General features: G+C 36.5%; 59 protein-coding genes, 1 pseudogene and 2 other annotated features (2 of these 62 cut by a window edge). Of the genes and pseudogenes, 48 read left to right on the top strand and 12 right to left on the bottom strand.

What is annotated here, in order from left to right; translation table 11 throughout:
• The 9 genes and pseudogenes from JFU23_RS11035 to JFU23_RS10995 form a co-directional block, all read left to right on the top strand.
• Window positions 1-430, top strand: partial view of an SDR family oxidoreductase gene (locus JFU23_RS11035; protein WP_002034312.1) — the 3' portion only. It extends 362 nt beyond the left edge of the window; only the last 430 of its 792 coding nucleotides appear in the window; its start codon lies beyond the left edge, outside the window; it ends in the stop codon at window positions 428-430.
• Between the two features lie 214 nt (window positions 431-644).
• The gene (gene ald, locus JFU23_RS11030; RefSeq protein WP_085312499.1) at window positions 645-1,778 is read left to right on the top strand and encodes an alanine dehydrogenase; all 1,134 of its coding nucleotides are present in this window, start codon (window positions 645-647) and stop codon (window positions 1,776-1,778) included.
• 137 nt (window positions 1,779-1,915) lie between these two features.
• Window positions 1,916-2,325: pseudogene (locus JFU23_RS11025) on the top strand (hypothetical protein).
• Window positions 2,326-2,370: 45 nt separating this feature from the next.
• Window positions 2,371-2,703, top strand: a complete 333-nt coding sequence (locus JFU23_RS11020; RefSeq protein WP_201031894.1) for a cupin domain-containing protein — start codon at window positions 2,371-2,373, stop codon at window positions 2,701-2,703.
• Window positions 2,700-3,488: a GNAT family N-acetyltransferase gene (locus JFU23_RS11015; protein ID WP_201031893.1), complete on the top strand. Its 789-nt coding sequence runs from the start codon at window positions 2,700-2,702 to the stop codon at window positions 3,486-3,488. Before JFU23_RS11020 ends, JFU23_RS11015 begins: the two co-directional genes overlap by 4 nt.
• Before the next feature lie 2 nt (window positions 3,489-3,490).
• A complete protein-coding gene (locus tag JFU23_RS11010) occupies window positions 3,491-3,835 on the top strand; it encodes a DUF6176 family protein (protein ID WP_201031892.1) in 345 nt (114 codons plus the stop codon).
• A gap of 124 nt (window positions 3,836-3,959) precedes the next feature.
• Entirely contained in the window at window positions 3,960-4,469 is a 510-nt protein-coding gene (locus JFU23_RS11005; protein ID WP_201031891.1) for an RNA polymerase sigma factor, read from the top strand.
• On the top strand, window positions 4,450-5,463 hold the full coding sequence (locus JFU23_RS11000; protein ID WP_201031890.1) for an anti sigma factor C-terminal domain-containing protein: 1,014 nt from the start codon (window positions 4,450-4,452) through the stop codon (window positions 5,461-5,463). The genes JFU23_RS11005 and JFU23_RS11000 overlap by 20 nt, the downstream gene beginning before the upstream one ends.
• A 63-nt stretch (window positions 5,464-5,526) precedes the next feature.
• Window positions 5,527-5,733: a hypothetical protein gene (locus tag JFU23_RS10995; RefSeq protein WP_002088956.1), complete on the top strand. Its 207-nt coding sequence runs from the start codon at window positions 5,527-5,529 to the stop codon at window positions 5,731-5,733.
• A 45-nt stretch (window positions 5,734-5,778) separates the two neighbouring features.
• On the opposite strand, the gene pepQ is transcribed toward JFU23_RS10995, so the two are convergent.
• Window positions 5,779-6,876 carry a Xaa-Pro dipeptidase gene (gene pepQ / locus JFU23_RS10990; RefSeq protein WP_201031889.1) on the bottom strand — a complete coding sequence of 366 codons (1,098 nt, stop codon included), beginning with the start codon at window positions 6,874-6,876 and terminating at the stop codon, window positions 5,779-5,781.
• A 149-nt stretch (window positions 6,877-7,025) separates the two neighbouring features.
• Between pepQ and JFU23_RS10985 the strand changes: the two genes are divergently transcribed.
• The gene (locus JFU23_RS10985; protein WP_002088954.1) at window positions 7,026-7,709 is read left to right on the top strand and encodes a metal-dependent hydrolase; all 684 of its coding nucleotides are present in this window, start codon (window positions 7,026-7,028) and stop codon (window positions 7,707-7,709) included.
• Window positions 7,710-7,749: 40 nt separating this feature from the next.
• On the opposite strand, the gene JFU23_RS10980 is transcribed toward JFU23_RS10985, so the two are convergent.
• Window positions 7,750-7,908 (bottom strand): hypothetical protein, encoded by a 159-nt coding sequence (locus JFU23_RS10980; protein WP_002088953.1) that lies wholly within the window; start codon window positions 7,906-7,908, stop codon window positions 7,750-7,752.
• Between the two features lie 247 nt (window positions 7,909-8,155).
• On the opposite strand from JFU23_RS10980, the gene JFU23_RS10975 reads away from it, so the two are divergent.
• Both JFU23_RS10975 and JFU23_RS10970 read left to right on the top strand, forming a co-directional pair.
• A complete protein-coding gene (locus JFU23_RS10975; protein ID WP_002034295.1) occupies window positions 8,156-9,469 on the top strand; it encodes a DRTGG domain-containing protein in 1,314 nt (437 codons plus the stop codon).
• A gap of 211 nt (window positions 9,470-9,680) precedes the next feature.
• Window positions 9,681-9,944, top strand: a complete 264-nt coding sequence (locus JFU23_RS10970) for a DUF3949 domain-containing protein (protein ID WP_002034294.1) — start codon at window positions 9,681-9,683, stop codon at window positions 9,942-9,944.
• An 8-nt stretch (window positions 9,945-9,952) separates the two neighbouring features.
• On the opposite strand, the gene JFU23_RS10965 is transcribed toward JFU23_RS10970, so the two are convergent.
• Window positions 9,953-10,258 carry a YtpI family protein gene (locus JFU23_RS10965; protein ID WP_061673945.1) on the bottom strand — a complete coding sequence of 102 codons (306 nt, stop codon included), beginning with the start codon at window positions 10,256-10,258 and terminating at the stop codon, window positions 9,953-9,955.
• A gap of 315 nt (window positions 10,259-10,573) precedes the next feature.
• On the opposite strand from JFU23_RS10965, the gene JFU23_RS10960 reads away from it, so the two are divergent.
• Window positions 10,574-11,506, top strand: a complete 933-nt coding sequence (locus tag JFU23_RS10960) for a DHH family phosphoesterase (protein WP_002167586.1) — start codon at window positions 10,574-10,576, stop codon at window positions 11,504-11,506.
• Window positions 11,507-11,558: 52 nt separating this feature from the next.
• On the opposite strand, the gene ytrI is transcribed toward JFU23_RS10960, so the two are convergent.
• Both ytrI and JFU23_RS10950 read right to left on the bottom strand, forming a co-directional pair.
• Window positions 11,559-12,062 (bottom strand): sporulation membrane protein YtrI, encoded by a 504-nt coding sequence (ytrI, locus tag JFU23_RS10955; protein WP_002190855.1) that lies wholly within the window; start codon window positions 12,060-12,062, stop codon window positions 11,559-11,561.
• A complete protein-coding gene (locus tag JFU23_RS10950) occupies window positions 12,059-12,472 on the bottom strand; it encodes a YtrH family sporulation protein (protein ID WP_002015507.1) in 414 nt (137 codons plus the stop codon). The genes ytrI and JFU23_RS10950 overlap by 4 nt, the downstream gene beginning before the upstream one ends.
• 42 nt (window positions 12,473-12,514) lie before the next feature.
• Here JFU23_RS10950 and dnaE point away from each other — a divergent pair, with 42 nt between their 5' ends.
• The 8 genes from dnaE (at window position 12,515) to JFU23_RS10910 (ending at window position 23,385) form a co-directional block, all read left to right on the top strand.
• Complete coding sequence (gene dnaE, locus JFU23_RS10945; RefSeq protein ID WP_201031888.1) at window positions 12,515-15,847, top strand: DNA polymerase III subunit alpha; 3,333 nt, start codon at window positions 12,515-12,517, stop codon at window positions 15,845-15,847.
• Between the two features lie 133 nt (window positions 15,848-15,980).
• On the top strand, window positions 15,981-17,189 hold the full coding sequence (gene ystJ / locus JFU23_RS10940; protein WP_161793975.1) for an NADP-dependent malic enzyme: 1,209 nt from the start codon (window positions 15,981-15,983) through the stop codon (window positions 17,187-17,189).
• A gap of 14 nt (window positions 17,190-17,203) precedes the next feature.
• Window positions 17,204-17,848: a FadR/GntR family transcriptional regulator gene (locus tag JFU23_RS10935; protein WP_002015502.1), complete on the top strand. Its 645-nt coding sequence runs from the start codon at window positions 17,204-17,206 to the stop codon at window positions 17,846-17,848.
• Between the two features lie 185 nt (window positions 17,849-18,033).
• The gene (gene accD / locus JFU23_RS10930; protein ID WP_002015500.1) at window positions 18,034-18,903 is read left to right on the top strand and encodes an acetyl-CoA carboxylase, carboxyltransferase subunit beta; all 870 of its coding nucleotides are present in this window, start codon (window positions 18,034-18,036) and stop codon (window positions 18,901-18,903) included.
• Window positions 18,891-19,865, top strand: a complete 975-nt coding sequence (accA, locus tag JFU23_RS10925; RefSeq protein ID WP_000818787.1) for an acetyl-CoA carboxylase carboxyl transferase subunit alpha — start codon at window positions 18,891-18,893, stop codon at window positions 19,863-19,865. Before accD ends, accA begins: the two co-directional genes overlap by 13 nt.
• Before the next feature lie 128 nt (window positions 19,866-19,993).
• Complete coding sequence (gene pfkA, locus JFU23_RS10920; RefSeq protein WP_002034288.1) at window positions 19,994-20,953, top strand: 6-phosphofructokinase; 960 nt, start codon at window positions 19,994-19,996, stop codon at window positions 20,951-20,953.
• A 53-nt stretch (window positions 20,954-21,006) separates the two neighbouring features.
• Window positions 21,007-22,764 carry a pyruvate kinase gene (gene pyk / locus JFU23_RS10915; protein ID WP_002015497.1) on the top strand — a complete coding sequence of 586 codons (1,758 nt, stop codon included), beginning with the start codon at window positions 21,007-21,009 and terminating at the stop codon, window positions 22,762-22,764.
• A gap of 231 nt (window positions 22,765-22,995) precedes the next feature.
• Window positions 22,996-23,385 carry an FxsA family protein gene (locus JFU23_RS10910; RefSeq protein WP_201031887.1) on the top strand — a complete coding sequence of 130 codons (390 nt, stop codon included), beginning with the start codon at window positions 22,996-22,998 and terminating at the stop codon, window positions 23,383-23,385.
• A 474-nt stretch (window positions 23,386-23,859) separates the two neighbouring features.
• Here JFU23_RS10910 and ytvI read toward each other — a convergent pair whose 3' ends face one another.
• The gene (gene ytvI, locus JFU23_RS10905) at window positions 23,860-24,978 is read right to left on the bottom strand and encodes a sporulation integral membrane protein YtvI (RefSeq protein WP_002143350.1); all 1,119 of its coding nucleotides are present in this window, start codon (window positions 24,976-24,978) and stop codon (window positions 23,860-23,862) included.
• Window positions 24,979-25,398: 420 nt separating this feature from the next.
• Here ytvI and JFU23_RS10900 point away from each other — a divergent pair, with 420 nt between their 5' ends.
• From JFU23_RS10900 to JFU23_RS10785, 24 genes are all read left to right on the top strand, one after another.
• Complete coding sequence (locus tag JFU23_RS10900; protein WP_000625507.1) at window positions 25,399-25,860, top strand: DUF441 domain-containing protein; 462 nt, start codon at window positions 25,399-25,401, stop codon at window positions 25,858-25,860.
• Window positions 25,861-26,279: 419 nt separating this feature from the next.
• Entirely contained in the window at window positions 26,280-27,395 is a 1,116-nt protein-coding gene (gene citZ / locus JFU23_RS10895; RefSeq protein ID WP_012261808.1) for a citrate synthase, read from the top strand.
• Window positions 27,396-27,555: 160 nt separating this feature from the next.
• Window positions 27,556-28,848, top strand: coding sequence for an NADP-dependent isocitrate dehydrogenase (gene icd / locus JFU23_RS10890; RefSeq protein ID WP_002088934.1), 1,293 nt, complete (start codon window positions 27,556-27,558; stop codon window positions 28,846-28,848).
• Window positions 28,849-28,867: 19 nt separating this feature from the next.
• Complete coding sequence (mdh, locus tag JFU23_RS10885) at window positions 28,868-29,806, top strand: malate dehydrogenase (protein ID WP_002034284.1); 939 nt, start codon at window positions 28,868-28,870, stop codon at window positions 29,804-29,806.
• 216 nt (window positions 29,807-30,022) lie between these two features.
• A complete protein-coding gene (locus tag JFU23_RS10880; RefSeq protein ID WP_002015489.1) occupies window positions 30,023-30,496 on the top strand; it encodes a MaoC/PaaZ C-terminal domain-containing protein in 474 nt (157 codons plus the stop codon).
• A gap of 95 nt (window positions 30,497-30,591) precedes the next feature.
• Window positions 30,592-30,828: a hypothetical protein gene (locus JFU23_RS10875; RefSeq protein WP_012261807.1), complete on the top strand. Its 237-nt coding sequence runs from the start codon at window positions 30,592-30,594 to the stop codon at window positions 30,826-30,828.
• Window positions 30,829-30,992: 164 nt separating this feature from the next.
• The gene (gene phoP / locus JFU23_RS10870; RefSeq protein ID WP_002015484.1) at window positions 30,993-31,712 is read left to right on the top strand and encodes a two-component system response regulator PhoP; all 720 of its coding nucleotides are present in this window, start codon (window positions 30,993-30,995) and stop codon (window positions 31,710-31,712) included.
• Complete coding sequence (phoR, locus tag JFU23_RS10865; RefSeq protein ID WP_002167588.1) at window positions 31,705-33,468, top strand: sensory box histidine kinase PhoR; 1,764 nt, start codon at window positions 31,705-31,707, stop codon at window positions 33,466-33,468. Before phoP ends, phoR begins: the two co-directional genes overlap by 8 nt.
• A gap of 285 nt (window positions 33,469-33,753) precedes the next feature.
• Entirely contained in the window at window positions 33,754-36,387 is a 2,634-nt protein-coding gene (gene polA / locus JFU23_RS10860; RefSeq protein ID WP_201031886.1) for a DNA polymerase I, read from the top strand.
• A 12-nt stretch (window positions 36,388-36,399) separates the two neighbouring features.
• The gene (mutM, locus tag JFU23_RS10855) at window positions 36,400-37,230 is read left to right on the top strand and encodes a DNA-formamidopyrimidine glycosylase (protein ID WP_201031885.1); all 831 of its coding nucleotides are present in this window, start codon (window positions 36,400-36,402) and stop codon (window positions 37,228-37,230) included.
• Window positions 37,231-37,302: 72 nt separating this feature from the next.
• Window positions 37,303-37,935, top strand: a complete 633-nt coding sequence (ytaF, locus tag JFU23_RS10850) for a sporulation membrane protein YtaF (protein WP_002129352.1) — start codon at window positions 37,303-37,305, stop codon at window positions 37,933-37,935.
• A 53-nt stretch (window positions 37,936-37,988) separates the two neighbouring features.
• Window positions 37,989-38,591, top strand: coding sequence for a dephospho-CoA kinase (coaE, locus tag JFU23_RS10845; protein WP_002129351.1), 603 nt, complete (start codon window positions 37,989-37,991; stop codon window positions 38,589-38,591).
• Between the two features lie 109 nt (window positions 38,592-38,700).
• Window positions 38,701-39,729: a glyceraldehyde-3-phosphate dehydrogenase gene (locus JFU23_RS10840; protein ID WP_201031884.1), complete on the top strand. Its 1,029-nt coding sequence runs from the start codon at window positions 38,701-38,703 to the stop codon at window positions 39,727-39,729.
• Window positions 39,730-40,114: 385 nt separating this feature from the next.
• Window positions 40,115-40,498 carry an adenosylmethionine decarboxylase gene (speD, locus tag JFU23_RS10835; RefSeq protein WP_002003660.1) on the top strand — a complete coding sequence of 128 codons (384 nt, stop codon included), beginning with the start codon at window positions 40,115-40,117 and terminating at the stop codon, window positions 40,496-40,498.
• Between the two features lie 196 nt (window positions 40,499-40,694).
• Window positions 40,695-41,183: a transcriptional regulator NrdR gene (gene nrdR / locus JFU23_RS10830; protein ID WP_201031883.1), complete on the top strand. Its 489-nt coding sequence runs from the start codon at window positions 40,695-40,697 to the stop codon at window positions 41,181-41,183.
• A gap of 117 nt (window positions 41,184-41,300) precedes the next feature.
• Window positions 41,301-42,707, top strand: a complete 1,407-nt coding sequence (locus tag JFU23_RS10825) for a replication initiation and membrane attachment family protein (RefSeq protein ID WP_002015474.1) — start codon at window positions 41,301-41,303, stop codon at window positions 42,705-42,707.
• A 33-nt stretch (window positions 42,708-42,740) separates the two neighbouring features.
• Window positions 42,741-43,679 carry a primosomal protein DnaI gene (dnaI, locus tag JFU23_RS10820; RefSeq protein ID WP_002015473.1) on the top strand — a complete coding sequence of 313 codons (939 nt, stop codon included), beginning with the start codon at window positions 42,741-42,743 and terminating at the stop codon, window positions 43,677-43,679.
• Between the two features lie 233 nt (window positions 43,680-43,912).
• Entirely contained in the window at window positions 43,913-44,794 is an 882-nt protein-coding gene (ytxC, locus tag JFU23_RS10815) for a putative sporulation protein YtxC (RefSeq protein ID WP_201031882.1), read from the top strand.
• A gap of 31 nt (window positions 44,795-44,825) precedes the next feature.
• Window positions 44,826-45,053: a binding site (T-box leader), on the top strand.
• Between the two features lie 48 nt (window positions 45,054-45,101).
• Complete coding sequence (gene thrS / locus JFU23_RS10810; protein ID WP_002034275.1) at window positions 45,102-47,039, top strand: threonine--tRNA ligase; 1,938 nt, start codon at window positions 45,102-45,104, stop codon at window positions 47,037-47,039.
• A gap of 206 nt (window positions 47,040-47,245) precedes the next feature.
• Window positions 47,246-47,366, top strand: a sequence feature (ribosomal protein L20 leader region).
• Window positions 47,367-47,429: 63 nt separating this feature from the next.
• Entirely contained in the window at window positions 47,430-47,933 is a 504-nt protein-coding gene (infC, locus tag JFU23_RS10805) for a translation initiation factor IF-3 (protein ID WP_002015470.1), read from the top strand.
• A 21-nt stretch (window positions 47,934-47,954) separates the two neighbouring features.
• Window positions 47,955-48,155 carry a 50S ribosomal protein L35 gene (gene rpmI / locus JFU23_RS10800; RefSeq protein WP_001125945.1) on the top strand — a complete coding sequence of 67 codons (201 nt, stop codon included), beginning with the start codon at window positions 47,955-47,957 and terminating at the stop codon, window positions 48,153-48,155.
• Window positions 48,156-48,193: 38 nt separating this feature from the next.
• Window positions 48,194-48,550, top strand: a complete 357-nt coding sequence (gene rplT, locus JFU23_RS10795) for a 50S ribosomal protein L20 (protein WP_001138364.1) — start codon at window positions 48,194-48,196, stop codon at window positions 48,548-48,550.
• A gap of 517 nt (window positions 48,551-49,067) precedes the next feature.
• Window positions 49,068-49,559 (top strand): dUTP diphosphatase, encoded by a 492-nt coding sequence (locus tag JFU23_RS10790; RefSeq protein WP_085312485.1) that lies wholly within the window; start codon window positions 49,068-49,070, stop codon window positions 49,557-49,559.
• Window positions 49,560-49,628: 69 nt separating this feature from the next.
• Window positions 49,629-50,714, top strand: a complete 1,086-nt coding sequence (locus JFU23_RS10785; RefSeq protein ID WP_002088917.1) for a M42 family metallopeptidase — start codon at window positions 49,629-49,631, stop codon at window positions 50,712-50,714.
• Window positions 50,715-50,755: 41 nt separating this feature from the next.
• Here JFU23_RS10785 and JFU23_RS10780 read toward each other — a convergent pair whose 3' ends face one another.
• Window positions 50,756-51,373 carry a TetR/AcrR family transcriptional regulator gene (locus JFU23_RS10780; RefSeq protein WP_002015467.1) on the bottom strand — a complete coding sequence of 206 codons (618 nt, stop codon included), beginning with the start codon at window positions 51,371-51,373 and terminating at the stop codon, window positions 50,756-50,758.
• A 296-nt stretch (window positions 51,374-51,669) separates the two neighbouring features.
• On the opposite strand from JFU23_RS10780, the gene JFU23_RS10775 reads away from it, so the two are divergent.
• On the top strand, window positions 51,670-52,323 hold the full coding sequence (locus tag JFU23_RS10775) for an HlyD family secretion protein (RefSeq protein ID WP_002190842.1): 654 nt from the start codon (window positions 51,670-51,672) through the stop codon (window positions 52,321-52,323).
• 12 nt (window positions 52,324-52,335) lie between these two features.
• The gene (locus JFU23_RS10770; RefSeq protein WP_085312483.1) at window positions 52,336-54,129 is read left to right on the top strand and encodes a DHA2 family efflux MFS transporter permease subunit; all 1,794 of its coding nucleotides are present in this window, start codon (window positions 52,336-52,338) and stop codon (window positions 54,127-54,129) included.
• A gap of 21 nt (window positions 54,130-54,150) precedes the next feature.
• On the opposite strand, the gene JFU23_RS10765 is transcribed toward JFU23_RS10770, so the two are convergent.
• The 5 genes from JFU23_RS10765 to sspI form a co-directional block, all read right to left on the bottom strand.
• Entirely contained in the window at window positions 54,151-54,507 is a 357-nt protein-coding gene (locus tag JFU23_RS10765; protein ID WP_201031878.1) for an ammonia permease, read from the bottom strand.
• 24 nt (window positions 54,508-54,531) lie between these two features.
• Window positions 54,532-54,903, bottom strand: coding sequence for a DNA-binding protein (locus JFU23_RS10760; protein WP_201031876.1), 372 nt, complete (start codon window positions 54,901-54,903; stop codon window positions 54,532-54,534).
• Window positions 54,904-55,015: 112 nt separating this feature from the next.
• Window positions 55,016-55,729, bottom strand: a complete 714-nt coding sequence (locus JFU23_RS10755) for a CPBP family intramembrane glutamic endopeptidase (protein WP_002167594.1) — start codon at window positions 55,727-55,729, stop codon at window positions 55,016-55,018.
• Window positions 55,730-55,868: 139 nt separating this feature from the next.
• Window positions 55,869-56,426, bottom strand: coding sequence for an HD domain-containing protein (locus JFU23_RS10750; protein WP_201031875.1), 558 nt, complete (start codon window positions 56,424-56,426; stop codon window positions 55,869-55,871).
• Window positions 56,427-56,751: 325 nt separating this feature from the next.
• Window positions 56,752-56,961, bottom strand: a complete 210-nt coding sequence (gene sspI, locus JFU23_RS10745; protein WP_000009511.1) for a small acid-soluble spore protein SspI — start codon at window positions 56,959-56,961, stop codon at window positions 56,752-56,754.
• A gap of 82 nt (window positions 56,962-57,043) precedes the next feature.
• Here sspI and JFU23_RS10740 point away from each other — a divergent pair, with 82 nt between their 5' ends.
• Window positions 57,044-57,671: the 5' portion of a TrmH family RNA methyltransferase gene (locus tag JFU23_RS10740; protein WP_201031873.1), read on the top strand. 170 nt of this gene lie beyond the right edge of the window; 628 of the gene's 798 nt are visible here — the first part of the coding sequence; it begins with the start codon at window positions 57,044-57,046; its stop codon lies beyond the right edge, outside the window.

Here is a 57,671-nt window from a genome sequence, read left to right as displayed (position 1 = left end):
GGGTAATTTAACAGCGGTGTTTCATTTATTAAAACTTGTCGTACCGATTATGAGAAACCAGCAATTTGGCCGTATTATTAACTATGGATTTCAAGGGGCAGATAGCGCGCCTGGATGGATTTATCGTTCAGCCTTTGCAGCTGCGAAAGTCGGACTTGTTTCTTTAACGAAAACAGTCGCATACGAAGAAGCTGAATACGGTATTACTGCGAATATGGTATGTCCTGGTGATATAATTGGTGAAATGAAAGAGGCAACGATTGAAGAAGCACGAAATCTGAAAGGTAGTAACACACCCATTGGTAGATCTGGAACAGGGGAAGATATCGCAAGAACCATTTCGTTTTTATGTGAGGACGATTCTGATATGATTACTGGCACGATTATTGAAGTAACAGGCGCTGTTGATGTTATTCATAGACATCGATAGAATTAAATAAAGTGAAGTTTTGAATAATTGGACAGTTTATCCTTTATACTGAGAGGTACGGATAATACTGTCCTTTCATGTAAGATTAAACCTATCGGAAAACTTGTATTATTTTTTTGTCAAATATTGAGATATTATGTTAGAATATAAGAGTATAGAAAGCGCTTTAAAAAATGATTCAGGGGTCATTTCATAACTCAAGGGGGAACTAATAATGCGTATCGGTATTCCAACAGAAATTAAAAACAATGAAAACCGCGTGGCAATGACGCCAGCGGGAGCTGTACATTTAGTACAAAATGGTCATGAAGTTTTTGTTCAAAAAGGATCAGGTGTAGGATCAGGCTTTACAGATGAAGAATACGTACAAGCTGGTGCGAAACTTGTTGAAACTGCTGAAGAAGCATGGAATCAAGATATGGTTATGAAGGTAAAAGAGCCAGTTGAAAGTGAATACGGTTATTTCCGCGAAGGTTTAATTTTATTCACATACTTACACTTAGCTCCAGAGCCAGAATTAACGAAAGCATTAATTGATAACAAAGTGGTATCAATTGCATACGAAACAGTACAATTAGACAATCGTTCTTTACCATTACTTGCACCTATGAGTGAAGTAGCTGGTCGTATGTCTGCGCAAATCGGTGCACAGTTCCTTGAGAAAAACAAAGGTGGTAAAGGTATTTTACTTGCAGGTGTTCCAGGGGTGAAACGCGGTAAAGTAACAATTATCGGCGGTGGTCAAGCTGGTACAAACGCAGCGAAAATTGCAGTAGGTTTAGGTGCAGATGTAACAATCATCGACTTAAGTGCAGAACGTCTTCGTCAATTAGATGACATTTTCGGAAACCAAGTAAAAACGTTAATGTCTAACCCGTATAACATTGCAGAAGCTGTAAGAGAATCTGATCTTGTAATCGGTGCAGTATTAATCCCAGGTGCAAAAGCGCCAAAACTTGTAACAGAAGAAATGATTCAATCAATGGAACCAGGTTCTGTCGTTGTAGATATCGCGATTGACCAAGGTGGTATTTTCGAAACAACTGACCGTATTACAACTCACGACAACCCAACTTATGAGAAACATGGTGTTGTTCATTATGCAGTTGCAAATATGCCAGGTGCGGTTCCACGTACATCAACTCTTGCATTAACAAACGTAACAGTACCATATGCAGTACAAATTGCTAACAAAGGCTATAAAGATGCTTGCTTAGGCAACACTGCATTATTAAAAGGTATTAACACATTAGATGGCTATGTAACATTCGAAGCAGTTGCAGAAGCTCACGGCTTACAATATGCAGATGCAAAAGAGCTTCTTGAAAAAGCTCCTGCTTTATCATAATAGAGATACATTTGAGACCTTCCTTTATGAGGAGGGTCTTTTTTCAGGGAATAATATGTAAAAAATTGTTACTTGTTGATGTTAATGGGTATTTATTGTGATAATTTAGAATTATACAATAAAAAAGAGGGGATTCAATGGGGAGCAAAAATAAGAAGAAAAAGCAAGCTAAAAGACAAAAATATATAAAGAAAAAACAGGAACAGAACATTCCAACTTCAAAAAAATAGTCATTATGATAGAAAAAACGTTTCGGTATGTTTGTATGGTTCTGTATGTGATTTTGTGTATGGGTTCATTTGGGGTGCTTTACAGTTTTGGAATAACCCCGAATATTATTGAGAGTATTTTAGAGTTTATACTTGCCGTAATAGAATTAGTTTTATTCGTTATATTCTTTGATACAGTATGGCCTAGTCATGAAAGTAAGAGAGATAGGAAAAGAAAAAAGAGAAAAAAATCTTCATACGCTTCAAGTTCGTCAAGTGGATTAGGTGACTACAGTAGCAACGATTGTAGTAGCTCAAGTGATGGTGGAGGAGATTAAATTGGTTATTTCAAAAAAACGAATAGTGAAAGGATGGGACGAAATATGGAAACTGTGAACTTAATAGAACTAACAAAAGATATTCAAAATCAACATAAAAACTTCGTCGTTTCAAATATAAATAGTCATTGCTTACGAATTGCTGTATTTACGGGTGAATATGATTGGCACTATCATTCTAATTCGGATGAATTATTTATTGTGCTAGAGGGAGAACTACTTATCGATTTTGAAGATGGAGAGACGGCGGTTTTAAAGCCAAATGATTCTATCTTAATTCCAGCATGCACGATCCATAGAACGAGAGCATTCAAGAGAACGGTAAATCTTTGTTTTGAAAATATAGAGGCTGATACGATTAAAGTGGAGCAATTATGAAAAAATTATCTGTAGCCCAGTATAGAAAAATCCTTCCGATTTTAGAAGGTCATACAAGGACAACAACATTTGCTCATGCGGTATGTGATCAAATGATAGATGGTGAAGTTTTTGCAAACGAGAAGTTAACAGCAGGACTAATTCGTACAGCTAATGGTATCTATTATTTATTTGGTGATACGGATGATCAAAATTATAACGAAGATTTATTTTCGTATTTAAAAACGGCTATTGGAAAAACAAAGAAGAGATTTACATTCTGCACTTCTAGTGAAGAATGGGAAATGATGATTGAAGAGCGTTTTAGTAATGTGCTTCGGAAAATCCCACGAATGAAATTTCAAAGAGTAACCTTTGAAGAGAGAAAGCGAGATTGTAACAAAAATACATATGAAGTGAAGCATATTGATAGAAGAGATATAGAAAGAAGCAGTGAATTTACAGAGGAGTACTACAAAGAATATTGGGGATCAAAAGAAACGTTTTTGAACGGTGGTTTTGGATTTTGTATAGAACAAGATGGGATAATTGTAGCTGAATGTGTTTCGATATTTAGCGGGAATGGATTTGCTGAAATTGATATTGTAACGCATGAAGCGTATCAAGGGAAAGGGTTAGCTCACGCTGTCGCAACACGTTTCATTGAGCATTGCATGCAAAATGATATTATACCGTGCTGGGATTGTTATGTAGACAATATTCCTTCGCAAAAATTAGCTAGTAAATTAAGTTTTCATAATCCAATAGAATATAGTTTGTTTGTACGTAAGAGAACGGGGGAATAAAAATGAATGTGGAGTTAACGAGATTTAAAGTGAAACAAGGTAAAAGTCATCGGGTAGATGAATGGATGCAGCTTCTTAATGGCAATATGAAAGAAGTGCTTTTGACATTAAACGACGAGAAAATGTATGTAGAGACAATTTTCCGGGAAATAAGAGATGGAGAAGAGTACTTATATTGGTATTCTGTGCAAGGAGAAGGCGGTACTCTTGTCGAAAATTCTCATCATGAAATTGATAAAAAGCATGTAGCGTTTTGGTATGAGTGTATTGATGAAGAAGCACCGTCTGTTGATATGAAAAAAGAAGTTGTTATGATTCAAGATGTTGTGAAGGAAGCGATGAAATAATAGAATAGTATTTTGGGGAGAAGCACATCAAAATAGATGTGCTTTTTATTGTGGAAAATTTTTTTAAGAAAAGCTGTATACATTTTGTGCTCTCAAACGTTGAGTATATAGAAAGGAGAGCAGAATGAGCCATGATACGTTTGAAACATTATTAATAGAGAAATCAAAAGCTGTGTTTGGATACTTAGTTAAGATTGGAGCAGATAGAAAAGAAGCGGAAGATATTGTGCAAGATACGTTGTATAAGGCTTTATTGCTTATGGAGGAAATACCGTTAGAGCATTTAACACCGTGGCTATTTAGAGTTGCGATCAATCAGCACCGAGATTTACACCGAAAAGAAAAAAGACTAAATCCAATTGCGATTGAATCGGTCGTTCTTATTGGTCAAAAGTCATTAGATGAAGTGCTTTTAACAAGTGAACTGCAAGGAGAAGTACAAGAAATACTGGAGACGATGACGGAGGATTATCGTCATATTTTACTGTTGAAATATGAATATGAACTATCTTATAAGGAAATTGCCATTTTATTAAGTATGAAAGAAGAAACAGTGAAAACAAGTTTGTACCGTGCAAGAAATCAATTTAAAAAATTGTATAGGAGGAGAAATGATGAGTCGGAAGGACTTTGATTTGAATATGGATGATAAGCAGATGAAGACTTTGATGAAGAGAGCGAAGAGGAAGCAGCTTTGGCGAAACTGGCTTATTTCTATTTGTGCGTCCATTATTGTTATAGTAAGTTTGTTTTTGGGAGCAGCGTATTTTTCTCAGCAAACGTTTAGAAAAATGGAAAGAGAAATGAATGCACTACATAAGGTTCAAGGCCCTAATATTCGTTTTAGCGGAAGCATGTATTTAAGTCTCGGTATGACAGGAAGTACAGTAATATACAACTCTTATAAAAATATAGTCGGTCAACCAGTAAAATGGATAAATGATATATATGAATCAGGTATCTGGGGTTATAGTATGAAGCACTATAATGGTGAACTTGTTAGTTTAGATGAAGAGAAAAGGGGGGGAGGGGCTGTTACCATACCAGATTATAATGTACAAACAATGCAAAGAGAAATGAGGTTTTATTTACCTTTCGTTACTTATAAAAATTATGTGGATGATCTGAAAAATATTGGGGATTTGCAAAATAAAGTTGCAGAAGTAGCCTTATCTTTTGATAAATCTTATACAGCTGAACAAATTACTGAGATGCTTCCCAAAAGTGTACAGCCAGTTTGGTTTTGGGTAGATACATATAATGAAAAGAAAAGCGATTTTTATGTAGGGTTAAAAGATCCTAAAGATGGTGCGATATTAAATGCGGAAATGGCAAAAAATGTTTTTGGATTTGAAGGAAGTTATTCAAAAGTGAAAGAAGATATGAAAAACGATATAACAATAAACTCAAAAGAATTTCTATACCAAATGAAGTATTTAGCAAAAAATAGTGAAGGTATACCAAGTGATTATTTTGAACAATATTATAAAGAAATAAAAAATACGAAACCAAAAGACATACCAATATACGGTGTAGTCGTAACAGGGAAAACAGAGGATTTACAAGGTTTACAAGGAGTACCATATATTAAAGCGGCTGTTAGAGGTGTAACAGTGGAGAAATATTAATTACGGTTAATTAATGTGAATAATCAGAAAATTTATGTTATAATATGGGAAAAGGAGGTTTATATGAGGCAAATACATGGAGCAATTTATATTTACATAACAATGTTTTTCGTGGCGATATCCTATGGATTAGGGCACGTGTATTCGCATCCTATACTAACTTTTTTAAGCGGAGCATGTATGGCGTTTGCGCTTCTTGTCCATCTTTTCTCAGTTTGGATCGTGAAATTTCAAATAAATATTAGTGAGATAGAAGAAGGCACTTTTTAAAGGGCCTTTTTTAATAAAAAGGTAGCGATCACGCTACCTTTTTTATTATTTCACAAATTGTAATTCTTTCGGGAATTTCGTTAAGATTTCTGATCCGTCTTTTGTGATGTAAATATCATCTTCAATACGAACGCCGCCTACGTTTGGTACGTAAATACCTGGCTCGATTGTGAAGACCATACCTTCTTTTAATAGAGACTCATTGCCTTCTTTTACATCTGGATATTCGTGTACGCTAATTCCAAGTCCGTGACCAAGTCGGTGTGGGAAGAAGTCTCCATAACCTGCATCTGCGATAACAGAGCGAGCGGCGTTGTCAATTGCACCAAATGTAACGCCTGGTTTACATGCTTCAACTGCTTGTAGTTGTCCAGCAAGTACAGTGTTGTAAATGCGAGTTTGTTCTTCAGAAATATCACCAAATGCTACTGTACGCGTAATATCAGAGCAATAACCTTCAATGATTACACCTAAATCAAATAGTACGAAATCGCCGCGTTTCATTTTGTTTGCACCTGGAATACCGTGTGGAAGAGCAGAGTTTGCGCCTGCTAATACCATCGTATCGAATGACATTTTATGGATGCCTTTTGTTTTTAATTCATGCTCAATAATTGCTAATACTTCTAGCTCACTACGATTTTCTTTAATTGCATTTACACCAATTTCAACAGCATAATCTGCCATTTTAGCCGCTTCACGCAAAATAGAAAGTTCTTTTTCGTCTTTAATTAAGCGAAGTTCGCGAACTTTCTCTTCAGCTGATTTGAAAGCTGCATTTGGGAATAACTTCGTTAATTCTTCGTAACGTTCTACGTTTAAATGTTCTTTTTCAATTGCAACTGCATTTGCATCAATACCACGATCTTTAATTGCTTTTGCAATCATATCCCATGGTCTGTCCGTATCAGTAAATCCAATAATCTCATGTGCCCAGCCAGCGTTACGTGCTTGGCCTTCTTCCATTTTAGGACAAATTAAAATAGGCTCTTTTTCTTGGAATACAAACATACCAAGTAGTCTTTCATGTGGTTCACAGTGGAAGTTTGTCATGTAGAAGACGTTCGGTGTAGAAGTTAAGAACGCAGCTTCTACGTTTTTTTCTTTTAGCCATTGCATTAAATTTTCTAATCTAGCATTCATCGATTGGCACCCCCGAGATATTTAATTACAAATATAACTTTACATCGGAGGAAAGCGTTATGACAAGTAAATCGATGTTAGAAAAGACAGGGAATTGAGAAATCATGTAGAATAAAAAGTGAGAATGTGAATAGGGGAGGAATGTAATGATGAAAGTATCGTATCACGGGCATTCAGTTGTAAAGATTGAAACGAATGGAAAAGTTATTTTAATTGACCCATTTTTAACGGGAAATCCGAAAACAGATTTAAAGGCTGAAGATGTAAAAGTTGATGCGATTATTTTATCGCACGGACACGGTGATCATGTTGGGGATACAGTAGCGTTAGCAAAGAACAATAATGCGGTCGTTGTGGCACCGTTTGAATTAGCGACATTTTTAGGATGGCAAGGTGTAAATACACATCCAATGCATATTGGTGGTTCACATGAATTTGACTTTGGAAAGGTGAAATTTACTCAAGCATTCCACGGCTCTAGTTATATTGATGAAGAAAATAAGACGATTACATATACAGGTATGCCAGCTGGTATTTTGTTTACAGCAGAGGAGAAAACGGTATATCATGCAGGGGATACTGCTTTATTCTCTGATATGAAGTTAATTGGAGAACTGAATAATATTGATTTAGCATTTTTACCAATTGGCGATAATTTCACAATGGGGCCAGAAGATGCTGTGTTAGCAGCAAAATGGATAGAGGCGAAAACAGTTGTACCGATGCATTACAATACGTTCCCAGTTATTGAACAAGATCCATATCAATTTGTAGGAAAGCTACAAAATTGTACAGGGAAAGTATTAGAAGCTGGAGAAAGTATTACACTATAAAAAAGAAACCCTTCATTTGAAATGACAAGTGAAGGGTTTTTTATGTGTGTAGTACAGTTTTTAAAGTCTGTATTTGTTTAGCTGATTCTTCTCGTTTTGTACGTGGCTGTTCGGGTGTTTCATTCAACTCCATTGCAACTTTTTTTCCATCTACGAAAGCTAAAAATACAGCACCTACAACCTCTAAAAATTTTTTCATAGTGTATTCGCTCCTTTGTTTCATTTCTTGTCTTAATTGTATATTGAAGCGTCTGGACAAACTATCGAACGAGATGACAATACCATTACATTGTTGTAATAGAATGACTGGTGGAATGTAAGGGGTATTTTGTTATAAAAAAAATGGTACAGGCATATAAAGAGAGAGTGTAACAGTTTTGAAAATATAGTATACTGAAAATACAACACATGAAGAATTTAGGGAAAAGAAAGTATGGTGAAACCATTTGGCTACCAAACATAATCAAATTTTAGAACATATTAATAGCCTGCCGGTAGGGCATAAAATTTCTGTGAGGCAAATTGCGAAAGATTTGAGTGTAAGTGAAGGGACAGCTTACCGTGCAATTAAAGACGCAGAAAATAAAGGATATGTTAGTACAATTGAGCGTGTCGGAACAATTCGAATTGAACAAAAGAAGAAAGAGAATATCGAAAAACTGACATATGCAGAAGTCGTTAACATTGTCGATGGCCAAGTACTTGGGGGCAGAGAAGGACTACATAAAACGTTAAATAAATTCGTTATTGGGGCTATGAAATTAGAAGCGATGATGCGCTATACAGAAGCGGGGAACTTACTTATTATCGGTAACCGTACGAACGCACATCAATTAGCATTAGAGACAGGGGCTGCTGTATTAATTACAGGTGGATTTGATACAGAAGAGCATGTGAAAAAGTTAGCAGATGAATTGAAATTGCCAATTATTTCGAGTAGTTATGATACATTTACGGTCGCAACGTTAATTAACCGTGCAATTTATGATCAACTTATTAAGAAAGAAATTGTACTAGTTGAAGATATTTTAACACCAATTGAAGAAACACTATATTTAAAGCCTAGTGACATAGTGCAGAAATGGCATGAGTACAATGAAGAGACGATGCATGGACGTTATCCAATTGTGGATGAAAATAAAAAGGTGTTAGGTATCGTAACTTCGAAAGATATGATTGGTGTTGCGAAAGAAACACCGATTGATAAAGTTATGACGAAACACCCTATTACGGTAAATGGAAAAATGTCTGTCGCAGCTGCAGCACGTATGATGGTGTGGGAAGGTATTGAATTACTTCCTGTTGTGGAGGATGGAAATAAATTGCAAGGTATCATTAGTCGTCAAGATGTACTTCAGGCGCTGCAAATGATTCAGCGTCAACCACAAGTTGGTGAAACGATTGATGATATTGTAACGAACCAATTTATGACGCCGAAAGAAGCAAAAAATGAGCATTTATATCAATTTTCAGTGACACCACAAATGACGAATTCAATCGGGACGTTATCTTACGGTGTATTCACAACAATTGTGACAGAAGCAACAAACCGCGTCATTCGTGCGCAGAAGAAGAGCGATTCAATTGTTGAGAACTTAACAATTTATTTCGTAAAACCGGTTCAAATTGATAATGTTGTATCGGTTCATCCGAAAGTATTAGAAATTGGGCGTAAATTTGGTAAGGTTGATGTAGAAGTACATCATGAAGGTAATGTTGTCGGGAAAGCATTACTTATGGTGCAGTTAATCGATAAATAAAAAGGTGGAACAAATCGCTTTGGTTTGTTCCATCTTTTTTGTTTTATTGGGTTTGGAAGCTATTGTTAAAGATGTGGAAGAGTTTTAGCGGGAAATATATATAAGGAGAGATGAATGTATAATTAGAAAAAACAGAATATTAATTCACTTAGATTGTATACTATGATATAATTAGATTGTAAGATAATGGATGTCGGAAGGGGGATGCAATATGTCATCAGAATTACTCTTTTTTGGTGGTATCGCACTCTTTTATTTCCTTGTGATGATACCAATTCAATACTTATACTTACAAGGATTAAATGAAAAAAAGAAACGAACAGGATTATCTCAGCAAGAACTATACAAACAGATGTCTTTTGGAGAAGAACAATTACATTTTCACGTGCAAGGTAATCCCTTTAATATACCATCTGCGTTTGTTGCATATATGATTTTGAAAGTGAAGGGACGTAAAAAAGCATCACAATGTTGATGCTTTTTTTACGTTGTTTTATAAGATTCGGCTTCTTTGACTGCTAATGGTAGAAAGTGTTTATATTGGCGGAATCCATTAAATGTACTCGCGCTGCCAAGTAAAATAAACAAAACACCAACGATAATGCGTGCAGTTGAAAGTTCTAAAAAGAATTGGTTTATCCCAAAGAATAGGACGAATAAGCCGAGTGACATTGCGGATTTTCCTGAGAGCCAACCTTTCTCCATTGGACGGTTTGTACGAAAGAATTTTGTTTTATAGAAGAGGTACAACACAAATGAGATGATAATACAAAAGACGAATACTGGCATAATACACGCTCCCATCGATTGGTATAAAAATAACAATTTAGAAAAAAGAAAAATCTAAACTTTCTAACTTTTATTATAAAGCAATTGTTCGCATGTATGAAATGTTTTCCGTTATAATGGGGGATAAAGTGAAACTTTAATTAGTGTGGGGAGATCCCACGTACTAATTAAAAGCCCTCACCAATCGGGCTTTTACGTGCATCCAGGCTCCAAATTAATTTTGCCCCATTGGTTTTAATACTTTTGAGGTGGGAGTCTTACTACACGTTAATGCGGGATAAAATGAAGAAGTTGAATAAAAAGGAGATTATACATATGCATGAGCAAATTTTAGGAGCAATTAAAGAGTTTGATACAATTATTATTCATCGTCATGTACGTCCGGATCCAGATGCGTTAGGTTCTCAGTGCGGACTTGGTACAATTCTGCAAGAATCGTTTCCAGAGAAAAATATTTATATGGTTGGGTATAACGAGCCTTCTTTATCATTTTTACGAGTAATGGATGATATTGAAGATAGTGTATATGAAGATGCACTTGTTATCGTTTGTGATACAGCGAACCAAGAGCGTGTTTGTGATCAGCGTTATGCAAAAGGAAAGATGTTAATTAAAATTGATCATCATCCGAATGAAGACCCGTACGGAGATATTACATGGGTGGATACGACAGCAAGTTCTACAAGTGAAATGATTTATGAATTTTACAGTTATGGAAAAGATAAAGGATTAACGATTTCAAAGGAAGCAGCTCGCCTTATTTTAGCGGGTATTGTTGGAGATACAGGTCGTTTCTTATTCCCAAATACAACAGCGAAAACACTTCGTTACGTAAGTGAGCTCGTTGACATGGATGTGAAATTCACAGATTTATACAATGAAATGTATAAGACAAAAGAAAAAATCGCTCGTTTAAATGGTTATATTTTACAAAACTTCACAATGGTAGAAGAAGGCGCAGCGTACATTAAATTAACGAAAGAGGTACTAGAAGAGTTTGATGTACTTTCTACTGAAGCATCTGGTGTTGTCGGAGCACTTGGTAATATTGATGGATTAAAGGCATGGGTTCTATTTTTAGAGGAAGATGATGTTATTCGTGTTCGTCTTCGTTCAAAAGGACCAGTTATTAATAAGTTAGCAATGCAATATAATGGCGGAGGACATCCGATGGCTTCTGGTGCAAAAGCATCTTCTTGGGAAGAAGCAGATCGCCTGTTTGCTGATTTACGTGAGCTGTGTAGATAAAAATTGTATGTTGAACGAAAGAGAAGGAGGGGCACTGAAGCCCTCCTTTTTTTTATTTTTCTTTCTCTATATCAATACTAATTTCAAGTACGGTATCAAAAGAGACTGTGTCTACTTTAAAGCGGTATATACGATCGTAATGTTTGTACGTTTTATTTTCGATGACTTTTTTGAGCAGGTCTTTATTTTTTGCGATGCTTTGAATGTTTTTCGTTAAAAGATGCTGGAGATCATTATGGATAGAAGTGGTCATGTTTTCAAGTGTAAGATTGTCTAAATTATATTTTTTTCGATTTATAATTTTTATTTTGATTTCTTGAATTGTTAAGAGCCGTTTATTTTCTGTGTTCAATTTCTCTTGGTCTTCGAGAAGGACGTGGAGTTTTGCTTCTTGTTTTTCGATAATTTCTTTTTGTTCTGCTATTTTACTAGTTTGTTCTTCTTGAAAAACACCGTATATGTACAAAAAAACAAACCAGCTCAACACTCCTCCAACAGCAGCGCCAGCTAAAACTAAATACCACCTTTTGGCTGTATTGGCGCTGGGTACTCTCATACATGTTCCTGTGTAAGCCATTTAATAATAATAAGACCAGTTTGCATACCGCCAGTTGCAAAAAAAATAAGGAGAATTTGTTTTACGATATCTTTCATATCTCCGCCAAAGAAGCTTCTTTCAAAGCTATAAAAGGTATCGAACGTTCCGCCAATTGCTGCAACGAGTGCCCAAATTCTTAAATTTTGGGCGAATTGATTAATATAAGTTAGAGTTGGTTTTCCGATGAGAAATGCACCAAATCCGCCAATTAATGAACCACCAAGTATAACTCCAAAGGCAATAAAATAACTAATAATAAGCAGAGAGAAAAAAGTATGTTCTCTTACATCCATCGTCATTCCCCTTTCTTCTTCATATATATGGACAAAGTATGAGAAGTATGTTTTGATTTCCGCTTTCCTCATCACCTATAATAAAAGTAGTCACATAGGTAAAGAGAGGGTACAACAGTGAAGTTTGTGCATTTACAATGTCAAACCGTTTTTAGTTTATTAAAAAGTGCTTGTAAAATTGATGAGCTTGTCATTCGGGCGAAAGAGCTTGGATTTTCATCGCTGGCCATTACAGATGAAAATGTTATGTATGGAGTTATTCCGTTTTATAAAGCATGCAAGAAAAATGGTATACAGCCTATTATCGGCTTAACAGCTTCTATTTTTAGTGAAGAAGAAGAAAGGTCTTATCCACTCGTCTTACTTGCTGAGAATGAAATAGGCTATCAAAATTTATTAAAGATCTCTAGCAGCATTATGACGAAGTCAAAAGAAGGTATCCCGAAGAAGTGGCTTGCTCATTATGCGAAAGGGTTAATTGCAATTTCACCAGGGAAAGACGGAGAGATTGAACAGCTATTATTAGAAGACAAAGAGAGTCAGGCTGAAGAAGTAGCTCATACGTATCAAAATATGTTCAGCAATTTTTATATAAGTTTGCAGCATCATGCAATTCAAGATGAACTGCTTTTACAAGAAAAACTGCCTGAATTTATTAATAAGGTAAACGTTCCAGTCGTTGCAACAAATGATGTTCGCTATATTAATCAAAGTGACGCACTTGTTCATGAATGTTTATTATCTGTTGAAGGCGGAACGAAAATGACTGATCCAGATAGACCGAGAATGAAAACGGATCAGTATTATTTAAAGTCATCGGATGAAATGGGAGCATTATTTTCTCATGCTGAGGAAGCGGTTCAAAATACAATAACAATCGCGGAACGTTGCCAAGTAGAAATTCCTTTCCATGTAAATCAATTACCGAAATTTCCTGTTCCATCTAACGAGACGAATGATACGTATTTGCGCCGTGTTTGTGAAGAAGGCTTGCAGAAACGCTATGGTACGCCGAAAGAAGCGCATATAGGACGTTTGGATCATGAATTAAATGTTATTTCTCGTATGGGATTTAGCGATTATTTCCTCATCGTATGGGACTTTATGAAATATGCACATGAAAATCATATTTTAACTGGGCCAGGCCGTGGATCGGCAGCTGGTTCACTCGTTTCTTACGTATTGGAAATTACAGATATTGATCCGATTGAATATGAATTATTATTTGAAAGGTTTTTAAACCCTGAACGTGTGACACTTCCAGATATTGATATTGATTTTCCAGATATAAGACGTGATGAGATGATTCGATATGTGAAAGATAAATATGGTCAGCTTCGTGTTGCTCAAATTGTAACGTTCGGAACTCTTGCAGCGAAAGCCGCAATTAGAGACATTGCTCGTGTAATGGGGCTCCTGCCAAGAGATATTGACATATTTTCAAAACTTATCCCATCAAAGCTTGGTATAACGTTAAGAGATGCATATGAGGAATCGCAATCGCTCCGTGAGTTTATACAAGGGAATCTGTTACATGAGCGTGTGTTTGAAATTGCAAAACGTGTAGAGGGATTACCGCGTCATACGTCTATTCATGCAGCTGGCGTTATTATGAGCCAAGAACCGTTAACGGGAAGTGTAGCGATTCAAGAAGGGCATAACGATGTTTATGTTACGCAATATCCAGCTGATGCATTAGAAGAACTTGGATTGCTCAAGATGGACTTTTTAGGCTTACGTAATTTAACGTTACTTGAAAATATTATAAAATTTATTGTTGAAAAAACTGGGAAACAAATTGATATAAGAAATTTACCTCTGCAAGATGAAAAGACGTTTCAATTGTTAGGAAGAGGGGATACAACAGGTGTATTCCAGCTTGAATCAGGTGGTATGCGAAATGTACTTCGTGGGTTAAAACCGAATGGATTTGAAGACATAGTCGCTGTTAACTCGTTATACAGACCAGGGCCGATGGAACAAATTCCAACCTTTATTGAATCGAAGCATGGGAAAAGACAAATTGAATATTTACATCCGGATTTAAAGCCGATTTTAGAAAGAACATACGGCGTAATTGTATACCAAGAACAAATTATGCAAATCGCATCGAAGTTAGCTGGATTTTCGCTTGGAGAAGCGGATTTGCTGCGCCGTGCAGTGAGTAAAAAGAATCGTGATATTTTAGATCAAGAACGTAAGCATTTTGTTCAAGGTTGTTTGGAAAACGGATACGATGAGACATCTTCAGAACGAATTTATGATTTAATTGTAAGATTTGCGAATTACGGTTTTAACCGAAGTCACGCTGTAGCTTACAGTATGATCGGATATCAGCTTGCATATTTAAAAGCAAATTATACGCTGGAATTTATGACTGCGTTATTATCAAGTGCAATTGGAAATGAAGATAAGATTGTGCAGTATGTACGAGAAACGAAGCGGAAAGGTTTTCACGTTTTACCGCCGTCTCTTCAGAGAAGTGGTTACAATTTCCAAATAGAAGGGAATGCGATTCGATATAGTTTACTTTCGATTCGGAATATCGGAATGGCTACCGTGACGGCATTACTCGAAGAACGAGAGGAAAAAATGTTCGAAGATTTATTTGAGTTTTGTCTTCGTATGCCATCAAAATTTGTAACAGAGCGAAATTTAGAAGCGTTTGTCTGGTCTGGTTGTTTTGACGGTTTTGGTGTTTCGAGGACGACGTTATGGAGAAGTCTTAAAGGAGCGTTGGAGTATGCAAATCTTGCACGTGATTTTGATTTAGGGGATGCTGTTCCGAAATCAAAATACGTACAAGGAGAAGAGCTATCCTTTATTGAACAGTTAAATAAAGAGAAGGAAGCACTCGGTTTTTATTTATCTAGCTATCCGACAGCGCAGTATGCGGAGCTAGGAAAAGAATTAGAAATTCCATCTCTTGCTCAGGCGATGCGACATAAGAAAAAAGTACAAAGAGCGATCGTATATATAACAAGTGTGAAAGTCATTCGTACGAAAAAGTTGCAAAAGATGGCGTTTATTACATTCTGTGATCAAAATGATGAAATGGAAGCCGTTATTTTTCCAGAAACGTATATACATTTTTCAGACAGGTTACAAGAAGGTGCAATCGTTTTAGTTGATGGTACGATCGAGCAAAGAAATCATAAGTTGCAATGGATCGTGAATGGACTATATCCGCTAGAAGAAATGGATGTTTATGAAGGGATGAAAGAAGCGTCTGTTTACGTGAAATTGCCGTCTCAATATGAAAAAAAGCTTGTAAATCAAGTTACGAAAATATTGTTTGATTATTCAGGTTTTACGAAAGTACTAATTTATTATGAAAAGGAACATAAAATGGTACAATTATCTCGAAGTTTATCGATTCATCCAAGTGAAGAATGTCTAGGAGCACTTCGTGAAATTGTCGGTGACGAAAATGTCGTTGTGAAAATATAATGGACAATCTCCCTACACTTCGATTATTATAGTAGTAGTGTTCGTGGTCAGACCACTTGGAGAAATTGATATCAGCAAGCATAATTTGAGGAGAGTGGATAGTTTGTCAACACTTCGTGAAGAAGCACTTCACATGCATAAAGTGCATCAAGGAAAATTAGAAACTGTATCAAAAGTAAAAGTAGAAAATGCAAAAGATTTAAGTCTTGCATATTCTCCAGGGGTTGCAGAGCCTTGTAAAGAAATTTATGACGATAAAAGTAAGGTATATGAATATACAATGAAGGGAAATATGGTAGCAGTTGTGACAGATGGAACGGCTGTACTTGGTCTTGGTAACATTGGACCTGAAGCATCTCTTCCAGTAATGGAAGGTAAAGCTGTATTATTCAAGAGCTTTGCTGGTGTAGATGCATTCCCGATTGCCTTAAATACAAACGATGTAGATAAAATTGTTGAAACTGTAAAATTAATGGAGCCAACTTTTGGCGGTGTAAACTTAGAAGATATCGCAGCGCCAAACTGCTTCGTTATTGAAGAACGTTTGAAAAAAGAGACAAACATTCCAATATTCCATGATGATCAACACGGAACAGCTATCGTAACAGTAGCAGGCCTTGTGAACGCGCTGAAGTTAGTTGGAAAGAAAATGTCTGACATTAAAGTTGTCGCAAATGGTGCAGGTGCAGCAGGTATTGCAATCATTAAACTTTTATACCGCTATGGTGTACGTGACGTTATTATGTGTGACCGTAAAGGTGCAATCTATGAAGGTCGTCCTGTCGGTATGAATCCGGTGAAAGATGAAGTTGCAAAATATACAAATAAGAGTCGTATAGAAGGTTCTTTAGCTGACGTTTTACAAGGTGCGGACGTATTCATTGGTGTATCTGCAGCAGGTGCATTAACTGAAGAGATGGTTCGTACAATGAATGACGATGCAATTATTTTTGCAATGGCGAATCCGGTTCCAGAAATTATGCCAGAATTGGCAAAAGCAGCGGGCGCAGCTGTTGTTGGAACAGGTCGTTCTGACTTCCCGAACCAAGTAAATAATGTACTAGCGTTCCCAGGGATTTTCCGCGGTGCACTTGATGTACATGCGACACAAATTAATGAGGAAATGAAGATGGCAGCTGTACAGGCCATTGCAGAGCTTGTATCAGAGGATGAGTTGAATGCAGATCATATCATTCCAGCACCATTTGACGCGCGTGTAGCGCCTCAAGTAGCGGCTTACGTTGCGAAAGCAGCAATGGAGACAGGAGTAGCTCGCCGTCAAGTAGATCCAAATGAAGTCGCTGAGAAAACAAAACAATTAGCGCTGATTGGTAAAGAATAAGCGAGGAATTTCCATTGACATCATCAAATACAAAAGTATATCTCGAAATTGTAAAAAAAATCCGTTCCATTATGGAAGAGGATTGTTTAGTAGCAGGGGATCGTTTGCCATCTGAGCGTGAGTTAAGTTCACGCTTAAATGTTGGACGTTCCTCTGTAAGAGAAGCATTACGTGCGTTAGAGCTGGTAGGATTAATTGAAACGAGACGTGGTGAGGGAACGTTTATTCGAAACTTTTACGATAACGGTCTTGTACAATTAATTGCTCCGTTCTTGCTGCAAGATGAGAAAACAATTCGTGATTTATTACAAACAAAACGATTGCTTGAGAAAGATATGATTCGACTTGTATGTAATTTACCGAAAGAAACGTTTTCTGAAGTACTAAGTAAATTACACCAAGTGCTTGAAGAAAACGAAAGCTCAATTCCGGTGCTTCATCAAACGTTCTTTAAAACACTTATTGAACAATTCGATAATTATTTACTCTATCGCATTTGGATGATCGTAAATGATTACGTTGCAACTCTTTCTTGTGAAGTTTCAGGAGATTCTATCGAAATGTATAGAAAGCTTTATGCTACTTTGGAAGTGAAACAAGAAAATGATGCATTAAAAATTTACGATGAATTAGTAGAGAATATACAGTTTCACTCGTAATGTATAAAATTTGTCGAAATGACCATGACACGTTATGACAAACATTCTACCGCATAGCGGTTAAAGTTAAACGTAAAGAGAGAGGTTATTAGACAGATTGAGAAGATAAGGCTAACATCAAACATTGGTGTTAGCCCCATTTTCTTCTTACGCTAACCTTAGCTCTCAATGAAGGGGGTCAAATTGTGCTAAGAGATTTATTCGTGAAAAAGAAAAAGTACGCTGCAATACCTTCAGAACAAGTACGAAAAGATGTACCAGATGGCGTTATGACAAAATGTCCGAAATGCAAAAAAATCATGTATACGAAAGAGCTTCTTAAAAATTTAAAAGTATGCGTGAATTGTGGATATCATCATCCGATGAATGCATGGGAACGCCTTGATAGTATATTGGACGAAGGTTCATTTCGTGAGTATGACAAAGAGATGGTTTCACTAAATCCACTTGAGTTTCCGGGATATGAAGAGAAACTAGAAAACGATCGTAAGAAGACTAAATTGAATGAAGCGGTTGTAACTGGTGAAGGAACAATTGATGACATGCTTGTTGTTGTTGCAGTAATGGATTCTCGTTTTCGAATGGGCAGCATGGGCTCTGTTGTAGGAGAGAAAATTGCCCGTGCGGTTGAAAAGGCATACGACTTACAAGTTCCATTTATTATCTTTACTGCTTCGGGTGGTGCTCGTATGCAAGAAGGGATATTAAGTTTAATGCAAATGGCAAAAACAAGCGTAGCTTTGAAAAAGCATAGTAATGCAGGAGGGTTATTTATTTCTGTTATGACTCACCCAACGACGGGCGGGGTTTCAGCGAGTTTCGCTTCACTTGGTGATTACAATCTTGCAGAGCCAGGTGCACTTATCGGATTTGCTGGTAGACGCGTAATTGAACAAACAGTGCGTGAGAAACTACCGGAAGATTTCCAAACGGCAGAATTTTTACTAGAGCACGGTCAATTAGATGCGGTGGTGCATCGTGATGATATGAGAGAATCACTCCGTAAGATTTTAGAAGTTCATCAAGGGGGGGAAATGGCTGTATGGCAGAGCTAGAATTTGAAAAACCAGTTGTTGAGCTAAGAAATAAGATTCGTGAACTGAAAGACTATACGAAAAACAGCCAGATGGACTTCAGTGAGGAGATTCGTATTTTGGAAGACAAGCTAGAAAAACTAGAGGAAGATATATACGGCAATATGAAAGTATGGGACCGTGTTCAAATTGCTCGTCATGCAGAACGACCGACAACGCTCGATTATATTGAGCACTTATTTACTAATTTTTTTGAATGTCATGGAGATCGCCTATTTGGCGACGATGCAGCGATTGTCGGCGGCATTGCGAAATATAAGGGGATGCCCGTAACTGTAATTGGGCACCAACGCGGAAAAGATACGAAAGAAAATATTCGTCGTAATTTTGGGATGCCTCATCCAGAAGGATATCGAAAAGCACTGCGTCTAATGAAACAAGCGGAAAAGTTTAATCGTCCCATTATTTGTTTCATCGATACGAAGGGAGCTTATCCTGGTAAAGCAGCTGAAGAACGTGGACAAAGTGAGGCAATTGCCCGTAATTTATTTGAAATGGCGGGTTTAACTGTACCTGTTATTTGTATCGTTATCGGTGAAGGTGGTAGCGGTGGTGCGTTAGGTCTTGGAGTAGGAGATTACATTCATATGCTGGAAAATTCCACTTATTCTGTTATTACACCAGAGGGTGCGGCGGCGATTCTTTGGAAAGATGCTGGTAAAGCAAAAGAAGCTGCAGAAGCGATGAAAATTACAGCATTAGATTTGAAAGAATTAGGTGTAATTGACGAAATTATTCCAGAGGCAAAAGGCGGAGCACATCGTAATGTTTTGAAACAATCAGAAAATATAGATTTAATGCTTAAGAAAACTTTTGAACAATTAAGCGGAATTTCGAAAGATGAATTAATCGAAAAACGTTATGAAAAATATATGAAAATTGGGCAAGTTTCGTTTTCAAACGCTTCCATTGGGATAAAATAAGAAAAGCGTGCGTTCCTCTTCGCGAATGCACGTTTTTATTATGAAAAGACACATCTTCTCCATTGTGTTTTTGTATTTTTTCGTGTTATTTTATTATAAGGCAAATAATCTTTATGAGGTGAGTACAAATGAAACGTATTGGTGTATTAACAAGTGGTGGAGATTCACCTGGTATGAATGCTGCCATTCGTGCAGTTGTTCGTAAAGCGATTTTCCATGATATTGAAGTATATGGTATTTACCATGGATACGCTGGTTTAATTTCTGGTCATATTGAAAAATTAGAACTTGGTTCTGTTGGCGATATTATCCACCGTGGTGGTACAAAATTATATACAGCAAGATGTCCTGAGTTTAAAGACCCAGAAGTACGACTAAAAGGAATCGAGCAATTAAAGAAACATGGTATTGAAGGACTTGTCGTTATTGGTGGAGATGGTTCGTACCAAGGCGCAAAAAAATTAACTGAGCAAGGATTCCCATGTGTAGGTGTACCAGGTACAATCGACAATGATATCCCTGGAACAGACTTCACAATTGGTTTTGATACAGCTTTAAACACTGTTATTGATGCAATTGATAAAATCCGTGATACAGCTACATCTCATGAACGTACATATGTTATCGAAGTAATGGGACGTCACGCTGGAGATATCGCATTATGGGCTGGTTTAGCTGATGGTGCAGAAACTATCTTAATTCCAGAAGAAAAGTATGACATGGAAGATGTTATCGCTCGTCTGAAACGCGGTAGTGAACGTGGTAAAAAGCACAGTATTATCGTTGTAGCTGAAGGTGTTGGAAGTGCAATTGACATCGGTAAGCACATTGAAGAAGCAACAAGCTTTGATACTCGTGTAACTGTATTAGGTCACGTACAACGTGGTGGATCACCAAGTGCACAAGACCGTGTATTAGCTAGTCGTCTTGGTGCAAGAGCAGTTGAATTATTAATTGCTGGTAATGGCGGACGTTGTGTTGGTATTCAAAATAATAAACTTGTTGATCATGACATTATCGAAGCGTTAGCTCAAAAGCATACAATCGATAAAGATATGTATCAATTATCTAAAGAATTATCTATCTAATCGGCTTAATGCCTTGTATTTGGGAACGGTTTCATAATTTTCGGAGGTGCAATATGCGTAAAACTAAAATTGTATGTACTATAGGTCCTGCTAGTGAAAGTATTGAGAAATTAGAGCAATTAATGGAAGCGGGTATGAACGTTGCTCGTTTAAACTTCTCTCATGGTAGCCATGAAGAGCATGGAGCTCGTATTAAAAATATTCGTGAAGCTTCAAAGAAAACTGGTAAAACAGTTGGTATCTTACTTGATACAAAAGGTCCAGAAATCCGTACACATGACTTCGTAGACGGACAAGCTGAGCTTGTAACAGGTGCAGAAGTAATTCTTTCTACTGAACAAGTATTAGGAACTGCAGAGAAGTTCTCTGTATCTTATGCTGGTCTTTATGATGATGTTGATCCAGGCTCTCGTATTCTAATCGATGACGGTCTTATCGAACTAGAAGTAATCGAGAAAGCTGACGGAAACATCCGTACAAAAGTATTAAACAGCGGAACTGTAAAAAATAAAAAAGGTGTTAACGTACCAAACGTAAGCATTAAGCTTCCAGGTATCACTGAAAAAGACGTGCAAGATATCGTTTTCGGTATCGAGCAAAAAGTTGATTTCATCGCAGCATCTTTCGTACGTAAAGCATCTGATGTATTAGAAATTCGTGAATTATTAGAAGGGCATAACGCTCAATACATCCAAATCGTACCAAAAATCGAAAACCAAGAAGGTATCGACAACATCGATTCAATCTTAGAAGTTTCTGACGGTTTAATGGTTGCTCGTGGTGATATGGGTGTAGAAATTCCACCAGAAGAAGTACCATTAGTACAAAAACGTCTAATCAAAAAATGTAACGTATTAGGCAAACCAGTTATTACTGCAACACAAATGTTAGATTCTATGCAACGTAACCCACGTCCAACTCGTGCGGAAGCAAGTGACGTAGCAAACGCAATCTTCGATGGAACAGATGCAATCATGCTTTCAGGTGAAACTGCTGCGGGTCAATACCCTGTAGAAGCTGTAACAATGATGGCTAACATTGCGGTACGTGTTGAAAAATCATTACAATATGAAGATATGTTCAAAAAACGTATTAAAGAGTTCACACCAACAATTACAGATGCAATTAGCCAATCTGTTGCGCACACAGCACTTGCTCTTGATGTAGCTGCAATCGTAGCTCCAACAGAAAGTGGACATACTGCGAAAATGATCTCTAAATACCGTCCGAAATCTCCAATCGTAGCTGTAACATCTGACGAGCAAGTAGGACGTCGTCTTGCACTTGTTTGGGGTGTTCAAGCATTTATGTCTGAGAAACGTGCAGCTTCTACTGACGAAATGTTAGATACAGCAATTCAAACAGGTATGGATGCGGGTCTAATCGGACTTGGAGATACTGTAGTAATCACTGCTGGTGTTCCAGTTGCTGAAACTGGTACAACAAACTTAATGAAAATCCACGTTGTTGGTGAAAAAGTTGCTAAAGGGCAAGGAATCGGTCGTAAATCTGCAAAAGGTAAAGTAGTTGTAGCGAAAACAGCTGCTGAAGCTGTAGCGAACGTAAACAAAGGTGATATCCTTGTTACAACAAGCACAGATAAAGATATGATTCCTGCAATTGAAAAAGCTGCTGCTCTAGTTGTAGAAGAAGGCGGTCTAACAAGCCATGCAGCTGTTGTGGGTGTATCAATCGGTATTCCTGTTATCGTTGGTGTAAACGGCGTAACAACAACTTTAAAAAATGGCCAAGAAGTAACAGTTGATGCAGCACGCGGAATTGTTTATAATGGACATGCGGAAGTGCTATAAGAAGTAATACGGAGAGAAGGATCGGAGTCCTTCTCTTTTTTTTACACAAAAAAGGATAGAGATAGCTTTAAACGCCTGAAATCTCTTTGAAAAACGTTTATTATAATGTTTAGTGGGAGAGGGTTATTTGTACCTTGTGAAGCTTGTATGAGCGTTTTAAGGGGCTTATAAGGGGTTTTGTAAGGGTGATACTTTCAAACCTTTTAAATGAAATATGAAGGAGTGCGAGCTATGAAGTGGTTACTGTTCTTACTTATTTTAGTGCCGGCGATTGAGATTACGGTGTTAATAGGGTCGAGTCATGTAATAGGTTTATGGTCTACATTCGCTATGATTGTATTTACGGGTATTGTGGGTGTATATTTGGCGAAACGACAAGGGTTTAAAGTACTTAGAGAGATTCAATTTAGGCTAAATAGAGGAGAAATGCCGGGTGATGCGGTTCTAGATGGTATTTTTATATTCGTAGGAGGTATTCTTTTAGTACTGCCTGGATATGTGACGGATATAATAGGTTTTATCTTTGTTGTTCCTATAACGAGGGCTTTATTGAAGCCGGCTGTTATGAAGTGGATTGATTGGAAATTTAGAAAGAGAACTGCTATTATTGTTCAGAAGTAACGCGTAGATTATAGCGATCTACGCGTTGTTTTTTTATTTGCTATTTATAGTCAATCGTTAGCTTCCTGCTCGGGTTGGATTTTTGTTAGTTATTAAACGATAGGATGCAGAGGGTTCTTGTGAATGAAAAGTGTTACATTAGGATGCTGTTTTTTGCTTGTAGTAAGATTCGACTAGTGAGCAGAAGTTAGACAGGAGAAGAAAAATTACTGATTAAAGGGTTCATCTGCCTCGTTTTGTATATTTATTCGTTTACATAAAAAGTAATAAATGTAAGTAATAATTATAAAATATTTAGAATAAAAATGTATTTTCATCCTAAAACATGCGTTTTTATGCAAAAAAATAAGAGGATTATCCTTTTTTAGGAAATTCTCTTATAGATGTATGTAGTGCAAAAAAGTACAGTGAGTAATCAGTGGGAATTTCCCACTGATTACAGTTAATTTTTTATTGTGTATGAATTAGGAAATATTATTTTGATGGTGAACCCTTAATGAATTTCCATAAGTCGTGGAATACATGAGCTTTGTGTAATGTATTAAGTAGTACTAATATGACTGGACCGATGATTAATCCTAAAAAACCAAAGAGCTTAAAGCCGACAAATAGAGCGATGAGTGTCGCTAATGGATCTAGTCCAATATTAGATGAAAGTACTTTTGGCTCCATGATTTGTCTTTGGACAATCACGACGATGTATAGGATGAGAAGACCGATGGCGAATGCAGTATCGCCTGTGAAAAATACGTATATAACCCAAGGAACGAAGACGGCTCCAGTTCCTAAATACGGGAGTAAATCTACAACCCCTGTAATAATCGCGATAGTAATTGCGTATGGCACGCGTAATATTAAAAGGCCGATTAGTACAATGATAGTTGTCATAGATACGAGTGTAAGTTGCGCTTTAACAAAACCAAACAAAGCCTTTCTTAAATCGACAAAAATAGTTTTTCCGTATCCATGCAAACGATTAGGTAGAAGTTTTCTTACTTTATGAGCAAGACGGTGCCAATCGTAACTAATGAAGAAGGTGGCTAATAAGACGAAGACAAGGACAGTTAAAGTTGTTGGTAATGCACTAATGAAATTTGTTAACCCACTTATAATGGCGGTTAAAAGTTCTTTCATTTGTGTCGTTGCTTCGGTGCCTAAGTTTTGAATGTTTTGTGTAATAGTGTATCGCTGTGGTTCTCCGAGATGATTAAATTTAGAGATTAAATCATCATAGAGAGGCATAATATGATTAAGTGCAAATTGTTGGGCGAATGCAACGATATCTGGAAACTTAACTGTAACAATTTGTAGTAAGTACGTTGTGGCAGATATTGCTTCAGTTACAAGGTATGTAACAAGTCCGACGATAGCTCCGAATACGAGAATTAAGCTAACGAGTACCGCTAATGCGCGAGGGAATTGTAGTTTTTGATTAAGGAAATTGACGACAGGATTAATCAAATAAGCGAATGCAAAAGCGATAATAAAAGGGTAGATAAGGCCTGACATGTACAGCAATGCATAGAACCCAACTACCGTTGCTACAATGACAAACATGAGTCGTAATATCATATATAGTAAGTTTCGGTTCAAAGATGTATACCTCCCATTCCAATTTGGATTATCCTAATTCGTTCAACTTATAACTAGTGAGATTCACTGATCAAAGTTTCACTTTATGTTATAGTGGAATGATGGATTTTTCCTGCTTTTTCAATATATGAGTGACCGGAAAAGCTTGGTGTTGATGCTTCTACTATATGGTAAAAACTTCATTTTCTCTTCTTTTTATTTTACCTGTTTCTTAATAGAAAAGAAAGGAGAGACGACCGTTTTTAAAAATGTATACATGCTTAAATTTTTGATGGTTAGAGTTTCAGTTTGGCATTTTAAAATATGAAAAAAATGAAGTGGTTATTGTTGCATATACATCGATATAGCATGTATAACGATAGGTTTAAAGGTATTTTTGTTTGGAAGCGAGTTCATTATTTTCAGAAAGGAAGTGCAAACATGATTAGTCAGTCAACGTTATTTTTATTCATACTACTTATTATAGGACTTATTGCTAAAAACCAATCGCTTACTGTAGCTATTGGAGTGTTATTCTTATTGAAATTTACGTTTTTAGGAGATAAAGTCTTTCCTTATCTACAAACGAAAGGGATTAACCTTGGTGTAACAGTCATTACAATAGCAGTGCTCGTACCGATTGCGACAGGGGAAATAGGCTTTAAACAACTCGGAGAAGCAGCGAAATCGTATTATGCATGGATTGCTTTAGCCTCAGGTGTGGCGGTCGCTTTGTTAGCGAAAGGCGGCGTACAATTATTGACGACGGACCCACATATTACAACCGCACTTGTTTTTGGGACAATTATAGCTGTAGCTTTATTTAATGGAGTCGCTGTAGGTCCATTAATTGGGGCTGGAATTGCCTATGCAGTTATGAGTATTATACAGATGTTTAAATAAGGAATTTTATAGTAATATAAAATTTTTGAATTCTTTCTGTTCACAAAAGTCAGATAATTGTTTATAATAGGATTAGAAACTTTGAAAAGTTACATAACAGCAGAGACTTTACACCAGATAAAATAAAAACAACATAAAACAATTTTATAATGATATTGTTTTATGTTGTTTTTATCATAAACTCTTCGGAATTCATTTTCCTCACTAACTTGTTGTTCTGAGCGTGAGGATTCGGGGAGACATTCACGCTCATGCTTCCCATGTAAGCAATGGACAATAAGAGGGGAACATCGCAATAAATTTGCATGAACGTGCATTTTGCTTGCCTAAAGAGTGAACGAGCGTTCATAATTTATAAGGGGAGCAAATAGATATAAGGAGCAAGGTTGGGAGAATTTTCAGGAAAAGGAGAGAATGTCATGACTGTTATTCGAGGTTTAGAAGGGGTAGTAGCAACAACATCATCTGTGAGCTCTATTATTGATGATACATTAACTTATGTTGGGTATAATATTGATGATTTAGCTGAGAATGCTACGTTCGAAGAAGTAGTGTACTTATTATGGCACCGCAAGCTTCCTAACGAAAAAGAACTAGCGGAATTTAGTGGAACAGTATCTGAATACTATAAGGTACCAGGTGAGGTTTTAACATATTTGAAACAAGTAGATTTAAAAATCGCGCACCCGATGTCGGTTTTACGAACTGCGATTTCCATGCTATCATTATATGATGAGAGCGCTGAAATAATGGATGGAAAGTCTAATTATTTGAAAGCGGTTAAATTACAGGCTCAAGTCGGAACTTTAATTGCGGCTTATGCAAGAATTCGCAAAGGTTTAGATGTTGTTGAGCCAAGAAAAGATCTATCATTAGCTGCAAACTTCTTGTACATGTTAAATGATCGTGAGCCAAATGAAGTTGAAATTGAGGCTTTTGATAAGGCACTTGTACTTCATGCCGATCATGAGTTAAACGCTTCTACATTTACTGCACGTGTTTGCGTAGCTACACTTTCAGATGTGTATTCTGGTATTACAGCAGCAATCGGTGCATTAAAAGGTCCTCTTCACGGCGGGGCAAATGAAAATGTAATGAAGATGTTAACTGAAATTGGCGAAGAAGAAAATGTAGAATCATATATTCATAATGCTCTTCAAAATAAAGTGAAAATTATGGGATTTGGTCATCGCGTATATGAGCATGGTGATCCACGCGCGAAACACTTACGCGAAATGTCTAAGAGATTATGCGTGCTTTTAGGAGAAGACAAATGGTATAATATGTCTATCAAAATTGAAGACATTGTAACAAAAGAAAAAGGTCTTCCACCAAATGTTGATTTCTATTCAGCTTCTGTATACCATTGTTTAGGAATTGACCATGACTTATTTACACCTATCTTTGCAATTAGCCGTATGTCAGGCTGGTTAGCTCATATTCTAGAACAATATGAAAACAACCGTTTAATCCGTCCGCGTGCTGATTATGATGGACCGACACATCAAGTGTACGTTCCGCTAGCGCAACGATAAGCGAAAAACACTATTTTGATAGTGAAAATACGCTTTCAAAAGTCTGATTTTTTTGGGAAGATGTAATGATTAGAATATTTAAATTTGACTAACGGTTTGAACTGAGGGGTTATTCCCTCAGTTTCATACATATGAAATTTCAAACATGGGGGTTATCACATTGACGACAGGTGAAAAAATTACTGTAACTAATGGTGTTATGAATGTACCAAACAATCCGATTATTCCATTTATCGAAGGAGATGGAATTGGTCCTGATATTTGGGCTGCAGCATCTCGCGTAATAGAAGCAGCAGTTGAAAAAGCTTATGATGGTGAGAAGAAAATCGTTTGGAAAGAAGTGCTTGCAGGGGAAAAAGCATTCAACCAAACAGGCGAGTGGTTACCAGAAGAGACTTTAAATTTAATTCGTGAATATTTAATCGCAATTAAAGGTCCACTTACAACTCCAGTTGGCGGTGGTATTCGTTCTCTAAACGTAGCGCTTCGTCAAGAATTAGATTTATATGTATGTCTACGTCCAGTTCGTTATTTTGAAGGTGTTCCTTCACCTGTAAAACGTCCGGAAGATACTGATATGGTTATTTTCCGTGAAAATACAGAAGACATTTACGCTGGAATTGAATATGCACAAGGTTCTCCAGAAGCAGAAAAAGTTCTTGCTTTCTTAAAAGAAGCAATGGGTGTTAATAAAATCCGCTTCCCAGAAACATCAGGGATTGGTATTAAACCAATTTCAGAGGAAGGGACAAAGCGTCTTGTTCGCGCTGCAATTCAATATGCAATTAACGAAAAACGCTCTTCTGTTACATTAGTTCATAAAGGAAACATTATGAAATTTACAGAAGGTGCTTTCAAAAACTGGGGTTACGAAGTAGCGGAACAAGAATTCGGCGACAAAGTATTTACTTGGGCTGAATATGATCGTATCGTTGAAAAAGATGGTAAAGATGCAGCGAATAAAGCGATGGCAGACGCAGAAGTGGCTGGGAAAATCATCGTAAAAGATTCTATTGCAGATATCTTCTTACAACAAATTTTAACTCGTCCACGTGAGTTTGATGTTGTTGCAACAATGAACTTAAACGGAGACTACATCTCTGATGCACTTGCTGCACAAGTAGGTGGAATTGGTATTGCACCTGGTGCAAACATTAACTATGTGACTGGACATGCTATCTTTGAAGCTACACATGGTACAGCTCCAAAATATGCAGGTTTAGATAAAGTAAACCCATCTTCAGTTCTTCTTTCTGGTGTATTATTATTAGAGCACCTAGGATGGAACGAAGCTGCGAATTTAGTAACTGATTCAGTTGAGAAAACAATTGAATCAAAAGTAGTAACTTATGATTTCGCACGCTTAATGGAAGGTGCAACAGAAGTGAAATGTTCTGAGTTCGCTAATGAACTTATTAAAAACATGGATGTAGCGATAATCAAAAACGCATAATTAAAGCGGGGGGTAAATTATGACAATCAAACGCAAGAAAGTTTCAGTCATCGGTGCAGGATTTACAGGAGCAACAACAGCATTCTTATTAGCACAAAAAGAACTTGCAGATGTTGTATTAGTGGACATTCCACAGCTGGAAAATCCAACAAAAGGGAAAGCGTTAGATATGTTAGAAGCGAGCCCAGTACAAGGTTTTGATGCTAACATTATTGGTACATCTGATTACGCAGATACTGCTGATTCTGACGTTGTCGTTATTACAGCAGGTATTGCGCGTAAGCCTGGTATGAGCCGTGATGACTTAGTAGCAACAAACTCTAAAATTATGAAAAGTATTACGCGCGACATTGCAAAACATTCACCAAATGCGATTATTCTTGTATTAACAAATCCAGTTGATGCAATGACATATTCTGTATTTAAAGAAGCAGGATTCCCGAAAGAGCGTGTTATCGGTCAATCGGGTGTATTAGATACAGCTCGTTTCCGTACATTTATTTCACAAGAGTTAAACCTTTCTGTGAAAGACATTACAGGATTTGTTCTTGGTGGACATGGTGACGATATGGTACCTCTTGTACGCTATTCCTATGCAGGTGGCATTCCGTTAGAAACATTAATTCCAAAAGAGCGTTTAGAAGCAATCGTAGAACGTACACGTAAAGGTGGCGGTGAGATTGTAGGCTTATTAGGAAACGGTAGTGCATATTACGCACCAGCAGCTTCTTTAGTTGAAATGACAGAAGCGATCTTGAAAGATCAACGCCGTGTATTACCAGCTATTGCGTACCTTGAAGGTGAATATGGTTATAGTGACCTTTACTTAGGGGTACCAGTAATTCTAGGTGGTAACGGAATTGAAAAAATTATTGAATTAGAACTTCTTGCAGATGAGAAAGAAGCGTTAGATCGCTCTGTAGAATCTGTACGTAACGTTATGAAAGTTCTTGTTTAATAATTAAATATAAGTGGAAAAAGATTCGGGGCCCCGAATCTTTTTCTACTATATATTGAAATGTTTTTTTGAAATAATATGAAAACGCTATCATTTGGTGTATCCTATAATGAAACTATAGACTTATACTATACATTGCCCTCATCACAGTAAATTTCGGATAAGGTATCGCTTTTAGTAGGATAATAAGGTGAAAAAATCGGAGGGGGTTGTAACATGTTAAAGAAAAAAGTTCAAATTGGTCGTAGAATGGATGAAATTACAGTAGGAGAGAAATTATCTATCACTGAAAAAATTGAGGATAAAGATTTGTTATTGTACTTAGGGTTAACGAATGATGCCAATCCATTATATATTCAGCATGATTACGCATCCCAAACTCCGTATGAAAAGCCGATTGTCCCAAGCATTATGCTAACGGGGCTGATTACAACGGCGGTTACGAAATATTTACCAGGTCCAGGTAGTCATATTACTAGGAAGGACCTTACGTTCGTGAAACATGTTCACCATTATGAAACGTTACAAATCCACTTTGAAGTTGTGGCTGTTTCAGAGGAGGAACATACAATTGATATGCTTGTATTTGCTCATGATGAAAAAGGAGAAACTGTTGTAAAAGGTTCATTAACAGTAACACCACCTTTTAAATCTGTTTCCATTATGGAAAAAGCATTAGATAATTTTTAAAAAATGAAAGTTAGAATGATATAAAAGTAGCGTTAGTCATATTCTTATTAAGGGTATGCTAGCGCTACTTTTTGTTTGGAAAGGGTGATATAACTGTGAAATGGGAGAGGGAAGACATTATTTTTGAAACGATAAGAGAAGCTGAAGTATGGGCCGATTCAATCGCGAATGAAATGTACGGGAAAGTATTTGATGGATATGAAACACCAGATTATAAAATTGCGTATGCTCTTTCGTTTTTCCTAGCGCAAAATCGAGAGTTTATAGTTCATACGGAAGAAGAGTTTAAAAAAGATAGATTCATCTATAAAGTTTGGATAGCGACCGGATAGAGGGAATGAAGTTACGATTGCTTTTATTTTCCGAAACTTTAGTACAAACGAGCTCCATGAATAGACAATTATATTGAGGGAGACCTTGTTTTCTAGTATGATGAGAATAACGGGGGAAATACTAGGATGAAGAAGGTTTCAAGTCTATAACTTGGAGGAAAAGAATGAACAATCGTATTTTAGTAGTTGATGATGAGGAATTTATCTTAACTTTAATTGAATTTAATTTACAACAAGCTGGGTTTGAAGTTATTACAGCAATGGATGGAGAAATGGCGCTTCAAAAAGCGACTACAGAACGCCCAGATTTAATTATATTAGATTTAATGCTTCCAAAAATGGATGGTATGGAAGTTTGTAAAGAATTACGATTGCAGCGTATTATGACGCCGATTTTAATGTTAACAGCAAAAGATGATGAATTTGATAAGGTGCTAGGTCTTGAGCTTGGGGCTGATGATTATATGACGAAGCCATTTAGTCCAAGGGAAGTTGTTGCTCGTGTGAAGGCGATTTTACGCCGTACGAAATTACAGCAGGAAGAACAAGTTTCAGAATCGCCAGATGAAGAGAGCATCAAAATTGCAGAGCTTAAAATTTTACCGGAGTTTTATGAAGCGTACTTCCAAGGAAGGAAACTGGAATTAACACCGAAAGAATTTGAGTTACTTGTTTATCTTGCGAAAAATAAAAGTCGTGTATTAACTCGTGACCAATTATTAAGTGCTGTATGGAATTATGATTTTGCCGGTGATACAAGAATTGTTGATGTCCATATTAGCCATTTGCGCGATAAAATTGAACAAAATACGAAAAAACCGACGTACATTAAAACGATACGTGGTTTAGGTTATAAATTAGAGGAGCCAAAAGTGGATGAATAAGTTTCGTTCCAGGCTTCTTTTTACATTTGTTTCTCTTATCGTTTTTATTTTAGTTGGACTAGGTGTATTATTAGAAACTGTATTTGAAAACTACTATATAGATCATGCTAAAGAGAGAATGATAAAAGAGACACAGTATGTTGCGGTATTAGCAGAAGAGCAAGGGTTTGATGCTGTTTTAAAAAAGCCTTATGTATTTGAAAAGTTAGAAGAAAAAATACCAGCTTCTATTATATTTGTTGATGAAAAAAAGAAAGTTCAATATAGCGGAGGGCAACCATCTGCATTTAATCAAGAGATGATTAAAGAACTTTCTTCTGAAGCGGCAAAACAACGAAGTAAAGTGATTACGCAAGAAACAGATCAAAAGAATGAATTTTATCATGCGGTGTTCGTTCAAGATCTAGCAGGAAAACAAGGATATATTTTGGTGAAAAGTACAATTGAGCCATTGAAAGACGTACATCAAAAAACGTGGGGATTATTAATTATAGGATTTGTTATCGCTTGTCTCGTAGTCGTATTTTTAGGTATGAAAATTACGGGGCAATATATTAGGCCGATTGAATCGGTTACGAAAGTTGCCATTGAATTAGCGAAGGGAAATTATAAAGCACGCGCTTATGAAAGTCATTCGGATGAAACAGGAATGCTGAGTAAAGCGATTAATATTTTAGCTCGTAATTTACAAGAGATGACTCTTGAGCAGGAAATGCAACAGGATCGTCTGCATACGTTAATTGAAAATATGGGAAGTGGAATGATTTTAATTGATAGCCGCGGTTATATAAACCTTGTAAACCGTTCTTATAAGGAAACTTTCCACGTAACAGATGAAGAATATTTAGATCGCTTATATTATGAATCGTTTCATCATACAGAAATTATTGAGCTTGTGGAAGAAATCTTTATGACAGAAGTGAAAGTGCGTAAACAAATGTTATTGCCGCTTGGAATTGAGCGAAAGCACTTTGAAGTATATGGAGCGCCGATTATCGGGACGAACCATGAATGGAAAGGTATTGTTCTTGTGTTCCATGACATAACAGAGTTAAAGAAATTAGAACAAATGAGAAAAGACTTTTTAGCGAATGTTTCTCATGAACTAAAGACTCCAATTACTTCTATTAAAGGTTTTTCCGAAACGCTCTTGGATGGGGCTATGGATAATAAAAAATTCTGCGAACATTTCTTACATATTATTTTAAAAGAAAGTGAACGCATGCAAGGATTAATTGAAGATTTATTAGACTTGTCAAAGATCGAGCAACAAGGGTTTAAACTAAATATGGGGACCGTTGATATGAAGGAACTTCTTGAAGATATTCATATGGTGCTTGATAATAAAGCGGGAGAAAAAGAAATCTCTTTACAAGTGAATGCATTGAAACGAGTTTCCGTTATTGGAGATCCAGGCCGCTTGAAACAAATCTTTATTAATTTAATTAATAACGCGATTGTATATACACCGGCTGGAGGCGTTGTTTCTGTTGAATTGGCAGAAGATAAATATAATGCTTATATAAAAGTATCTGATACTGGAATTGGTATTAGTAAAGAGGAAATCCCACGTATTTTTGAACGCTTTTACCGAGTGGATAAAGCAAGAAGTAGAAATACGGGTGGAACGGGTCTTGGTTTATCAATTGTAAAACATTTAGTTGAAGCGCATCAAGGTACGATTACAGTGGATAGTGAGGTTGGGGAAGGAACAACATTTACAGTTGTTTTGCCAAAATCAGCTACTGAAAAATAGGATGAAGGATATTTACAATATATTAACAATGGCTTAATTAAATATTAATAAAGCTCTGTTAATATAATATATGAAAACCCCTTCATCCAAGGAGTAATTTTGGACGAGAGTAGTTATGCTATTCTCGTCACTTCCCTTTATGCCAATGTAAGTCTGTTTATATATGATAGAAAAAAACCGTTATTTTTCTTCTCTCTATTAGTCATGTTAATATAGAGAGAGGACAGGAACGGTTTTTTTTCTGTGGAAAAAACCGTTTCAAATATGTATGGGGAGGTTTGTAGTTTGGAAAAAAAAGTCGTATTAGTAGATGGTAATAATATCGCGTATCGTGCTTTCTTTGCACTACCGCTTTTAAATAACGACAAAGGTATACATACGAATGCAATTTATGGTTTTACAATGATGTTAATGAGGATACTAGAGGAAGAAAAACCGACGCATATGCTTGTGGCGTTTGATGCGGGGAAAACAACATTCCGTCATAAAACGTATAGTGATTACAAGGGAGGGCGTCAAAAGACTCCACCTGAGTTATCAGAGCAATTCCCGTTTATTCGTGAGGTGCTTGATGCATTCAATGTACCGCGTTATGAGCTGGAAAATTATGAAGCGGATGACATTATGGGAACGTTAGCGAAAGAAGCGAGTGAGCAAGGGTTTCATGTTAAAGTTATTTCAGGAGATAAAGATTTACTGCAACTTGTTTCAGATAATACACTCGTATGTATTCCTCGCAAAGGGATTACGGAAGTAGATGAATATACGAAAGAAGCTTTATTTGAGAAATATAGCTTATCACCAAAGCAAATTATCGATATGAAAGGTTTAATGGGAGACCAATCGGATAACATTCCAGGTGTACCAGGTGTTGGTGAGAAGACAGCCATTAAATTATTAACGCAATTTGAAACGGTAGAAGCAGTATATGAAAACTTAGATCAAGTGAGTGGAAAGAAATTAAAAGAAAAGTTAGAAGCGAATAAAGAACAAGCTCTTATGAGTAAAGAACTTGCGACTATTATTACAGACGCACCGATTACTGTGCATGTAGATGATATGGAATATAAAGGGTATGAACCGAGCGATTTGATTCCAATGTTCGAGAATTTAGGATTTACATCCCTTTTAAATAAGTTAGGTGTTACGCCGGAGGAAACGGCTCCAGCCGAATTAGATGATATTACATTTGATATTGTAGAAGAAGTTACAGAAGAAATGCTTCAGCAAGATAGTGCGCTTATTGTTGAAGTGCAAGAAGATAATTATCATAAAGCCGATATTCAAGGTTTTGGTATTCAAAATGAAAATGGTTGTTACTTCATTCCAGCCGATGTTGCTCTTAAATCGGATGCTTTTAAAGAGTGGCTTGCAAATGGAGAAATGAGAAAACATACATTTGATGCGAAGCGTGCTATCGTTGCTCTCAAATGGAAAGGTGTAGATATTCAAGGGATTGACTTTGATTTATTAATTGCCGCTTATTTACTTGATCCAGCCGATACAGATAAAGATTTCCGTACTGTAGCGAAAATGAAAGAAACGCATGCCGTAAAATCTGACGAAGAAGTTTACGGGAAAGGTGCGAAGCGTGCTGTTCCGGGGCTAGAGGTAGTAGCGGAGCATGTAGCTCGTAAAGTGCATGTATTATATGATGTAAAGCAAACGTTCTTAGAAGAATTAAAAAAGAACGAGCAATATGAATTATTTACGGAATTAGAATTACCACTTGCACGTGTATTAGCTGATATGGAAGTGAAAGGTGTAAAAGTTGATACGGAGCGTCTTCGTAATATGGGAGAAGAACTTGCAGGTAGATTAAAGGAAATGGAACAGGAAATTTATAAGCTTGCGGGAACAGAATTTAATATTAATTCACCGAAGCAACTTGGGGTTATTCTGTTTGAGAATTTAAACTTACCAGTTATTAAAAAGACGAAAACAGGTTATTCTACGTCGGCGGATGTATTAGATAAACTTATGGATCGTCATGAAATTATTCCGAATATTTTACATTACCGTCAATTAGGAAAGCTAAATTCAACTTACATTGAAGGTTTATTGAAAGTTGTACATGAAGATTCATCTAAAATCCATACTCGTTTTAATCAAGTGTTAACGCAAACAGGTCGATTAAGTTCAACAGATCCGAACTTACAAAATATCCCGATTCGCTTAGAAGAAGGAAGAAAGATTCGTCAGGCATTCGTTCCATCAGAAGAAGGATGGATCATGTACGCGGCTGATTATTCACAAATCGAACTTCGTGTGCTTGCTCACATTGCAAAAGATCCAGGGTTAGTTGAAGCGTTCCAACATGACATGGATATTCATACGAAAACAGCTATGGATGTATTTGGTGTTGGGAAAGATGAAGTAACATCTAACATGAGACGACAAGCAAAAGCTGTTAACTTCGGAATTGTGTATGGTATTAGTGATTATGGTCTTTCGCAAAACTTAGGAATTACAAGAAAAGCAGCAGCGGAATTTATTGAAAAGTATTTAGAAAGTTTCCCTGGTGTACAAGAATACATGGATGAAATCGTAAAAGATGCGAAACAAAAAGGATATGTGGTTACATTATTAAATCGTCGCCGTTATATTCCGGAAATTACGAGTCGTAATTTCAATTTACGTAGCTTTGCTGAGCGTACAGCTATGAATACACCAATTCAAGGTAGTGCGGCTGATATTATTAAAAAAGCGATGATTATTATGGCAGATCGTCTAGAAGAAGAAGGATTACAAGCGCGTCTTCTTCTGCAAGTACACGATGAATTGATATTTGAAGCACCAAAAGAAGAAATTGAAAAATTAGAGAAGCTTGTACCTGAAGTAATGGAGCATGCAATTGAACTAGCCGTTCCATTGAAAGTTGATTATTCTTACGGTCCAACTTGGTACGATGCGAAATAAGGACGTGATGAAATGCCGGAATTACCAGAGGTTGAAAATGTTAGACGGACGCTTGAAAATCTTGTAACAGGAAAAGTGATCGAAGATGTAATTGTCACCTATCCAAAAATAGTGAAACGACCGGACGATGCAGAAATCTTTAAAGACATGCTAAGAGGCGAAATGATCGAGAATATAAAGCGAAGAGGTAAGTTTTTGCTTTTGTATGTAACGAACTATGTAATTGTTTCACATTTGCGTATGGAAGGTAAGTTTTTACTTCATCAAGAGGATGAGCCAATTGATAAACATACACACGTACGTTTCTTATTTAAAGATGGAACTGAATTACATTATAAAGATGTGAGAAAGTTTGGTACGATGCATCTCTTTAAGAAAGGTGAAGAGTTTACGCAAATGCCTCTTGCAGATTTAGGACCAGAGCCATTTGATGCTGAATTGACACCGCAGTACTTACAAGAAAGATTGCAAAAGACAAATCGCAAAATAAAAGTCGTATTATTAGATCAGCGTCTTTTAGTAGGGCTTGGAAATATATATGTAGATGAAGTATTATTCCGTTCGCAAATTCATCCGGAACGAGAAGCTGCATCTTTAACAGAAGAAGAAATAGAAAGAATTTACGAGGCGATTGTTACAACGCTGGGCGAAGCTGTTAAGCGAGGCGGAAGTACAATTAGAACGTATATTAATTCACAAGGACAAATTGGTTCGTTCCAAGAACTTCTAAATGTATATGGGAAAAAAGGAGAACCATGTGTGACTTGCGGTACGATATTAGAAAAAACAGTTGTTGGCGGAAGGGGAACACATTACTGCCCAATTTGCCAACCTAGAATATAGAAAAGGGATAACATCGGATAGGCATTTGTCATATACATAGAGCAGAGCTATGTATAAGGGAGGAGCTTACCGATGTACCTTTATTTATCTCTTATTTTATTAGCTTTTACATTAAGCTTAGATAGCTGTAGTGTAGGGCTAACATACGGGTTAAGGAGCGTAAGAATTCCACTAAGATCAATTATAATTATCGGGATCTGTTCAGCAGCTGTAATGCTCGTTTCCATGGGGATTGGACATATGATCGCGAAAATATTTTCACCTGTTATCGCAACGCGTATCGGCGGATTTGTTCTTATTGGAATAGGTATTTGGGTATTATATCAATTTTTTCGAAGTGATAAAAAAGAAGAACCGAAGCAAGAGGAAAAGGTTTGGAAACTAGAAATTGCTTCGCTAGGGTTAGTGATTCAAATTTTGCGGAAGCCGACTGTTGCGGATTTTGATAAATCAGGAACTATCTCTGCAGGAGAAGCGTTACTTCTCGGTATTGCTCTTTCTATAGATTCGTTTGGTGCTGGAATTGGTGCATCTTTATTAGGTTATGCACCCGCGATGATGGCGGTATTAGTCGCGGTTATGAGTTCTTTATTTTTATTTATTGGAATGAAGCTCGGTACGATTTTATCAAATATGAAATGGTTACAAAAATTTACATTCCTGCCTGGGGTATTACTCATTATTATTGGGATTTGGAAAATGTAAGTAGGGGCGTGGAACATTAGTTTCGCGCCTTTAATATTGTGAGGGGGATTATTATGACAGTAGTAATTGGATTAACAGGAGGCATTGCAAGCGGAAAAAGTACGGTATCAGAAATGTTTCGTGAAATGAGTATACCGGTTATTGATGCAGATATTATTGCGCGAGAAGTTGTAGAACGAGGAAAACCGGCATATAACAAAATTGTAGAGGTGTTCGGAACGGAAGTGTTACAAAAAGATGGAGAGCTTGATCGACCAAAGCTTGGGAGTGTCGTTTTTTATAATGAAGAAAAACGATTGCAGTTAAACGAAATTGTTCATCCTGCAGTGCGTGAAGAAATGAATGCACAAAAGGAGATGTACATAAAAGAAAGTATGCAAGCGGTTGTGTTAGATATCCCTCTTTTGTTTGAAAGTAAATTAACAAATCTCGTTGATCGTGTTTTAGTTGTAGCAGTCACACCGAATACGCAATTGGAACGTTTAATGAAACGAAATAACTTTTCAGAAGAAGAAGCAACGGCTCGTATTCAATCTCAAATGCCGTTAGAAGAAAAAGTAAAGAAGGCAGATGAGGTAATTTATAATGATGGCACAATTACTGGAACGAAAACACAATTAGCTTCTATTTTGAAAGAATGGAACATTATTGATTAAAAAATTGTGAAATTAATGAAAATGCTTAGTGACATATCTCCTTTTTGTGTTATACTATTATTGGGATTGGAGATAAATAGTATAACGCATTCAAGGGGGATAACATATTATGACTCGTGTGGCAATTAATGGATTTGGACGTATCGGGAGAATGGTATTTCGTCAAGCAATAAAAGAAAGCGCATTCAAAATTGTAGCGATAAATGCAAGCTATCCATCAGAAACGTTAGCGCATTTAATTAAATATGATACAGTTCATGGAAAGTTTGACGGAACAGTGGAAGCATTTGAAGATCACTTACTAGTTGATGGGAAAATGATTCGCCTTTTAAACAACCGCGATCCAAAGGAGTTGCCTTGGAAAGATCTAGGTGTTGAAGTTGTAATTGAAGCAACTGGTAAATTTAACTCGAAAGAAAAAGCAATTCTTCATGTTGAAGCTGGAGCGAAAAAAGTTATTTTAACAGCACCTGGTAAAAATGAAGATGTAACAATCGTAGTTGGTGTGAACGAAGACCAATTAGATATTACAAAGCATACTGTTATTTCAAATGCATCTTGTACAACAAACTGTTTAGCGCCTGTTGTAAAGGTGTTAGATGAGCAGTTCGGAATTGAAAACGGTTTAATGACAACTGTTCATGCTTATACAAATGACCAAAAAAATATTGATAACCCACATAAAGATTTAAGAAGAGCGCGTGCTTGCGGACAGTCTATCATTCCAACAACGACGGGTGCTGCAAAAGCGCTAGCAAAAGTTCTTCCACACTTAAACGGAAAACTTCATGGTATGGCACTTCGTGTACCAACACCAAACGTGTCTCTTGTTGACCTAGTAGTAGACGTAAAACGTGATGTAACAGTTGAAGATATTAATGAAGCGTTCAAAACTGTTGCAAACGGTGCATTAAAAGGAATTGTAGAATTCAGCGAAGAGCCTTTAGTGTCTATCGATTTTAATACAAATACACACTCAGCTATTATTGATGGTTTGTCTACAATGGTAATGGGTAATCGTAAAGTGAAAGTACTTGCTTGGTATGATAACGAGTGGGGCTACTCTCGTCGTGTTGTAGATCTTGTAACGTTAGTTGTTGATGAATTAGCGAAACAAAAAAATGTGCAACATATTTAAGTGAACGAGAGAGGGCAAGTGAAAATTTGCCCTCTTTTTTATTTTTTTCTGAAAAGGAAAAAAATTATATAAGTATATTTTTAAATAGTGGACATACCACGAAACGTTGGGATTACTGTATTCGTGAATCATTAATTTTTTTTAGGGAAAAGTAAAGAGGAAAATATGACAGAAAATCGAAAAAACTGTTGTTGCAAAATGAAAATAAACAAAGTATACTAACACTCGTAAACTTAAGAGCTGAGGTACGTAGTCACTACTTAAAGGGTTAGGACCTCTCTGGACTAACTTTCCCCCGTGGTAGTGGAGCAAGCCAAATTGCAAATTAGTTTTCAATTCGAACAGTTAGAATAAATTTACAAGGGGGAACTGTAGAATGGATACTATGGATACGATGGGTCGTCACGTGATCGCTGAACTTTGGGATTGCGATTTCGACAAGCTTAATGACATGCCGTATATTGAACAATTATTTGTGGATGCAGCACTAAGAGCTGGTGCTGAAGTACGTGAGGTTGCTTTTCATAAATTTGCACCACAAGGTGTAAGTGGAGTAGTAATTATCTCGGAATCACATTTAACAATTCATAGCTTTCCGGAGCACGGTTACGCAAGTATTGATGTTTATACTTGTGGGGATCGTATTGATCCAAATGTTGCTGCAGAATATATTGCAGAAGGTTTAAACGCGAAAACGCGTGAGAGCATCGAGCTTCCTCGAGGCACTGGTAGCTTCGAAATTAAGCAGAGAGAAACAAAAGCTCTTTAAAAAAGAACATAATTGATTTAAAATGTAAAGAGGTGTATAATGCACCTCTTTTTTAGTTTATATAAAATAGGATCACGATATGTAATAACTTAGAGTGGTCATTATAGAAGAATGAGTTATATAATATTGTATATATATTTTCACATGTAGGTGAGTAGCGAAAGAATAAAGATTATAGTGTAAAGGAGTGAATGAATTGCGTTGTCCATCCTGTTTTCATAATGGAACAAGAGTGTTAGATTCGCGTCCGGTAGACGAGGGGCGCTCTATTCGAAGAAGAAGAGAGTGTGAAAGTTGTTTAAGTCGCTTTACGACATTTGAAAGAGTAGAAGAATCACCTCTTATCGTTGTTAAAAAAGAAGGAACACGAGAAGAGTTTAATAAAGAGAAAATTTTACGCGGTTTAATTAAAGCGTGTGAAAAAAGACCTGTATCTTTAAGGCAGTTAGAGGAAGTAACACAAAGTGTGGAGCGTGAACTTCGTAACTTAGGTATATCAGAAGTGAAAAGTGATATGATTGGTGAAATTGTTATGGAAGAACTTCGTGATATTGATGATGTTGCGTACGTACGTTTTGCTTCTGTGTATCGTCAATTTAAAGATTTAAATGTATTTATTGAAGAATTAAAAGATATACTGCAAAAGAGAGAGAGTAGAAGGAATCTCTTTATATACTGTAAGTAAACGAGATAAGAGAGCTAGAAGCGGAAGCTAATAGCTCTTTTTCGCTAATAAATTATATAATAAAGATAGAACGAGTGAAATGTAGGCTAGATTGGATGAGAGAAAGGAAAAGCAAGAATGGAAAAACAGTCATGGATGGAGCTATTGCCGATTGATCGTTATAAAGTAAGTGCGAAAGGGTTGTTACATAATTACGACCGGAAAGTATTAACGATGTTGTATCAGCCGTTAATAGGTAGTAGAGCTTTTAGCTTATACATGACACTATGGGGAGAGTTAGAGCAAGATCGTGTGTTTGGAAAAGAGAATACACATCACTCCCTTATGGTGACTATGCAAATGCAACTTCCTGAAATATATGGGGAACGAGTAAAGTTAGAAGCGATTGGTCTTTTAAATGTATATATTAAGAAAGAAAAAGATATTCGGATGTTTATATATGAATTGCAACCACCTTTATCTCCGAAGCAGTTTTTTGATGATATTGTTTTAAGTATCTTTTTATATAATCGCTTGAGTCGGACAAAATACAACCAAGTAAAGCAATATTTCTTAGAAGAAGAATTCGATTTTGCTTCTTATGAAAATGTTACGCGCTCCTTCAACGATATATTTGATTCGTTTAACCCAGGTCAGTTTGAATATGCGCAAGAAGAACTGCGTATCCCGAAAACGACAATTATGCCAAGTAACGAGAATGGGGATGCTCCGAAAGTTTGGAACGATTTCTTTGATTTCTCTTTATTTGTAGACGGACTATCAGCGCTTGTTCCTAAAAAGGCGATTACAGATCAAGTGAGAGAATGTGTTATTACACTCGCTTATGTGTACGGTGTGGATGTGTTATCGATGCAAAATATCGTTCTTGGCGCAGTGACAGAAGTGCAAACAATTGATATCGAAAGGCTTCGGAAGGGAGCACGCGATTGGTATCAATTCGAAAATGGTCAAGCGTTACCTGTATTAAGTGAAAGAGTGCAACCTCATGCTGCTCGTACAATGAAAGAGAAAGAGCCATCTACGCAAGAAGAGATGCTAATGAAGCAGTTAGAGGAAATCTCGCCAAAACAACTATTGAAAGAGATTTCAGGTGGTGCAGAGGCGACGAAAGCGGACTTGCAAATCGTTGAGGATGTAATGATAAACCAAAAGTTAACGCCAGGGGTTGTGAATGTACTTATATATTACGTTATGCTACGCTCAGATATGAAGCTTGCTAAAACGTATGTCGAGAAGATTGCTGGACATTGGGCGCGAAAAAAGGTTGGTACAGTAGGCGAGGCGATGGCGCTAGCGAAAGAAGAGAATCGTCAATATCAAGAGTGGGCTGAGACGAAGAAAAAAGGTCGTACAGCGAAGAAAACAGTGAGAAAAGAAATGGTACCAGATTGGCTTAAAGAAGAGTCGAAAGAAGAAGAGAAAGAACCTGTAAAAAATGACGTAAGTGCGAAAAAAGATGCAAGTACGTTAGAAGATGAACGGAAACGATTAGAAGAAGTATTGAAAAAATATAAGCGTGATTAATAAAAGAAAATGAACGCTCTTTGAGGTGAGAAAATGGAGCATATTCAAAATTCATTTACGAAATTAATGGAAAATAAAAACTTTAAAAATAGATATGAAGTCTTAAAGGCAGAAGTGATGGCGCACCCTCGTGTGAAAGAATTTATAGACGAACATAAAGGTGAAGTAACGACTTCTATGATTGAACGAAGTCTTGTGAAGTTATATGAATATATTGGACAAAGTGTAGGGTGTGCGGATTGTCCAGATTTAGGGTCATGTAAAAATATGCTACAAGGATATGAGCCGAAGCTCGTCATCCAAGGTAAGATGATTGATATTCAATACGATCGTTGTATTAGAAAAGTAGCATATGATGAGAGAAAAAAATATGAAAAACTTGTTCAAAGTGTATATATGCCAGTTGACATTTTGCAGGCAACTATGGAAAATTTAGACCCTTCAGATTTAGATGCACGTATTGATGCAATAGGTGCAACGAATGAATTTTTAAACACATACGAACCAGGTAAAAAAGCACAAGGTTTATATTTGTACGGTAAATTTGGTGTAGGGAAAACGTATCTTTTAGGGGCAATTGCAAATGAGCTTGCGCGAAAGAAAATTAGTTCGATGCTCGTATACTTCCCTGAATTTTTACGTGAAATCAAAAGTTCGATTCAAGATAATTCGATTAGCGGAAAGATTGATGCTGTCAAACGTGTACAAGTATTAATGTTAGATGATATCGGGGCAGAAGCGATGTCAAGTTTTGTACGTGATGATGTACTCGGTGCAATCTTACAGTTCCGTATGTTGGAAAACTTACCGACGTTCTTTACATCTAACTTTGATTTCAAACAGTTGGAACATCATTTAACGTATACACAGCGCGGTGAAGCAGAAGAGATGAAAGCGGCCCGTATTATGGAACGAATTAAATATTTAGCGAAGCCAATCCCAATTGGCGGGAAGAACCGTCGTAATAAGTAAAGAGCGAGCTGAGAAGCTTGCTCTTTTTTATTTTAATCATTTTTTCAGAGTAGCTTGTATCATTTTTTTCTCCCTCCCTTAATATATATAAAATTAGCAAGCCATATCGAGTGGATGTTCTAACAATGGGAGATAGGTTTCTACTAAGAGTGAACTTCCATAGATCGGACTCTTATAGGATTTGTAACGTATAGATGCAATCCTTTAGAGCGGGGATAAAGGGGGGGACAAAAGTGATTGAAATTTGCTTCGAAGAAAAAAATGATGCTGTGCACGTATACAGACAACTAACGAAAAGAACGGAATCCTTATATAAGGAAACAAGTGTATATTTAAACGAACAAAAGGTTGTTATCCATATACCATTATGTGAATCGAATTATATTGAAAAGATTTTATTGCCAGTATTACTATATTTCATTATGAATGTGAAACAAAATGAATGGATTCACACCATTTTAAAGGAAAAGTTTTTTTATGAAGAACAAGAAGAGTGTCATCAAATATTGCATATGGCACATGAGATTTTAAAGGAAAGAAGAAAAGGAGTATCTAGTGATTTAACACGTCAAAAATTTGAATCTTATATTGCGTCGTCTTTGAAGGATTGGCTTTGTGATCCGCTCTCATTCTCGTTTTCATCATACGTTCGTTTTCGTCTTCGTACATATAGGGAAATGGTAACTAAGCTTGCTGAAGTTGCAATTGATGAGTATAAGATGGAGCAGGAATACCAAATATTCATTGAGACACTTCGCCAACAAGTAAGTAGCCGGAAATCACGTTTGTCCTGTGTACATCTTATTTTTGATGAAAGTTTTATTTTCTATGATGATAAAGGTAGGCGTTTAAAACAGGAGAAATTGGTTCAATATATAGATGAAGAATTATTAAAGAAACAGGATGTATATATCGATACGAAAGTAATTGCACCACTTCTTTCTATTTCGCCGAAAAAGATTTATTTATATACGAAAGAACAAGATCATAATATGATTATTACTTTGCGAAATGTATTTCAGGAACGAGTGCAACTACATGGATTACATGAGTTTGAGCGCAATGTGAAAAATTTAAAAAATAAAGGTAACGCCCTTGATTTTCTAAGTTTTTGAGCATATAATTACCTACATAAATGAAATATATTGAAATGTCATGATGAGGATATGAGTAGTTATCTACGATTTTCAGAGAGGGAAGCCTTAGGGTGCGAGCTTCCTAGTACGGGATTATTACTTACCACCTCTAAACTTTAGCAGTGAACGTTTTTCTAGTAATTGCTAACGGACAACACCGTTATGTTGAACTTGAGCAATTAACAATAAGGTTAATTGGAACAAGGGTGGAACCACGAATTCAACACTCGTCCCTTTTTATGGGATGAGTGTTTTTTATTTTGAAAAAAAAGAGGAGTGACCAGTGATGGCAGATGTAGTTAAAATTACTTTCCCTGATGGAGCTGTGAAGGAGTTTCCAAAAGGAGTAACAACTGAAGAAATCGCAGCTTCTATTAGCCCAGGCTTAAAGAAAAAAGCTGTGGCTGGAAAATTAAACGATGAGATGATCGATCTTGTTACACCAATCGAAGAAGATGGTGCAGTTTCTATTATTACATTAGATTCTGAAGATGGCTTATATATTTTACGCCACTCAACAGCTCACCTTTTAGCACAAGCGTTAAAACGTTTATATAAAGATGTTAAGCTTGAGCTTGGCATTGGTCCAGTAATCGAAAATGGCTTCTACTACGATATTGATATGGAAGAAGCAATTACAGTTGAAGACTTCAAGAAAATCGAAAAAGAAATGCAAAAAATCGTGAACGAAAACTTAGAAATCGTTCGTCATGAAGTACCGCGTGCAGAAGCACTTCGTCGCTTTGAAGAAATCGGCGATGAGTTAAAATTAGATTTAATTAACGATCTTCCAGAAGATGCAGTTATTTCAATCTATGAGCAAGGCGAATTCTTCGACCTTTGCCGTGGTGTTCACCTTCCATCTACAGGGAAGATTAAAGTGTTTAAATTATTAAGTGTTGCTGGTGCTTACTGGCGCGGCGATAGCAATAATAAAATGTTACAACGTATTTACGGTACTGGATTCGTTAAGAAAGCAGAATTAGATGAGCACTTACGTATGCTTGAAGAAGCGAAAGAACGCGATCACCGTAAATTAGGTAAAGAGTTAAAACTATTTACTAATAGCCAAAAAGTAGGACAAGGTTTACCACTTTGGTTACCAAAAGGTGCAACAATTCGCCGTATTATCGAGCGTTACATCGTTGATAAAGAAGCAAGCTTAGGCTATGATCACGTATACACTCCAGTATTAGGAAGTAGAGAGCTTTATGAAACTTCTGGTCACTGGAACCATTACCGTGATGGCATGTTCCCATCAATGGAAATGGATAATGAAGAGTTAGTTCTTCGTCCAATGAACTGCCCTCACCATATGATGGTTTATAAAAATGATATTCACAGCTACCGTGAATTACCAATCCGTATTGCGGAACTTGGAACAATGCACCGCTATGAAATGTCTGGAGCATTATCTGGATTACAACGTGTACGCGGAATGACTTTAAATGATGCGCACATTTTCGTTCGTCCAGATCAAATTAAAGAAGAATTAAAACGTGTTGTAAACTTAACGTTAGAAGTGTACAAAGATTTCGGTTTAGAAAACTATTCATTCCGTCTATCTTATCGTGACCCAGCAGATACTAAAAAGTATTATGCTGATGATGAGATGTGGGAAAAAGCACAAGGTATGTTAAAAGAAGCTATGGATGAAATGGGTCTTGATTACTATGAAGCTGAAGGTGAAGCGGCATTCTATGGTCCGAAACTTGACGTTCAAGTTCGTACTGCTCTTGGAAAAGACGAAACACTTTCAACTGTACAATTAGACTTCTTACTTCCAGAACGCTTTGAATTAACTTACGTTGGTGAAGACGGTAAACAACATCGTCCAGTTGTAATTCACCGTGGTGTTGTATCAACTATGGAACGTTTCGTAGCCTTCTTAATTGAAGAATACAAAGGCGCATTCCCAACTTGGTTAGCTCCAGTTCAGGCGCAAGTAATTCCAGTTTCTCCGCAAGTACATTTAGACTATGCGAAGAAAGTACAAGATGAATTACGACGTGCTGGTATCCGTGTTGAATTAGACACTCGTGAAGAGAAAATTGGTTACAAAATCCGTGAAGCACAAATGCAAAAGATTCCGTACATGCTTGTAGTAGGTGACAATGAAGTTACTGAAAATGGCGTTAACGTACGTAAATATGGTGAACAAAAATCAGAAACAATTGCATTAGATGCGTTTGTTGACATGATTAAGGTAGAAGGAAAACGATAAGAAAGAGCCGCGGTATACCGCGGCTTTTTTATGTATTATAAAAAAGAAAATCTAGAAAAAATAACCAAACAATACTTATCATAAAAAAGTATTGCAAGTATGCTGGTTGTTTGTTACAATATTTCTTGTTGTTAGTAAAACACATCGCGTCTTCTTGACAGACGTCATGTCCTATGATAAACTCATCAAGGATAATAGAATATGGTTTTGACAAGTAGAAGCACCCGCTTCTCACCTGATGGACGCATTCGCAGTTAGCAGGTAAATGTATTTCTTACTAAAGATATTACAAGTGTGGGTGCCGTGTGCCCGCACTTTTTTTGTTCGGGTTCTACAATTGCAAAACGTATTCTAAGAAAACCTTGGAGGTGGCTTACTATTAGCAAGGATATGATGATTAACGAGCAAATTCGTGCACGTGAAGTACGCTTAGTTGGCGCAAACGGCGATCAACTTGGAATCAAGTCTCGTAATGACGCTTTAGACTTAGCTGCAGGTCTTAATCTTGATTTAGTATTGGTTGCTCCAAATGCGAAACCACCAGTATGCCGCATTATGGACTACGGTAAATTCCGCTTTGAGCAACAGAAGAAAGAAAAAGAACAGCGCAAAAATCAAAAAGTAATTAGCATGAAAGAAGTTCGTTTAAGTCCAACAATTGATGAACATGACTTTAACACAAAACTTCGTAATGCTGTCAAGTTTTTAGAGAAAGGCGACAAGGTTAAAGCGTCAATTCGCTTTAAAGGACGTGCCATTACTCATAAAGAAATCGGTCAACGTGTTTTAGATCGCTTCTCAGAAGCTTGTGCTGAAGTTAGTACAATTGAATCTAAGCCTAAAATGGAAGGACGTAGTATGTTCTTAGTTTTAGCACCGAAAAACGATAAGTAATAGATAGAGGAGGAAATACCTATGCCTAAACAAAAAACTCATCGCGGCGCTGCAAAGCGTTTCAAAAAGACTGGATCTGGTAAACTGAAGCGTTCTCACGCTTACACAAGCCATTTATTCGCTAACAAATCTACAAAAGCTAAACGTAAACTACGTAAAGCTGGTGTAGTTAGCGCTGGTGACTTCAAACGCATTCGTCAAATGCTTGACAACTTAAAATAAGTTCGGCTGATATATAGAACAAACTAGGAGGTAATATTATGCCAAGAGTAAAAGGTGGTACAGTTACTCGTCAACGTCGTAAAAAAGTTATAAAATTAGCAAAAGGTTACTACGGTTCTAAGAGTACATTATTTAAGGTTGCTAACCAACAGGTTATGAAATCTCTAATGTATGCATTCCGTGACCGTCGTCAAAAGAAACGTGACTTCCGTAAATTATGGATTACACGTATCAACGCAGCAGCTCGTATGAATGGTCTTTCTTACAGCCGCTTAATGCACGGTTTAAAAAATGCTGGCATCGAAGTTAACCGCAAGATGCTTGCTGACTTAGCTGTTCATGACGAAAAAGCTTTCGCTGAATTAGCAACAGTTGCAAAAAACAACATTAACTAATTGTTTAAAACCTTAGAAGATTTTCTTCTAAGGTTTTTTTTATTTGCATTTATTGTAAAACCCTCCACTTATTATCGTTATTTCTTGCTCAAGTATATTAAGATGTGCTTGTAAGAAGTTTTGTAACGATAACGAGGAGGTTTTTACATGAAAGTAGGAAAGATTAACGGATGTGTCGTTATCGATATGACAAAATCAATATAAAAGCTATAGCGATATAAAAGAATATATATATAAAGTCAGGAGAATCCTCCTGACTTTTTTTATTTGAACTCATTCGTGAAGAAGTGTATCTTTCCTAGCAGAAACGACACTGCTATAATGGAAAGATGATATGGAACTTTCATCAAGTGAACAATATATGAGTGATGATTGAAACGTATTTGCAAATTAAGGACAAGCTATCTTTATAAAGATGTAGGTAGCTGACTTGTTAATAAGAAACGAAAAATAATAATGAACTTTGAGATGAAACAACATTGTTGCGGAAAATGCGATGTTGGAGGAGGACAATAGAATGGACTTACTACAACTATTTAAATTACAAAAAGAATTAGATGATCGTATTGTGAAAGAACATGAATTACAACCGAAGAAATTGTTAAAAGAAAAAATGTTAGCTCTTCTTGTAGAAATTGGAGAACTTGCAAATGAAACACGTTGTTTTAAATATTGGAGCAATAAACCAGCTTCAGAACGTGAAGTAATATTAGAAGAATACGTAGATGGTTTACATTTTATTTTATCAATCGGAATCGATTTAGGAATTGATAAAAACTTCTTATTCTATAAATGTGCGCAAACGAATAAAACACAAGTGGAAATTTTCTTAGACACATATGCGAAAGTAATTCGTTTTACAGATCAACCTTCTATTACGAACTATATTGAACTATTTACAAGCTATCTTCGCCTTGGACAAGCGCTTGAATTTGAACAAGATGAAATTGAAAAAGCATATTTAGATAAAAATGAAGTAAATCATCAGCGTCAAACACAAGGATACTAATTTAATTTTTGAATATTTCAATTTCCTTTTGTATAATAAAGTGACTGAAGAAAAAGGAGGGTGTTGGCAATGATAAAATTAGACGAGACATTGACAATGCTAAAAGAATTAACAGACGCACGCGGTATTGCGGGTAACGAGCGCGAACCACGTGAAGTAATGAAGAAATATATTGAGCCGTTTGCAGATGAACTTTCTACTGACAATTTAGGAAGTTTAGTTGCGAAAAAAGTTGGGGAAGAAAACGGCCCGAAAATTATGGTTGCAGGTCATTTAGATGAAGTTGGCTTTATGATTACGCAAATTGATGACAAAGGCTTCCTTCGTTTCCAAACGGTGGGTGGCTGGTGGTCGCAAGTTATGCTTGCACAGCGTGTAACGATTGTAACGCGTAAAGGAGATGTAACAGGTGTAATTGGTTCAAAACCACCGCACATTTTACCTCCAGAAGCTCGTAAAAAGCCAGTTGAAATTAAAGACATGTTCATCGATATTGGTGCTTCTAGCCAAGAAGAAGCGATGGAGTGGGGCATACGACCAGGAGATCAAGTTGTACCGTACTTCGAATTCCAAGTGATGAAGAATGAAAAGATGTTACTTGCAAAAGCATGGGATAACCGAATTGGTTGTGCAATTGCAATTGACGTATTAAAACAATTAAAAGATGAAAAGCATCCAAACGTTGTATACGGCGTTGGTACTGTACAAGAAGAAGTTGGTCTTCGTGGTGCGAAAACATCTGCAAACTATATTAAGCCCGATATCGCATTCGCTGTAGATGTTGGTATTGCTGGGGATACACCAGGTGTAACAGCAAAAGAAGCACAAAGTAAAATGGGTGATGGACCGCAGATTATTTTATATGATGCTTCCGTTATTGGTCATACAGGTTTACGTGATTTCGTTGTTGATGTTGCTGATGAATTACAAATTCCATATCAGTATGATTCTGTAGCGGGCGGGGGAACGGATGCAGGAGCAATTCATATTTCTGTAAATGGTATTCCGTCTATGGCAATTACGATTGCGACACGCTACATTCATTCTCATGCAGCGATGTTACATCGTGATGATTATGAAAACGCAGTGAAGTTAATTGTAGAAGTTATTAAACGTCTTGATAAAGAGGCTGTACATAACATTACATTTAATTAATAGAAAAAAGCGAAGGATAACCTCCTTCGCTTTTTTCATTTTTAAAACGGTCTTTCTAATCCTGCTGCAGTATGAGCTCCTAAAATAATTAAGCGAGTTAATTGCATTGCCATGAAATGTGGGGTATAAATCATGCCTCTTTTTAACCATGACATAATCATTCCGATATGAGCGCCTGTAACATAACTAATAAGAATATCACGAGGGACCATAAGGTCTTCATCATCTGGCTGGGAAATAGATAGGCTTAATGTTAAATGTGTTTGAATTGTTTTCATCATTTTATAAGAATAGTTTCCAGCTGCCTTATCGCCGAGCATAACGTTATAGAAATTAGTATTGTCTGCGATATGCTCAAACAAAGCTAAAAAAGTTGGATGCGGCGAATCAAAAGTGAGCTGAAAATCTTCTTTATTTCGATTTTGTGGTTTAATTACTGCAGCTAGTTTTTCTAACATTTCTTCTATGCTTTTTTCTAATAAATCATATTTATCATGGTAATGGCTATAAAATGTAGCACGATTTACAGGAGCGCGTTCCGCGATATGTTGCACAGTTACATTTTCGAAGCCCTTTTCGCCTACTAAAGCGACAAAAGCATCCTGTATGAGTTGTCTCGTTCGTTTTACACGTGGATCATTTGTATTTTTAATAGACATTTTTACTTCACCTCGTTTAATTTTTTAACCTTAAACAACACATGTATAGTGTAATGTTGTTTAAACAACATATAGGTTTAAATTGTTGGTTGTAGATTTGGGATAATTATTTATAATTATAAACGATAGTCCTTTAGAAATCAGCACCGCTAGGATGCAGACAAAACATAGTTTGCGTCGTAAAAGGTGTGCTTTTTTTGTTTAAAGGTTAATATAATTAACAATTAAACAATATAAACACTAAGGATGTAAATAGTTTAGAAAAAAATTATATGCGATATAAGGAGAGGAATGCAATGAATCAGTTTCGAAGAATGGTAATTATCAACATTATCACATTAATTGTATTAGTTGGCGGCGGTATTGGCGGTTATTACTATTACAATCAAGCGGAAAACTATTTAAAAACAGAAAATGCAAAGATTGACGGGAAAGTAATCCCAATTGCATCACCAGTAGCAGGTAAATTAACAGACTGGAAAGCTGAAGTCGGAAAAAATTACAATGAGAACGATAAATTAGGTGCGGTTACTGTAGCAGGAGCAAATGGTGAGCAAACAGTAGATGTAACAATTCCGCAAAATGCAACAGTTGTACAATCAAATGCAACAACTAATGCGTTCGTTGGGGCAGGTAGCCCAATTGCTTATGCATTTGATATGAGTAATTTATGGGTAACAGCAAATATTGAAGAAACAAATATTGATGATGTTCAAAAAGGCCAAACAGTAGATGTGTATGTAGACGCATACCCAGATACAACGTTAACGGGAAAAGTAGAACAAGTGGGATTAACAACAGCGAATACATTCTCGATGTTACCATCAAGTAACGCAACAGCGAACTATACGAAAGTAAAGCAAGTTGTACCAGTTAAAGTTTCTTTAGATCATAGTAAATCAGTAAATATTGTTCCTGGAATGAATGTGTCAGTTCGTATTCATAAGTAAGGGGGAGATGAGATGTCCTCAATTGCAATTGTAGGATATGCACTATTTTGTATAATCGTCTTCTTCCTTATAAATCGTCTTTTACGAAAGAAAAAAACGAATGTGGGAGAAGAACAAGTCCCAGCCGTAAGTAAGATAGAAGTAAGTCAAGCAGAAACAGTAGAGAAAGAACTTGAACAAAAACAAGAAACAGAAGCTTCTAACGTAGTGGAATTAGAAACAGGGAAGCAAGAGCAAGTAAAACAGGAAAAAGAAATGCTGAAGAGACAATTGCCGGTAGAGAATGTGAATGTAAAGGCAGTTGTAGCTGTATTAATTCTCGGTATGTTCGTTTCTATTTTAAACCAAACAATCATTAATGTTGCACTGCCTCCATTAATGAATGAATTTAACGTATCAACTTCAACAGCACAATGGTTAATTACAGGCTTCATGCTTGTAAACGGAATTTTAGTACCAATCAGTGCATTTTTAGTTTCACGATTTACGTATCGTAAATTATTCATAGCAGCAATGTTATTCTTCACTGTAGGATCTATCATTTGTGCTACATCAGGAAACTTTACAATGATGATGACAGGCCGTGTTGTTCAAGCGGTTGGTGCAGGTATTTTAATGCCAGTTGGTATGAATATCTTCATGACATTATTCCCGCCTAATAAACGCGGAGCAGCTATGGGGTTACTTGGGGTAGCGATGATTTTAGCACCAGCTATCGGACCAACTGTAACAGGTTGGGTAATTGAAAACTATAGCTGGAACTTAATGTTCTATGGGATGTTTGTTATCGGTTTAATTATTACGTTCTTATCTTTTAAATTCTTTACACTAGCTCAGCCAGTGTCTAAAACAAAGTTAGATGTATTCGGTGTTATTAGTTCAAGTATTGGACTAGGTAGCTTACTGTACGGATTTAGTGAAGCTGGAAATAATGGCTGGACTAGTGCAGAAGTTGTTATAACACTTATCATCGGTGTCATTGGTTTAGCTGTATTTATTTGGAGAGAGTTAACAACAGACAATAAAATGCTTGATTTACAAGTGTTTAAATATCCGACGTTCACTTTCACATTAGTAATTAACGCGATTGTAACGATGGCCTTATTCGGAGGTATGTTATTACTTCCAGTATACTTGCAAAACATTCGCGGTTTTACACCGATGGAATCTGGTTTATTATTACTTCCAGGATCATTAATTATGGGGATCATGGGACCAGTTGCAGGTAAACTATTTGATAAGTATGGTATTCGTCCGTTAGCAATTGTCGGATTAGCCATTACAACATTTGCGACATATAAATTTACAACGTTATCGATGGATACACCGTATAGTGTTATTATGACGGATTATATTATACGCTCAATTGGTATGTCATTCATTATGATGCCAATTATGACAGCTGGTATGAACGCACTGCCGATGAAATTAATTTCTCACGGTACAGCAACGCAAAATACGTCAAGACAAGTAGCTGGTTCAATTGGAACAGCGATATTAATCACGCTTATGACACAACAAACTACTGCTCACGTAGCGGATTACGGCAATATGTTAACAACGTCAAACCCGATTTTAGTTGATAAAGTACACGGTATGGGCCAAAGCTTAGCGGCATTAGCCGGATCAGCTCAAGCAGGAGATGCGATGAGTACACAACTATTATTCGGACAAATTTCAAAGCTATCTGCAATTAACGGTATTAACGATGCCTTCTTAATTGCAACAATACTCGCAGGTATTGCTTGGGTGTTATCGTTCTTCTTACCATCAGGCAATAAACCAAATAGAAAAGCAGGGAATTAATTTCCCTGCTTTTTTGTCTTTTTAAAGAGTGAGATATAAAAAATGATAACCAGCTATGGAGCACAGCCCTGTTATAAACAAAATTGTTCCCATAGCACGAATGCTAGATATTTGTCTTCCACTTATAATAGCTAATAGTCCAGCTAAAGAGAAGAAACACCAATATAAAGTTCCTGAAATTGGAACCATCCCCTCTAAATCTATTCCAAAACCTATACAAATGATAGGAGCAAAGATAAGCGATATGCTAATTAAACCAGCTATAATAGTAAGTGATTTACGATATTTAATGCCAGCAATAATTAAAAAAATGCCAACGATGAATTGGCATAACATCAAAGTAAGAGCCAAAACCATCCAAGTTAATATTCCAAACACTTCTGTATTACCTCCGATAAAATATTATATATAGAATGAATCCCCTACAGACATAAGTACCCAGAAAATAACCCCTAATATGCCAGCGATAAAAATAATGAATCCCATATTACGTATACTTTTAATCTTTGCCTGTAATCCATTTAATCCTGCCAATAATCCAGTTAAAGAAAACAGTATCCAATATAAAGTAGTTGAAATAGGGAGGATCGTATCGCTATTCACCCCCATGCCCCAAAAAACAAAAGGTAGTGTGACAAAAGATAGGCTAAGTAGCCCCGTTAAACCCACAAATAATTTAAGATGTTTAATGCTAGTAATAATTAAAAAAATACCACCGAAAAATCCGCATAAAACAAGAAGTGGCATATAAAAAATCCAAAGTAAGCTCGACATAAATAATCTCCTTCTATGGTGATGAGTTATATTTTACTACATGAGGTTTATTTTGGGTATTATTAATAAATATGTATAAATTGATAGAAATGAGAAGTGATGATACCTCTTTTTAACTCAAGAATGCTAACATATTATTCATAATATGAAATAACATAGCTGGAATAATGGATTTTGTTTTTTTACATAAAATAGCCATTAATAATCCCATGAAGAAAGTAATTACCATTACTCCAAGTGAGTATGTATGAGCGATACCGAAGAAGAAGCTTGTTATGATGGCTGCAATCCAAAATGGAAAGCGCTCTGAGAAGAAGCGAAGTATAAAGCCACGGAAAATAAGTTCTTCAAAAATTGGTGTGAGTATAGCGAAGCCGAGAAGTAATAATATTTGATATTGCTTAAAAACGTCTAAGTTTAGTGCGGAAGATTGCTGCTTTGTTGCGTCTTGGAACACATAATTTAACAAGATGTAATTGAGTATAATGTTTATAGCGAAGAAAAGAAGTAAGTATACGTATGTACGCCATTCTTTAAGTACTTTAAAGTTAAAAGATTTTAGTAGTAATTTTTTTGCGGGTTCGAATTTAAAAATGAAGAATAACAACACGGCTAGTTGTAATACGATACTTGCAGTATTTGCAATAGATTCATACAGGGCAATTTGTTTTTTATCTGTAAGACCGGCTGTATAAATTGTTAAGGGCATTGCGAGGAACACAGTAATAAGTCCGGTTCCGAAAAAAGCGAATAAAACGGAGCTAATAAATTGTCCCCATGACATAGAGTATTTCTGTTCATTAGAAAGTTGTGTAGCGGGTTGCATTTGTAAAATCACCTCTTTATATTTGTATATTTAATTATAAAGTATTTTTCTTTTGGGTGTAACATTTAAATATTACATACAAAGGTGTATTTTTCGCAAAATAATAAAAGAGGTATCACCCTATAGTGATGCCTCTTTCTCATTGATAACTATGTTCTACCTTGTCATTCAACTTCTTTTGCTCTATTTGTAATTCACGCTCTACCAATCGGTCTAATTGCTGAATTGCTTTCAATGCTTTTTCATAAGAAATAGTTCTATAATGGTGTGCGCCACCTGGTTCTTCATCGGCTTCATCCGCCCACTTAATAACATTTTGTAGAGGTGTTCTTTCAAGTGTTTGTTCTAGTAGGAAAGAATCAGTGTGCAGAAGAATTGCAACAGAAATTTCTTTTGCTAGTTTCGGATGTTCTCCTAATCTAATAAGCAATTTATGAGATCTTTCTGCCCCTTTAATCGCATGTATATCATTCTTTTTGTACAAGTCATAGTCCCATTCGCCGCCTGTGTACCACGTATGATGTCCGATATCATGAAGGAAGCCAGCCTTTGTCGCAGCATCGACTGAGGCGTGATGCTTTTTGGCTAAGTGAAACGCATGGTAAGCGACAGCAATCGCGTGGACCATTCCAGAACGGTTTACATATTTTTGTGTAATGTGATGTTTAAAAACTTGTTCAAGCGTAATACGTTGCATAAAACATTCACTCCTTTTATCCCGCTTTAACGGGCAGTAAGATTCCCACCTTAAAATTTAGCGAATACGAGGAAGTTAGGTGGGGAATCAACTGCCCGTAAAAGCCCGATTGGTTCAACTAATAATCAGTGTGGGGGGCCCCCCCACTGATTAAAGTTTCACTTTATCTAATGATATATATGAAGAAAAATCGATCGGTTTAAATGTATTTTGAACATTGTACTCCATCGGGGTAGCGTTAGTAAAGTAGAAATGTTTAGGAGAAGAAAAAAATTTTTCGTAAAAAAAATCACCTTGGCTTATGCGAAGGTGATTTTCAAATTGCTTATTTTTTTAATCCTTGCTCCAGTGTTCCTAACATTTCGTGTTTTTCATTTTCATCAGCATTTTTCCAAATGACTTCGAATAAAACGCCAAGACCTGGAAGCATTTTTTCTTCACCGCTTTGAATTGCATCGACAATCGTTTCTTGTAATTGGTCTTGTGAATTTCCAGATACATTCGCTAATACCGCGCCGCGTAAATTAAAACTCATTATCTTCACCTCTTCTTCAGAATTGAAACTGACGTTAGTTTTTGTTCTTTTTTATGTAAATATGTATGAAAAATAGGCTATAATGATAAGACAAGAAGAGAGGGAAATACATATTATGAAAAACATTGATTCAGTACAAAACCCGCGTGTGAAGCAGTGGAAAAAGCTGCAGATGAAAAAAGAGCGCGATAACAAAGCTTTATTTTTTGTAGAAGGATTCCATTTAGTAGAGGAAGCGTTAAAGGCAGGAGTTGTAACAGAACTTATCGTTTCAGATCAGACAGATCTTCCGAAAGATTGGACAGTTAATGATGTTGAAATGTATATTGTGCCTGAAGCAATTGTAAAAGTACTTCGCGAAACAGAAACAACGCAAGGTGTATTTGCTGTTTGTGAGAAACATGAGAAAGAAGTAGCTCTTACTGATGGGAAATTTCTTTTATTAGACGGCCTTCAAGACCCAGGTAATTTGGGAACGATTATTCGTACAGCGGATGCAGCTGGTATTCATGCCGTTGTGCTTGGAGAAGGGTGCGTTGATGTTTATAATAGTAAAGTACTACGATCTACACAAGGTTCTATTTTCCACTTACCGGTTGTAAAAGGGAACTTAGAAGAATGGGTAGACAAGTTAAAAGAAAATAACGTCCCTGTATATGGAACAGCTCTTGAAAATGGAGTTCCATTTGGTGAAGTAACCCCGGCTGGAA

The sequence above is a fragment of the Bacillus sp. TH50 genome (genome assembly GCF_016650565.1).
GTDB classification, from domain to species: Bacteria; Bacillota; Bacilli; order Bacillales; family Bacillaceae_G; genus Bacillus_A; species Bacillus_A mycoides.
The sequence above is the reverse complement of the archived record's forward strand: the minus strand, read 5'-3'. Positions and strand labels throughout refer to the sequence as shown.

Excerpts from the sequence above, each read along its gene's own strand:
- ald (WP_085312499.1), top strand. The coding sequence starts at position 645 with ATGCGTATCGGTATTCCAACAGAAATTAAAAACAATGAAAACCGCGTG.
- JFU23_RS11020 (WP_201031894.1), top strand. The coding sequence starts at position 2,371 with ATGGAAACTGTGAACTTAATAGAACTAACAAAAGATATTCAAAATCAA.
- JFU23_RS11015 (WP_201031893.1), top strand. The coding sequence starts at position 2,700 with ATGAAAAAATTATCTGTAGCCCAGTATAGAAAAATCCTTCCGATTTTA.
- JFU23_RS11010 (WP_201031892.1), top strand. The coding sequence starts at position 3,491 with ATGAATGTGGAGTTAACGAGATTTAAAGTGAAACAAGGTAAAAGTCAT.
- JFU23_RS11005 (WP_201031891.1), top strand. The coding sequence starts at position 3,960 with ATGAGCCATGATACGTTTGAAACATTATTAATAGAGAAATCAAAAGCT.
- JFU23_RS11000 (WP_201031890.1), top strand. The coding sequence starts at position 4,450 with ATGAGTCGGAAGGACTTTGATTTGAATATGGATGATAAGCAGATGAAG.
- JFU23_RS10995 (WP_002088956.1), top strand. The coding sequence starts at position 5,527 with ATGAGGCAAATACATGGAGCAATTTATATTTACATAACAATGTTTTTC.
- pepQ (WP_201031889.1), bottom strand. The coding sequence starts at position 6,876 with ATGAATGCTAGATTAGAAAATTTAATGCAATGGCTAAAAGAAAAAAAC.
- JFU23_RS10985 (WP_002088954.1), top strand. The coding sequence starts at position 7,026 with ATGAAAGTATCGTATCACGGGCATTCAGTTGTAAAGATTGAAACGAAT.
- JFU23_RS10980 (WP_002088953.1), bottom strand. The coding sequence starts at position 7,908 with ATGAAAAAATTTTTAGAGGTTGTAGGTGCTGTATTTTTAGCTTTCGTA.
- JFU23_RS10970 (WP_002034294.1), top strand. The coding sequence starts at position 9,681 with ATGTCATCAGAATTACTCTTTTTTGGTGGTATCGCACTCTTTTATTTC.
- JFU23_RS10965 (WP_061673945.1), bottom strand. The coding sequence starts at position 10,258 with ATGCCAGTATTCGTCTTTTGTATTATCATCTCATTTGTGTTGTACCTC.
- JFU23_RS10960 (WP_002167586.1), top strand. The coding sequence starts at position 10,574 with ATGCATGAGCAAATTTTAGGAGCAATTAAAGAGTTTGATACAATTATT.
- ytrI (WP_002190855.1), bottom strand. The coding sequence starts at position 12,062 with ATGAGAGTACCCAGCGCCAATACAGCCAAAAGGTGGTATTTAGTTTTA.
- ystJ (WP_161793975.1), top strand. The coding sequence starts at position 15,981 with ATGCATAAAGTGCATCAAGGAAAATTAGAAACTGTATCAAAAGTAAAA.
- accA (WP_000818787.1), top strand. The coding sequence starts at position 18,891 with ATGGCAGAGCTAGAATTTGAAAAACCAGTTGTTGAGCTAAGAAATAAG.
- pfkA (WP_002034288.1), top strand. The coding sequence starts at position 19,994 with ATGAAACGTATTGGTGTATTAACAAGTGGTGGAGATTCACCTGGTATG.
- pyk (WP_002015497.1), top strand. The coding sequence starts at position 21,007 with ATGCGTAAAACTAAAATTGTATGTACTATAGGTCCTGCTAGTGAAAGT.
- JFU23_RS10910 (WP_201031887.1), top strand. The coding sequence starts at position 22,996 with ATGAAGTGGTTACTGTTCTTACTTATTTTAGTGCCGGCGATTGAGATT.
- JFU23_RS10900 (WP_000625507.1), top strand. The coding sequence starts at position 25,399 with ATGATTAGTCAGTCAACGTTATTTTTATTCATACTACTTATTATAGGA.
- citZ (WP_012261808.1), top strand. The coding sequence starts at position 26,280 with ATGACTGTTATTCGAGGTTTAGAAGGGGTAGTAGCAACAACATCATCT.
- mdh (WP_002034284.1), top strand. The coding sequence starts at position 28,868 with ATGACAATCAAACGCAAGAAAGTTTCAGTCATCGGTGCAGGATTTACA.
- JFU23_RS10880 (WP_002015489.1), top strand. The coding sequence starts at position 30,023 with ATGTTAAAGAAAAAAGTTCAAATTGGTCGTAGAATGGATGAAATTACA.
- phoP (WP_002015484.1), top strand. The coding sequence starts at position 30,993 with ATGAACAATCGTATTTTAGTAGTTGATGATGAGGAATTTATCTTAACT.
- phoR (WP_002167588.1), top strand. The coding sequence starts at position 31,705 with ATGAATAAGTTTCGTTCCAGGCTTCTTTTTACATTTGTTTCTCTTATC.
- mutM (WP_201031885.1), top strand. The coding sequence starts at position 36,400 with ATGCCGGAATTACCAGAGGTTGAAAATGTTAGACGGACGCTTGAAAAT.
- ytaF (WP_002129352.1), top strand. The coding sequence starts at position 37,303 with ATGTACCTTTATTTATCTCTTATTTTATTAGCTTTTACATTAAGCTTA.
- coaE (WP_002129351.1), top strand. The coding sequence starts at position 37,989 with ATGACAGTAGTAATTGGATTAACAGGAGGCATTGCAAGCGGAAAAAGT.
- JFU23_RS10840 (WP_201031884.1), top strand. The coding sequence starts at position 38,701 with ATGACTCGTGTGGCAATTAATGGATTTGGACGTATCGGGAGAATGGTA.
- speD (WP_002003660.1), top strand. The coding sequence starts at position 40,115 with ATGGATACGATGGGTCGTCACGTGATCGCTGAACTTTGGGATTGCGAT.
- JFU23_RS10825 (WP_002015474.1), top strand. The coding sequence starts at position 41,301 with ATGGAAAAACAGTCATGGATGGAGCTATTGCCGATTGATCGTTATAAA.
- dnaI (WP_002015473.1), top strand. The coding sequence starts at position 42,741 with ATGGAGCATATTCAAAATTCATTTACGAAATTAATGGAAAATAAAAAC.
- thrS (WP_002034275.1), top strand. The coding sequence starts at position 45,102 with ATGGCAGATGTAGTTAAAATTACTTTCCCTGATGGAGCTGTGAAGGAG.
- infC (WP_002015470.1), top strand. The coding sequence starts at position 47,430 with ATGATGATTAACGAGCAAATTCGTGCACGTGAAGTACGCTTAGTTGGC.
- rpmI (WP_001125945.1), top strand. The coding sequence starts at position 47,955 with ATGCCTAAACAAAAAACTCATCGCGGCGCTGCAAAGCGTTTCAAAAAG.
- rplT (WP_001138364.1), top strand. The coding sequence starts at position 48,194 with ATGCCAAGAGTAAAAGGTGGTACAGTTACTCGTCAACGTCGTAAAAAA.
- JFU23_RS10790 (WP_085312485.1), top strand. The coding sequence starts at position 49,068 with ATGGACTTACTACAACTATTTAAATTACAAAAAGAATTAGATGATCGT.
- JFU23_RS10785 (WP_002088917.1), top strand. The coding sequence starts at position 49,629 with ATGATAAAATTAGACGAGACATTGACAATGCTAAAAGAATTAACAGAC.
- JFU23_RS10780 (WP_002015467.1), bottom strand. The coding sequence starts at position 51,373 with ATGTCTATTAAAAATACAAATGATCCACGTGTAAAACGAACGAGACAA.
- JFU23_RS10775 (WP_002190842.1), top strand. The coding sequence starts at position 51,670 with ATGAATCAGTTTCGAAGAATGGTAATTATCAACATTATCACATTAATT.
- JFU23_RS10770 (WP_085312483.1), top strand. The coding sequence starts at position 52,336 with ATGTCCTCAATTGCAATTGTAGGATATGCACTATTTTGTATAATCGTC.
- JFU23_RS10760 (WP_201031876.1), bottom strand. The coding sequence starts at position 54,903 with ATGTCGAGCTTACTTTGGATTTTTTATATGCCACTTCTTGTTTTATGC.
- JFU23_RS10755 (WP_002167594.1), bottom strand. The coding sequence starts at position 55,729 with ATGCAACCCGCTACACAACTTTCTAATGAACAGAAATACTCTATGTCA.
- JFU23_RS10750 (WP_201031875.1), bottom strand. The coding sequence starts at position 56,426 with ATGCAACGTATTACGCTTGAACAAGTTTTTAAACATCACATTACACAA.
- sspI (WP_000009511.1), bottom strand. The coding sequence starts at position 56,961 with ATGAGTTTTAATTTACGCGGCGCGGTATTAGCGAATGTATCTGGAAAT.